The sequence below is a fragment of the Gracilibacillus orientalis genome (assembly GCF_900114645.1).
GTDB lineage: Bacteria > Bacillota > Bacilli > Bacillales > Amphibacillaceae > Gracilibacillus > Gracilibacillus orientalis.
In genome coordinates this window covers 346029-403699 of the sequence record NZ_FOTR01000003.1, presented here as the reverse complement: position 1 = coordinate 403699, position 57671 = coordinate 346029, and the positions used below count along the sequence as shown (strand labels likewise).

Here is a 57671-nt window from a genome sequence, read left to right as displayed (position 1 = left end):
TATGAACGACAACCTTATTCAGGTGATCTTGTTTTCACAGCATTTTCTGGCTCACATCAAGATGCCATCTCCAAAGGCATGAAATACCGTAAGGAAAACCAGGTAGAAAAATGGGATGTGCCATATATTCCAGTAGATCCTATGGATTTGGGCCGAAATTATCAAACAGATGTGATCCGAATAAATAGTCAGTCTGGCAAAGGCGGGATCGGGTATATCCTCGAAACAAATTATGGCATTAAGCTTCCGTATAAAATGAATGAAGAAATGGGATATGCCACGAAAAAAGTATCGGATCAAACAAATAGAGAGCTGTCTTCCGAGGAAATCTATCATGTTTTTAAAGAGCAGTATCTTGATTATTGCCCGCATTTCCAGCTGGTTGATTACCGCTTTAAAAAAGGAGAGAAACAGAAAGTCACATTGACATTAAAACAAACTAGTCAGGACATCGAGTTACAAGGAGAAGGTACTGGAAGCTTAGATGCTGTCAGTAATGCACTGAAAACGTCATTTCAGCTTGATTATGAATTGGAAGTATATGAGCAGCATTCATTAGGAAAAGATTCTCTAGCAGAAGCCTGTGCGCAGATCGGAATCTCACATAACGGGCAGATGTATTGGGGGGCTGGAATTGATGAGGATATTATGAAGGCGTCGGTGCAGGCTTTGGTGGTTGCGGTCAATAGACTGGTAACTTCTAGGTAGATGAAAAGGGATGAAATGGAAGGTCGATTTTGAAATTAATAGACGGTAAGAGGAAGTGTCTCCTTTGCCAAAATGTCAAAAAGGTGTCTCACAGTGGACACCTTTTTTGTTGTGATAATTAGTATAGAATAGAGTACTATTTGTGTTAGTGATAACTGTGGGTTGGGAGAATCTATATCATAAGGTTTATTACTATTATAAAGGCTTTATTGTATATAAAATTCCTTCTTAGAAAAAACGACTTTCTCTCCATCTGAGATGGTGATCATGATGAGTCATTCAGCATAACATATATGGAAAATAGCTACAAGGAAATGATAAAATGAACCAATGTTCTTAATTATTTTTGTAGGATTTAGATTAATTTTCAGACTTAGTAGAGAAATGGAAATATGAGCGCCTGTTAGATAATAAGTTCATTATTTGGGAGGGAGCCAATATTTGGACAGAACAAAACATGGTTTGATTTCGAGCTATTTTTATCGAGAACACTGATGTTTACGATGATAGTTTTGATAGCAAGTTGTATTTAGGTGCTGGTCACTTGTCGAATTATATAAGTGACCAGCATCATTTATCTAACCTTTTCAGTACTTGTTTAACTTTGTTCAACAGGGTATTTTTTTGCATTTTTTTCTAGCTTTTCTCGTATAAGCTGCTTTGTATCTAAACCCAAATCAGATGTTATCATAAGGCAATAAATCATGACGTCAGCAATCTCTTCCTTAATATTTTCCATATTTGTTTCAACTGCAGCGTGACTAGATTTCCATTGAAAATCCTCCAATAGTTCCGCCGCTTCAATTGAGAGGGAAATAGCAAGATCCTTAGGATTATGGAATTGTCTCCAGTCTCGATCATCTCTAAATTTGTTAATTTCCTTAATTAATTCTTCGATTTCGCTCATGTATTTTCATCCCCTTGTAGAGAAAGTAGCTTACTTCGTAGCTTCGGATCGGTAGCATAAATATACAGGCCCTTAATACCACGTTTTAATAAAATATTAATAGAGTTAAGGATAATGTCCTCTTTTGCTTGCTCATTTTCTTCATAGCTTAAATCTTTTCTTGTTCGAAAAGCTTCAGTGTCTTTATATTTGGAAGTGTCGATTAATAATTGTTCATTCGTATCATCATAACTGATGGAAGGACCAAGAATAACGCCTACATAATTTAAATCAAAGCCTTGTACAGTATATATAGAACCAACCTCTCTAATAGTGTCAGCTTCTTCTGCCCATGTTTTATTGTTTTTAGTAATATTCCATGGCATATTTAGCCCATCTTCATCAACGTAATATAAACTACCATCTTTTTTATGAATATAGTCAAAGGTAGAAACAATTCTAGATAGCCCATACTTTTTATTATTGTTAATTATAGCATCCTTCAAGTTATCGCTATTTTCAAATATTTTTAGCTCAAATTTTTCATTTTTAAGTTGTGGAATGGGGGTTAATTTTTTTTCAACAAATCGATCTATCCATTTGGGTATTTCTGGACTGGCATCAATTCTAAATTGATCTTCTAATGAAAAAGTTGTTGTAGAATAATTTTTCGTTATTTGCTGTAACAAGTCTTTATTCCAGTAGCTTTTTATTTTCAAAACTTGTTTTGGATCAAAGATGACGATGGTTACTTTGCTTCGTTTGATTATTTCCTCAAGATGATTTTGATAGCGAAAATTATTATAAGCGTCTTCTTTACTCAATAATAAATGCGCTTCATCTACTAAAACGATATCAGCCTTTTCAGATGCTTTGTCCATTTTATTTATAAAACTAGTAGGTTTCATAAAACTTTTCTTTTTTAGATTAGGTAAACTACTAGCTATAGTTTGATAAGTTTTAATCATTTCCCCATGATTAACTAATAAATAATTTTCTGTGTTTGCTAATGAAGTGCTATTATCATTGGCATAGTCTTGGATTGTGTTAAATAAAGAGCTTAATACCACGCTTTTTCCAGTCCCGGCATCACCTTCTATCAAAAATACATGGTTATGATTTTTACTAATGTTTTGTTTACAGTATTCAAGAATATTGTTTTTAATTTCTAATTGCTTCTCTGAAAGCTCTTTATATGGTGATAACTTAAATAAATCTTTGTTTGCTAATGTTTCAATTTTCTCATCGACAATGTTTTCTTGACGAAGCTTTTCCCAAACTTCGTTAAAAAGTTCCTGATTATAATAATCTTTACGGAAATAATTATGGATTTGTTTTTCACTTGTTTGACTGACATTTTGTAGCCTATATCGATTATCTGCAATAAAATAATTGATCAGGTTTGTTTCAATATTATATGTAGCAGATTGATTAAACTCTTCATGACCAATGAGAATAGTCTCGGCTAAAACTTTACGTTGTGGGTTTTTAAAGTGATTTGTCATACGTCGCTTTGCTTGAACTGTCTGCCCAATATATGCTGTTGGTCGCTTTTTCTTATTATATAAAATATAAACAATTGGATAATTATTCAAATAAATTGAATCAATACTAGATAACTCATCATGATTAAAACTTCTTTTTTCATAAATAATTGATGTCATAATCGGATACCCCTAATAACAAAATCTATTTATAGTATATCACAATAAGTCATTGATCACAGGTCAATAGGATTAATGTGTATAAACATAATTGGTGATGCCTGTTATCACCTGCATAGTTTATATTTTATGGAATTTATCTAAATTAATATGTTTAGATTATCTTGTTAAAAGTTAGGAAGAGAGTTGTAGGTCTGTTTCTGATTTTTATTGTTACTAAGTACAGTGCGTTGGGGAAATAACCTGCTATTAGAAAAAGACGGGAGAATCAACGGTGCGACATGACTGGCTGAATTAGAATTATTCTTTGAATCAAATACTAGCTTGGTTAACGGTAATATAACTACATTTTTTCAGTTCCGTCATTATCAATAATGTCTTATTATCTAAACCAAAACAGAATTTTGACAAATTATGTCGAATTCATAGTCTTGTTATACTATATACTATATAATAGGTTGAAAACATACTTTTAGGAGGCATATATGATTTTTTTTATAGGATTTTTATTATTCATAGCGGCATTTATTTATCTAATAGTACATTTTATTAAGAAATCAAAGGATAAAGAAAGAGTATTATCTAAAAAAGTATTCTATTCTATGCTTATCGGAGGTTTTATTCTATTCATAGTTGGTTCATTTGTTGAAGATGAAAGTACACTTGCACAGCTTGAAGATGTGAAATCAAAAAATGAAAAGTTAGTTACTGAAAATAATAATTTAACAGATACAAATAGTTCATTAACTGATGAAGTAGAGAAGCTAAAAGAAGAAAATGCAGAGCTACAAACTGAACTAGATAATACTCAAAAAAAATTATCAAAAGTTAATGAAAATTCCTCTAATTACGAATCTAATATCGAAGAATTAAATAATAAAGTTGAACAATTGACTGCTACAATAAACGAAAAGGATTCAGAAATCGAGTCTTTACAATCAGAAAATGCAGAATTACAAAACACTATTTCAACTACCAAAGTTCAAGATTCAAGTACAAATTCTAGTAGTTCTGGAGAGAGTAATAATAGTTCTATTAATGTTGAGTATGATAATTGCACACATGCAAGAAACGCCGGTGCTGCTCCAGTTTATGAAGGAGATCCCGGATATGGAAGGCATTTAGACAGAGATGGTGATGGAGTTGGTTGTGAGTAGATTTAGAGGGTACTAAAACACTAGGTAAATTATAAGGAGGAAAAAATGGGCGGATTTTTAAGTCAATATATCTCGCAGAATTGGATGGATATGATAGTAAGCTTGTTTATAGGAATAATCGCTACTTTGATTTTTGTTCAAAAGAATCCAAATAGTTCTGTTCAAAATAATACAGATATTAGGGAAGTTAGAGGTTATATTAAAAAAATCATTATTATAAAAGAACCTAGTATTCAAAGGAAAGAAAATGATAATTCAGTTATATTTCTAATATTAATATTAGGAGCAATTGCTTCATTTTTTTTTATAAAATATTACTCTGTCATTTTAGATGTTTATGCATCAGTTATAGTAGTAATACTAACTTCAACATTAGGAATTGCAATTAAACTCTATAGAAATAATCAGTATGATAAACTCAATCGTTTCTGGACATTAATATTATTTGCTATTAATGCATTTAATTTATGGAATTTATCTATAATGAGCAAATTGGATTTGACTAATGTAGATGTAACATCTTTTAGTGCAATGATTGAAAGTATAGGGATTTCTGGACTAACTGACTATTTTTACAGAACGTTAGGATTTTTTACTGCTATGTTACCTAATATAGTAAGTATATTATTATTAGTACATATTATCGCTGTAAATAAACTTTTAATCAAGAACAATAGATTTTCTATCTGGATTGTTAGACATACTATTATATTTACAAAGCCGCTATTTTTATTAACTATGACTTTTTTAGTAGTAGTCATATCTCTTCTATTCACTTCTGGAATTGCCTATGAGTTTATTGGAAGTCTTAATAGTTAATAAATTATATCACTGCCCGAAAATTGTTGATTTAAATGATGGAGATCGAGGATAGGTCATACGTAAATATCTATCGTGGAATTCATATATTACTTCTTATAATTAGAGAGGGTGTTGAAAATTGGAATATAATCCGAGTATTCAGGAGTTTTTAAGAACCTATGTAAAGGCAATTCAAGACTCAAATGCAGCGATATTTGCTGGAGCAGGTCTCTCACGTCCGGCTGGTTATGTGGATTGGAAGGAATTGTTAAGAGAAGTCGCTCAAGATTTACAGTTGGATATTGATCAGGAGTCAGATTTAATAGCCCTAGCCCAATACCATGTTAATGAGTTTAGTGGACGAGGTAAAATAAACCAAATCTTGATTGAAGAATTCACTAGAAGTGTAAGTACATCTCATAATCATAAAATCTTATCGCACCTTCCCATAAGTACGTATTGGACAACAAATTACGACCAGTTAATTGAAACAAATTTGGAGGCAGTAGGTAAGAAGGTTGACAAAAAAATAACATCTGAGACTATGACTTATTCAGTACCGGGTAGTGATGTGACAGTTTATAAAATGCATGGAGACAGTACATTACCTCATGATGCAGTTTTAACCAAAGATGATTATGAAGGTTATGATCAAAAAAGGCAAATATATAGCACAGCACTACGAGGGGATTTAGTTTCTAAAACATTTTTATTTATAGGTTTTAGTTTTGATGATCCTAATTTATCTCAAATTTTGAGTAGGATTAGAATACTATTGAATGAAAACAAAAGAACACATTATTGCTTTATGAAAAAAGTAAAGGCGAATGACTTTAATGGTAATGACGATGAATTCCGTTATGCGGAAATTAAACAAAATTTAAAAATTAAAGATCTAATGAGATACGGTATTAAGGTTCTATTAATTGATGATTATCCTGAAATAACAGAAATTCTTCAGCATATAGCTTCACTGATTATAAGAAAAAACATATTTGTTTCAGGAAGTGCCAGTGATTATGGCGATTGGGGTGAGGAGAAGTCTTTCGAGTTTAGTACTTCATTAAGTAAGGCCCTCATTAAAAATAATAATAATATTGTTTCAGGATTTGGCTTGGGAATCGGAAGTTGTATCATTTCGGGTGCATTGGAAGAGCTCTATTCCAGTCAAAATAATAAGGTAGAACAAAGGCTCAAGTGTAGACCGTTTCCACAGAATACAACAGGAGGACTTTCCATAAAGGATTTGTGGACTAAATATCGCAATGATATGATTTCTAATATTGGTATTTCTGTATTTATATTTGGCAACAAGATAGATACTGAAACTAAAGACGTAATTGATGCTAATGGTATGGTAGAAGAATTTGATATTTCTATTGAAAAGGGAGCAATACCTATCCCAGTAGGAGCAACTGGTTTCACTTCAAAAATTTTATGGCAGAGAGTTATGGATGATTTTGGTCCCCTTGTTGGAATTGAAGATTTAAAACCCTTGTACTCTGATTTGGGTGATGAGAGTAAAAATTCTGAAGAACTAATAGAAACGGTAGTAAAAATCATTAACCTGTTGGCGAAGCATTAAAGAAAAAATAAATTTGGGGGAGGAATTTTAATGGCACATAAAACATTCATATCCTATAAATATTCTGAGACTAAGGATTTAAGAGATGAAATAGTGAAAGCACTAGGGGATGATGCCAAATATTATCAAGGGGAAACTAGTGAATCACCAGATTTGTCAGATAAAACAACTGATTATATTAAAGAAAAGTTAAAAGATATGATCTATTCTACCTCTGTTACTATCGTTGTAATCTCTCCAAATATGAAATTAAGTAATTGGATTGATTGGGAAATCGAATATTCACTTAAACAAATAAAGCGGGGTGATCGTACATCTGGAACAAATGGAGTTCTAGGAGTAGTCATGAAATATAATGGCGATTATTCTTGGTTAAGACCTTCAGTTGAAAATTCTGATGGACATACTGCTATACTTACGAATGATGATTATCTCTATGAGATTATTCACAAAAATAGATTCAACCAGGAACCTCCTGAATATACATGTGATGTATGTAAAAACGTAGATGCATTAACAGGTTCGTATATTTCTTTGATTAATGAAGAGAATTTCCTTGAAAATCCAAATAAATATATTGATAACGCATATGATAAAAGTAAAAATACAAGTAACTATAAATTAACCAGAAAAAAATAAAGAGATGATTATAAATTTATTAAGAAGACCGTGGAAATTCAAATACAATTACAGCTCTAAGGGGCGTGTGCCGAGAGTCCATGGAATAAAACTGGACTATCTTTCACCTACATTCCGATAATAAAAATAGAGCTTTTCTATTATTTGAGTTTAATTCTAATGTTATTGATATAAGAGGACCTTTTCCACTCTTAGACACTGAAGAAGTATTAGATGATATGGAGAATCGACTTGATAGGTTCACTGATAAAGAGATTCAAGAGCTCTATGGGTTAACCCAAAGGAACTAGAATGGCTCACTATTTTGAGGATTTAATATTTAGAGAAGATGATGTGTAACTTTGCTATTCAAATTTATAACAGAAGTAAGTATTCAATTTGAAAAATTTACGAAGAAATATTTTATGATAAAGGATGCAAGTTAGTTTTAAAAAAGGCATAACAACTCACATTCGTATTTTTGTTCTCTTAAAGCCTGGTAATCTCCTCGAAATGATGTGTAAAATTTGCTTAGTAAGATTCAAAAAGATATTTGAGGAGGCATAATAAATTGGATGCGGTTATTTCTAAAGAAATAGTTTATGAAAGACTTTTTAATTCATTTAACTATGGTAACTTGGGTATGTTTATTGGTGCTGGCTTTTCTAAAGCTGTGATAGGCGATGACTCTCCCCAAGCATTAGGATGGTTCGATTTAATAAAAGAAGTTAGTGAAAAATTTGGAATTGAATTCCCTTCTAATGAAGAATTAATAGGTGTTTCTTTTCCAGAGTTAGCAACAATAATTTGCAAGAGATTAGCATTGAAAGGTTGTAATGATTATGAAGAAGCTAAAGGGCTATTTAAAAAAGAAATTTGCAATTTAACAAATTGGCTGCCAAGTGAACAAAAGACAGCAGAGTATAGAGAGATTTTTGATATCCTTAATCCTGCATGGATTGTAACTACAAATTATGATTTAGTACTAGAAACTATTCTAACAGGTAAGTGTAAGAGTCTTAGTCCAATGAATTATTTATCTGCCCCTAAAAATATAATTCCTATTTATCATCTTCACGGTACTCGATTAGATTATGAATCAATTATAGTTACTCAAGATGATTATATAACCCTATTCAGACCGAATGAATATAGACAGTCTAAGCTAGCCATGACGATAAGAGAGTCAACAACGCTAATATTAGGATCTGCGTTGGGGGATATGAATGTTCTGACATCAGTCGATTGGTCTAAAAATATATATACTGAGAAAAATGAATATCCTTATGAAATTGTACAAGTATTATGGACATCTGATCCTCAGGAAGATGCATACAGAGATGAAAACGGAAATATAATTCTAGAAATAAGTGATATGGAACTTTTTCTAAATGATTTAACAAAATATATAATTAATAGGCAGAAAGAATATGATCAGGAGCTAAAACAATTATTTGCAACTAAAGCGAGACTAGAAGAAGAAAATGAAGAACTTGTACAGTCTTTCATTGAAAACGAAAGTGTTAGGTTAGAACTACTTGATTTGTTGTCAAAGTTCGAACATAGTATGATTTCACCCTATATACAATTTCTTACAGTTTGTATTGATAAAGTTTGGGATATGACGAATAACTATGGTGCATTTGAAATGTACGATAAGTATTTAAATATAATCATGGATATTTTAGTTCAATATGAGTACCCAAAGATGGCTCCAAGATTATTTCAATTAACTGTAAATTCATTAAGTAGAGTTTTGAATTATGTTAGTAATAGAAATGAAAGAGTTAAAGGGAATAGCTACTCGGCCACTAAAACATGGCATAATAGAAAATATGAAATACCGGATGATATGTTAATTCAAATTTATCATTATTCAAAGCAAAAAGATCTTATTAATTTGGAAACAATGATAGAAGATTTAGTACATGAAAAGTAATCTAAAATATACTTAAACCTTATTTAGATTAATTAAGGAGAACCGTATCACAATATGTGCTTAAAAAAGTTAAAGCTTACAGTATAAGCTAAGTATCTAATGAAAAACGGGAAAATCAACCTACAAACTAACGAAAAAATGTAATTAAATCGCACATCGACTATCCATCCTACACCTGCTAAAATAATACGTAATACAATAATATGGAAGAAAAAAACATCATAGTCTGAGAATAGAGGTGCAAGCGTGCTCCGCCCAGGATTATACGAAAAAATCGTAAACAAAGAACTAAAAGAAGCGTTATCCATGCTAGAAGACGATCAATATGATATTAGCAAAGAGAATTTAGATGCAGAAGAAGCCAGCAAAAAATTGGCTAGCTATATTACAGATGTAACTCGACGAGCATTAACCATGCTGCGTGAAAAAACCCAAAAGGACAAATCACTACTCTATCAAATAAAAGTTTGTAATAAAATTATTCGTTATCTAAGTAAAACATTAGACGAAGAAACTTTAGCATCGCTTCAAATTCAGGAAGAAGGAGAAGTTCTTACATCTTTGTACGAAAGGTTTAATACGGCGAACAGTTTGCATCCCACAGACGAACCTATTCGACCACTTACTTCTTTATCTGAAACATCCTTATTTACCGGTTCGAAAAGTGAGCCAAACATGGTCAATGAATTGAAAAAGGAAATTGTAAGCTCGGACAAGATTCAAATGCTAGTCTCGTTTATTAAGTGGAGTGGGCTACGAATCATTTTTGACGAATTAAAACAATTCACCGATCGTGGCGGAGAGCTTCACATTATTTCAACATCTTATATGGGTGCGACGGACTATAAAGCAATCAATGAATTGAGTAAATTACATAATACGACGATCAAGCTATCTTACAATGTTAAGGTGACTCGTCTTCATGCGAAAGCGTATATTTTTAAGCGCGATACGAATTTTAGCACAGCCTATATCGGTTCATCCAATTTATCCAATCCTGCGTTAACTTCTGGATTGGAGTGGAATCTAAAGATCACGGAGAAGGAATCATTTGATGTGATGAAGAAAGTCGATGCTACGTTTGATTCTTACTGGAATGATGAAGAGTTTATTTTATTTGATCCAAACAAACAAGAGGATCATGAGGTGTTAAAAGAATCATTACAGCCTTATCGAGCAGAAGAAAGTCATTTTGCCACCTTTGATATTCGACCTTTTCCTTATCAGCAAGAAGTACTAGACAAATTGCAGGCAGAACGTGAAGTACATCATCATCATAAAAATTTAATTGTTGCCGCTACTGGTGTCGGGAAAACAGTAATTTCCGCTTTTGATTATAAACGCTTCTTAGAAAAGAATGGACGTCCTGCTAGACTCTTGTTTGTTGCGCATCGAAAAGAGATACTAAAGCAAGCATTGGAAACCTTTCGCCATATTCTAAAAGATTTCAATTTTGGTGAATTACTATTTGGTGGAGTTCGACCTCAATCGATTGATCACCTTTTCATTACAATCGACAGTCTGAACAGTAAAGAATTATTCGAACATACTTCTAGTGATTTCTATGATTATATTGTTGTCGATGAATTTCATCATGCCGCAGCAGCTTCCTACCAAAAACTATTAGATTACTATTCTACAAAAGTACTGTTAGGGTTGACGGCTACGCCTGAACGAATGGATGGTAAAAGTGTGATCAACTATTTCGATGGACGAATTGCTGCTGAAATACGCCTTATGGAAGCAATTGATCGAAAATTACTCAGTCCGTTTCAATATTTTGGTGTTACGGATACGGTTGATTTATCTAAAGTGAAATTTACGCGAAAAGGCTATGATCTCAAAGAATTAGAAAATGTTTATACCCATAATACCAAACGTGTTCAGCAAATTATTCATAGTGTGAACAAATATGTAACAGACATCGATACTGTAAAAGGGTTAGGTTTTTGTGTCAGTGTAGAGCATGCTAAGTATATGGCAAAGCAATTTAATGATCACGGCATTCCAAGTCTGGCATTGGACGGAAACACGCATCACGAGATACGCGATAACGCTAAGAATTTACTGGAAAAAGGGGACATCACTTTCATCTTTGTAGTGGACCTTTACAATGAAGGGGTCGATATTCCTCAGGTAAATACGATCTTATTTTTGCGCCCTACGGAGAGTTTAACGGTATTTTTGCAGCAACTAGGTCGAGGGCTTCGCCTGCATGATGATAAAGAATGTTTAACGGTACTTGATTTCATTGGACAAGCACATAAAGAATATAAGTTTGAAGATAAATTTCGAGCATTAATTGGACGCTCTCGTCATGCGATTAAACATTACGTAGAAAATGGATTCTCTACTTTACCACGGGGAAGTTTTATCCAATTAGAGAAGCAAGCAAAAGACTATGTGCTTAGAAATATTAAGACGATTAAGAATTCGAAGCAAAAAATCTTGATGAAACTGGAGAACTTTACCCATCACACAAGTCAGAAGTTAACGCTCGTCAATTTTTTGGAATTTTATCAACTGACAGCTTATGATTTTTATGGGCGGAGTGGAGATCGTTCCTTTTATCGTCTGTTAGTAGAAGCCGGACTATATGATGACTTCCATTATGATAGGGAGAAAGATATAACGAAACGTCTTCCATATTTATTACACATTAATTCAGAGCACTTGTTAAGCTTTTATTTACGGTATTTAGAGGGTGGGGAAGTACGTAATCAAGAAGAGCAATTCATGCTCAATATGTTATATTACACTATTTACCGTAAAAGTCCTGAAAAATTGGAAGTTGCTTCGATTGCAGAAGGTTTACATGAGGTATTAAGAAGCAGTGAGATGAAGAAAGAGATCCAAGCTATCTTCAAGTATAATTACCGTCATTTAGAACTAGTGGAAAAATCACATGATCTACCATTCACTACGCCATTGCGTGTTCATTCTAGTTATTCCACCGATCAGGTTTTGGCTGCGTTAGGTTATTATAATGAGCAGTGGCGTCCTGAGTTTCGAGAAGGTGCCATCCATTTGAAAGATAAAAAGGCAGATGTCTTTTTCATCACGTTAAATAAATCGGATAAAGATTTTTCGCCTTCTACGATGTATGATGATTATGCCATGAATGAGTGGTTATTTCATTGGCAATCGCAAAGCAGAACATCAGTTACCTCTGAAACCGCTAAGCGCTATATTCATCATCGCGAGCGCAATCATCAAATCTTGTTGTTTGTGCGAGAATATCGACAAGAAAACGGATATGCGGCCCCTTTTACTTTCTTAGGAACTGCTGAATATGTAAGGCATTCTGGAAGTAAACCGGTTAGTTTTGTTTGGAAGCTTCATGAAAAAATGCCAGCAAAGCTTATTGTTCAGGCTAATAAGCATATTTTATAAATGACGACTTGATTAGTGGTATTGGATTCATATAATCGCTGTAATAAAAAGGTCTTCCTCGTGCTATGAGGAAGACCTTTTAGCTTCCATGATTTTTTCTACAGCAGGAATGTCTGCTGGTGCCCACACGATCGAATCTAAATGTTCTTTGGCAAGCCATAGTAATTTAGCATGTTCGTTTGCTTTAGGTGTACCTTCAATAATGGTAGCTCTAATGACGTGTAAATGGATAATAAAAGTGTCATATTCATGTGTATGTTCACAAATGATCTCATGGGTTGCTATTTTACAATCTAGTTCTTCTGATATTTCTCTTTGTAATGCAACATGAGCAGACTCACCTTTTTTAACTTTACCCCCAGGGAACTCCCATTTGTTCGGGAGGCTCATATGGTGGGAACGTAAAGCACAGAGAATTTCGTGGTTATCATTTTCAATACAGGCTGCAGCTACTTCAATTGTTTTCTTCATTAGGATCCTCCAATGAGAATGTGAATAATTAATTCATGTAATAGAATGAATGTTCGATTTGATTGTGTTATATTAAAAATTGGATAATGTTCTTTTAGGGTAAGGTCGGCTAATCCCCTGATGAGAGGGGGTGATGCTTATGAGTATGTATGAAAGTTTTATGGAGGCCTTCACGATGAAGGTCATGCAGGCGTTGCCACAGGACGTGGCGAATTTAGCCTGCGATTCCTTAATTTCTTGGTACCTTCTTGATTGCATTACTCGCATTGATCATTTCGATGATTAATAGAAAATAGACCTCCCTATTTGCCCAACAAGTAACTAGGAGAGGTCTATCACACTTGATAGCCGATCCCACTGGGGGAACCGCTTATCCATAACCCGTAGTGACTGCTACGGGTTATATTATATGCATTTATTACAATTATTATAACATATGGAGCAGAAAATGTCATAAAGTTAGAGTAGTATTAAATATAGACATTAAAGTCAGCAATCTTTTTCATATAAATTTTTTTCGGTTTCTTGCTTTTTACGATACTTAATAAAGCTACTTAACAATAAAAACGTTAAGAGAACTAGAAGTACTGAATACTTGTAGTATGGGTCAGTAAGATAGGTCACTAATAAAATTCCCACTGTTAAAGAATGCTAACTTTATTATCCAAAACCGCTTAATATGGACTCCTCCCTTTATTTATATAAATTAGTGATAGTAAATTTCATAAACAGAATGAAGGTTATGAGTAAGAAACAGAGGGACGGTTCTCTTGCCTCACACATTTTTTTAATGTGAAACGAAGGAACCCTCCCTCTACTTCTTTGGTATTGGTACTTTCTTGATTGCACTGCTCGCATTGTACGTCTCCTTGATCAATAGAAAATAGATCCCCCTATTAACCGACAAAGTGAGTAGGATAGGTCTATCCAATCATTGGTTAGTTGATCCTCTAGGAGAAGCGCTTATCCATAACCCGTAGTGTCCGCAATGAAAATTGCTGACTTTGTTGGGGGATGTGAAACTGAATCAGTATTGAAGAAAAGTTAGGGTGGAAATTTACAGGTTTATATTTGGATTTTTTAAGGGTTTTTGGAGCGCAAGAGGTTCACGGTATTATTAGTGCTGATTTTGAGAACTCTTCAGTTCCAGATGCAATTTGGTATACTTTAACAGAACGAAAAGAAATAAGCCTTCTAAATAACCTCTTGATTATTTATGATACTGGTAGTGCTGAAATTTTTTGCTTAGACTTTAGTCAACTTGATCATAAAAGAGAACCTAAAGTAGTTTCTTATATACGGGGAGTGGAGTCAAAGAACCAAACTTTTGAAACCATTGCAAACGACTTTGGTGAATTTCTATTAGACTTGGTTAATCAAGAGATATAGAATTTAATGAGGAACCTTAAATATATTTAATAATACAAATAGCAAAGGAGAGGCCGTGAAAAAACCTCTCCATTTTATTTTTACCTACAAATCACTTCGTTGAATCATACCCCTAATACGTAAAGATCAAGAAAGATACGAAATGCAATTGCATTTAGACAATGCTATTCAACATTATGAAGATGGAGAACCAGATAATTTACAAGATGATAGTCCGTAAAAAAATAATTGTAGTAGTTGTGAGGTTTCCTCTTCTTTATTTTGATTCGTATGATCATTGATATGATGTGCAATTTCGTGAAAGAATAACTGAAAATGTGTAAGCAGAACACGATCAGATAAATGCTTTGAGATATATCCTTCCATTTTACCGGTATCAACAAGTTTTTGAAAAAAGACTTCAAGCTTCTCCTCCACACTAACAAGAAAGGAATGAACAGGTGATCGATCCTTTATTTTGTTAATACGATTAAGAAACTGAATGTTATCCGCTTCCATTGTTATTATTTCTTTTATTTTGACTTCGAATGATTGATCAGATGTAAGAATTGTCTCATATTCGTAAATTTTCGAATCGATCCAATCATTTAGCATAGACTTAAAAAGGTTATCTTTCGTGCCAAAATAGTTATAAATCGTAGCTGGAGATACGTTAGCTCTAGTGGCGATCTCCTGAACATTTATCTTATTAAATCCATATTCAGCAACTAAATCAAATGAAGCAGAGAAGATCTGCTTTATTTTTTTTTTAGTTCTTTCTTCAAAACCATTCATTTATTTCACCTCATTTATTAGTTTAGCTTCAATTTTATAGATTATCAATATTTTACTACAAAAATATTGTGTAATATGTATTATAGTTTTATACTATAAATGTATAAATACTACAAAATAGGAGGGGGATAAATGAAGGAAGTGTATATTCCGGCTTTTTTTCATGAAGTATTTGGAGAGAAACAAAAAGTTATTCATATCGTGACAATTTTTCTTTTTGGGGCCATACTGTCATCAGCGTTATTTTATATGTACTCAGATTGGTTTGAGGCGTTAGCCTGGTGGAGATTGGTATTGGTGTTTCTTTTAGTTTTTGATGTTTTTTCTGGCTGTATTGCCAATTTTACGGAATCAACCAATCAATTTTACGCAAATAGTAAAATAAAAAGAATTGTTTTCATCAGTATTCATGTTCACTTATTAATCATTGCTGCTTTACTACAGCTATCATTGGTTTTGGTTGTATTTGTTTGGCTATATACCATTGTTTGTGCGTTTATTATTCAAGCAATACAGAGTCATCAGCAAAAATTTGTAGCTGGTTTGCTGTTAGCGGCTGGTGTAGCTTGGATACCGATGCTGGATATGCATCCGTTTATGTTGATTGTGAGTTTGCTCTTTATGATGAAAGTCTTGTTTAGCTTTAGTGTTGATCATTATAGAAGTAGGTTATCGTAGCATGAAGACCGAATATAAGATACAACGATTAAGTAGATGCGATAAAGGAAAATTTGTAGAACTAATGTCAAAAGCATTTGAAGAAGACCCACTGTTTCATTATTTGTTTAAAGAGGATGAATACGATCAACCAAACAAACAACGCGTTGTTTCATTTCTATCCTTTTTATTTGATAAAAGTGACTATTTGCTGGAAGAGGTTTGGGGGATTTATAATCAAAATCAGCTTATGGGTGCATATGTGATGGAAGTGCCTACTGTCAATAAAGTAAAAAAAGCATATGGGAGCTTTAAATTATTGGGTAGAGGGATTCAACTAATGAGCCGTCTATCAATAAAAACAATAATCAAATTGAATCGTTATATGAAGATATCGAGAAATCATGCCCCCAAGCAGCGATTACACTATCTCATTATGATTGGTGTATCCCCTTCTGCGCAAGGAAGCGGTGTAGGTAAGTTATTACTTCAACATATGATAAAGCATGCACAAGAAGATTCTCATTATACTGGAATGGTATTAGATACTGAAAATAGAATAAATATAAACTTTTACCGTAAATTTGGTTTCGATTTATATAACCAGTCTAAATTGGGGGATGTCTACATTTATACGATGGTAAGGGAAAAGTAGCTTAGAGACCACACGATACGTTTTTAAAAGAAACTTTTTCAAATGTGGATGTTGCCAAGAATTTTGTTCAGCATTATTTGTCACCCGATATTGTTAACCTCATAGATGTATTTTCCACTTGGATCAAAAAAAGACTTCCATGCTAACATAGAATATTTAGAAGGTACTTATATGGCAAGGAGGTGAGATGGTAATGAGCTTATCGGATTAGACCTAGGGAAACGCCTAATTGGATTGATTTTAGAAAAACAGTAGGAGCCGATATTACAGCCAATGAGATGTTATTAGTAGATTTAATGCAGATAAATCTGAAATAATCAATCCGTTTAATTGAGAATTATTATCACTTATTGTATAGTAGAGTAACAATACTATAATGGAATAAGGAGAATATACCATGCAAATATACTGGACTAAAATTAATAAGATCATAGAAGAAACGCCTGAGGTTAAAACTTATCTGCTCGACTGTCCGGAAGACTATACATGGGAAGAAGGTTCCCACATTCATTTAGCACTGGAAGGTTTTAATGCCGGAGATAAACCGAATCGTAGCTTGATTCGTCACATGTCAATCTCCACCTTACCGCACGAAAATTCAATCGGTATCACAACACGTATCAGAGAGCAGTGTTCTGAATTTAAATCGATTTTAAGAAATATGGAAATCGGCCATGAAGTGGCAATATTTAAAACACATTCGAATGTACCACTTAAAAGAGAAGATAAAAATGTTTACTTGTTATCATCTGGTGTAGGTCTAGCAACATTTCGACCGCTTGTACTTGATTATTTCGACCGTGCTGATAATGTCAATCATATTCATTCCCTGAACATCGATTCATCCAAGGATTTCTTATTCACCAATATTTTTGAATCCGTACCTGACAAGAAGTTCACATCACAGTTCGTTGATAACCGTAAAGAGTACTATAATGAAGTGAAAAATCTTGCTACAGATAAGGCTGGTCTTTTCTATGTTGTCGGTAGCGACGAATTCCTTGTTGAGAACATTGAAGTACTTCGTGAGCAGGGCATCAAGCCGGAACAGATCATGCTCGACAAGCATGAACATGTACTGCCTGAGTTTTTGTCAATTCAATCGTCCATTTAAGCAAGCAAAATCTTTTCTTAGTAAAAACTAGATAGATGTTCCATTAACGGCGCACTTATTAAACAAGAAAGTTATCTTTGTAGAAGTCTATAAGTCTAATTCCTCAGTTAAAAACAGGAGGGATTAGGCTTTTTCACTATCCGTAGTCTTTAGAGTTACATTGTTGGTACATGCATTTAGAGAAGTGTAATGATCGAAATACTCCATTTGTTAAATGTTTAGGTAGCCATTGCTTATAGATGGAATCTGTATCGAGAGATCCCTATTTTAATGCTTTGGCGTTGAATGGTAGACTTTACAATATTTTTCGTTTGAATTTTTGCTGAAAAGTGATAGAATTCATCAAGTGTTTACTATCCAATTATCTGAAAATTTTCAAAAAAACAACAAGGAGTGTTTTTCATCATGAGCAAGGATATGGTGTTAATTCAAGATCCTATGGCGATTTTCGCTTATTTAAGCGCAATTGTCGGGATTGTATTTATGTTATCAACTATTGATAATAGATTTCTACGTACATTTTTTCGATATGCTCCACCTTTAATCTGGATGTACTTTTTACCAATGCTTTCTACGACGTTTGGTATTATTCCGCAAAGTTCGGATTTATATAGTTTTCTCAGTACGTATATCCTTCCGGCAGGTTTGTTATTATTAATGATTAGTACCAATGTTCCGGCCACGTTTAAGCTTGGTGGTAAAGCTGTTGTACTATTTTTGGCAGGGACATTCGGTGTTGTTATTGGTGGACCGATTGCGTTCGCACTCTTCCAAGGGATGCTGCCAGAGGAAGCTTGGCGTGGAGTCGGTGCGCTTGCTGGAAGCTGGATTGGTGGATCAGCCAATATGGGTGCCATGATTGAAGCATTTCATACACCTGATGATATATTAAGTCCGGTTATTTTGACAGATACATTAGTAGGAATTAGCTGGATGGGTGTCATGATCGCCTTAGCCAATTTCCAAGATAAGTTTAATAGATGGAATGGTGCTGATAATTCTACTATTAAGCAGGTTAATGCAGATATTGCAACAGATATAGAAAAAAATATTAAACCATTACAACTTCCACAGCTATTTGGAATTTTAGGAGTTGGAGTGGCAGGCTCTTATATTATTCGTGTCTTCGCAGATATGGACTTTATTCCGAAAAGTGATGTGATGAATACTTCCACTTGGACGTTTATTTTAATTACTGCTGTTGGAATTGCTCTTTCCTTTACAAAAGTAAGAAACCTAGAATACTACGGTGCTAGTAAAATAGGTTATTTAGGCATATACTTATTTTTAACTGGTATTGGTGCACAAGCGAATTTAGCAGACGTTGTGCAGGCACCTCAGTTTATCCTAATGGGAGCTGTTTGGTTAGCCATTCATATTATTTGTATCTTTATTGCTGCAAGATTATTAAAAGCACCGTTGTTTTTCGTGGCTGTGGGATCTCAAGGTAATATAGGTGGAACAAGTTCTGCACCGATTGTTGCATCGGTATTCCAGCCGGCATTAGCACCTGTTGGACTATTGATGGGTATTTTAGGTAACATTGTCGGAACCTATGCAGCTTTACTGTGTGGACAACTAGCACGGATGATTGCAGGGGGATAGGCTACATGTCACTGGTTCACCGAATGATCGGTTAGCTTCTAAATGAATGATCGAAAACCGTTTTGCAGAAGTTGGTCATAACACACAAATTAATAAATGCAGAAAAGCCCCAAACAGTTAGTATAGCTGATTAGGGGCTTTTTTTTGGTTGCTAGGTATAATGCATTAATAATGGTTCTATTATATGGGGGAAGGTTTTTATTGTTTGTATTTCATGACCTCCAAAAGAAAACTCATATAGGATAATGATTGTCTTTTAAATTTGGCGACTTGAATAGTAAAATTGGTTATCATAGTCTTAATAAAGATAATAGAGAAAGGAAATCACAATGAAAAATTTATTTTCAATAGGAGAAATGGCGAAACTTCATAACACTACTATGAAAACACTAAGGTATTATGACCAGATTGGATTACTGGAACCTATTCAAATTGATGTAAATAACGGGTATAGATACTATTCAACTGAACAATTTGAGCAATTAAATACTATTCAATATTTAAAAGGGCTAGGTTTTTCTTTAAAGGATATAAAAAGCCATTTAGATCATAGAGATATAGATGATTTCGTGAATTTATTAGAAACACAAAAGCATCTAACAGAGAAAAAAATCAAAGATTTAGAACGGGTTAACCGCAAATTTGAGAATCGAATAAAGGATATAAAATTGGCTCAAGGAATAGGGGAATTGGGAGTCATACGAATAGTCGAAATGGAAGAGCGGAACGTCATAAGGTTAATTGAAAATATCGGTTCAGAACCAGAGATGGAAATTTCTTTGAGACAATTAGAGAATCTAGCAAATATGAATTCCTCTATATTTATTGGTGGTGTCGGATTTACGGTTAGGATCAATAATATTAAAGATAAAAAATTCGATGAATATAACTCAATTTTCATCATCATCGAAGAAGAAGATATAGATAGCCCTTTAGTTACAACTTTTCCAAAAGGAAAATACGCATCTATTTATTATAAGGGAGACCATACTGGCTCAGCTCCATATTATAAGAAATTACTTAATTACATCGAAGCGAACGGTTATCAAATAGCAGGAGATGCTATAGAGAGAACCATCATTGACCATTATATCTCAAAAAATAAAGAAGATTATCTTACAGAAATACAAATTCCCATTAACTATTGACCTTCCCCTTACAGGAAGGTTTATTATTTGTGTTGCTAATTGAAAAGGAGACTTCTTTTTAGGATTACAACAAAATAATTAAATAGAGGTGTGAGAAAGTATGACTCATGTAAATAATAAGATGTGGTCACTGTCGTTCATTTTTATAGTGATTTCCAATGCTTTAGTTTTTATGATTTTTGAAATGTTATTACCTACGCTTCCTTTATTTGTAACAGCTATAGGAGGAGAAGCAAGCCAAGTTGGCTTAGTAACAGGTGTTTTTATGTTATCAGCTATTTTCATTCGTCCATTTGCGGGGATTCTTGCAACGAAATTTGATAAAAAACTGCTTTTAATTTTAGGTACATTAATCATAGCCCTATCTACAGGAGCCTATTACTTATCTACTAATATCACCATGTTATTACTTGTTCGTCTGATTCATGGAGCTGGATTTGGGTTAGCAACTACTTACTTTACTACAGTTGCAGCCGAAATCATTCCTAGTGATCGACGAGGTGAGGGGATTGGTTATTTTGGGGCTGGGGAAACGATAGCCATCTCTGTAGGTCCAATGATTGGAATGATGACGTTAGAATTATATGACTTCCAACGATTATTCTTTGGAGGAATGGCAATTATGTTTCTAGCTGTTATTATGGCAGCTTTTATAAAGAGAGGATCTAATAGCAAAGAGTTAGATAAAAGAGAAAATATAAAATTTAAACTATGGGAAAAAAAAGTGCTGTTTCCTGCAATGCTCATATTTTTAATTGGTATTGCAGCAGGGGGAATTATGTCTTTCTTTTCTTTGTATGCGATAGAAAAGGATTTTGATAAAGTAGGTTTGTTTTTCTTATTAATCGCAGCAGCTAGTCTTGTCATTCGACTAGTATCAGGAAAGCTATTCGATATATACGGACCTTCGGTAATTCTTATACCTGGATCTATTCTATCTATTATAGGTTTGGTTCTACTTTATGTAGCAGCTAGTGACAGCACCTTCTTCATAGCAGCTATCTTTTATGGGTTTGGATTTGGTTCTATCTTCCCAGCTATTCAAACATGGTGTATGAACTTGGTAGACGAACATGAGCATGAAAGTGCAATGGCTTCCTTCTTTAACTTCTTTGATTTAGGTATCGGGGGTGGTTCCTTTATATTAGGATTAATGGCTACTGTTAGCTCTTATCAAGCAGTATATGGTGTAACAACCATTGTATATGGTATATTTCTCCTGATCTATGTTGTTTCTATTGCTATAAAAGGGCAATCAGAGAAGAATAGTGGGAAGAGTGACCAAGTAAGCAGCTTTTAACAGCTGACTACTAAAAAAATTCCCGTCAGTTAAAATTAGCTGCTCAAGTAAAGCAAATCTCGTTAGTCGCATTACATTTGGTTCATTATGCCCTTTAAAAAATATTTTAAAAAAGACGACTCTTTATTTAAAGAATGAGAGTCGTCTTTTTTCCGTGATCGACCTTGGAGAAGAATGAAACGAAGGTGGAGAAACGAATAAATTCATTTTTGTAATATTACCCAGAAAATGTTGTTACCAGAAAAAAACTATATTTTCACCTTACAAGTCGTTTAAAAATAAATACGAACAAGACAACAACAACAGAACAGCCAAATATTCCTGCAGCTAACATTCCTATCCCAATTCCGTACCATGCATTCATCGTTGCAACTACTAAAATACTACCAACAAATGTTAAGGCAGCATTAGAAAAGCTAACGTTGGAAGGTAAATAGGTTTTTCTAGGATAATAATAGTGGCAAAACACACTTACCCCTCCTATACAACAGTCATATTTTTCTTTGTTAATCAATATATTTTAAATAGGTGTTGTCCAAATGAACATGGATATTGTAAGCGTTGTTAAAAGTGAAAATGGGGAGGAATAAGTATGAAATATGAAGCACCAAACAAACCAGGCTCCGTAGTGAACTTCAAGGAAAAATACGACAACTATATTGGTGGTGAGTGGAGACCACCTGTAAAAGGACAATATTTTGAAAACGTGACACCAGTTACAGGTGGAGTTTTTTGTGAAATAGCCCGTTCTACTGCTGAAGATGTAGAACTTGCACTAGATGCTGCCCATGAGGCTGCACCATCATGGGGGAAAACATCTCCGGCAGAACGAGCAAATATTTTAAATAAAATTGCCGATCGCATAGAAGAAAATGTAGAAATGTTAGCTGTTGCAGAAACATGGGATAATGGAAAAGCGGTACGAGAAACGTTAGCTGCAGACTTGCCATTAGCTGTAGACCATTACCGTTATTTTGCATCAACTATTCGGGCACAAGAAGGTTCTCTTAGTCAAATTGATGATGATACAGTCGCTTATCACTTTCATGAACCACTTGGTGTTGTGGGACAAATCATTCCTTGGAATTTTCCAATATTAATGGCAACGTGGAAGCTTGCCCCAGCACTAGCTGCAGGTAATGCGGTTGTCATCAAGCCTGCAGAACAAACTCCAGCTTCGATTCATGTCTTACTTGAACTAATAAATGATTTACTTCCACCTGGCGTACTCAACGTTGTAAATGGATTTGGCTTAGAAGCGGGTAAACCGTTAGCTTCAAGCAGCCGTATTGCAAAAATTGCCTTTACTGGTGAAACAACTACAGGGCGTCTCATTATGCAATATGCCTCTGAAAACATCATTCCAGTCACATTAGAACTGGGTGGAAAATCGCCAAATATATTCTTTAAAGATATCATGGACGGGGATGATGACTTTTTAGATAAAGCCATTGAAGGTATGGTGATGTTTGCTTTAAATCAAGGGGAAGTTTGTACATGTCCGTCACGTGCTTTAATACATGAAGATATTTATGAGGCGTTTATCGAGCGAGCTGTAGAGCGTGTGAAAGCAATAAAAATTGGTCATCCACTAGATACGGAAACGATGATGGGTGCTCAAGCATCAACAGAACAAATGGAAAAGATTTCGTCTTATCTAGATATCGGTAAGCAAGAGGGAGCAGAGGTACTAATTGGTGGTGAACAAAACCAATTGGATGGAGAGCTTTCAAATGGTTTTTATGTCAAGCCAACTATGTTCAAAGGTCATAATAAGATGAGAATTTTCCAGGAAGAAATATTTGGTCCTGTTCTTGCTGTTTCCACATTTAAAGATGATGAAGAAGTGCTAGATATTGCGAATGACACGTTATATGGATTAGGTGCAGGTGTATGGACACGTGATTTCCATAAAGCATATCGATTCGGTCGAGGTATTCAGGCGGGGCGTGTATGGACCAATACCTATCATGATTACCCTGCTCACGCTGCTTTTGGTGGTTATAAAAAATCAGGAATTGGAAGAGAAAATCATCTCATGATGTTATCTCATTATCAACAAACGAAAAACTTACTCGTAAGTTATAGTACGAAACCAAAAGGATTTTTCTAATTCTTAAAAAAGGAGGCGGGTGCATGACAAAACAAGAAAAGGTCTTGGCAACGGATGAGGCAGTGGAGTTAATGGATCTGTTAGGAAAGAAGCATGGTCCTTTAATGTTTCATCAGTCTGGTGGTTGCTGTGACGGAAGCTCGCCGATGTGCTATCCAAGAGGAGAATTTCGAGTTGGAAATTCAGATGTTTTATTAGGTTATGTGCATGATATTCCTTTTTATATGTCGAAAGATCAATATGAATACTGGAAGCATACCCAACTGATTATTGATGTAGTAGAAGGTCGAGGAGGTATGTTCTCGCTGGAAAATCCAGAAGGTAAACGGTTTTTAATTCGATCACGAGTTTTTAAGTAACGTATATGAGGCTTAGGTAATCGAAAACCGAAATATGATGAGAAAAACGAAGTCCGAATAGGGCTTCGTTTTTGATCTTGTTTAATCTCATTTATAACTTTCTTCTAGTTATTTGTCTTCTTCCTATGCTTCTTTTGCCTCCAACAGCTTTTGGTGAAAAAACTCATAAAAATTCTTTGTTGTGTTGTAGTTATCAAGGCCCCCTTGCTTATTCCACGCTATTACTGGACACTCATTATTTTCCATATTATTTGTACGGCAAGTTATAGGAATTTAGGAATGAGTGAGAAATCAGTAGTTATTGGAGGTATAGATGAATATGATTAGCTTGTTCTTTGGTTGTATAGATTCTAATCCAAAACGAGCAGTCTATTCTTGCCAAACTTTCAGTATGTGTTGCCTCAATGGGCCTTATTATATTGGACATTCTGTACCATAGTAGAGACAAATATATTAAGACATCTACCTTTTTTTAAGTAGATTAGGAACGAGTCCAATCTGTTAATGTGGTTTTTAATATATTAATAGTGAAAGGTACTCGAAAGGGGGGAGAAGAAGTTGGAAGAAATGAACCAAGAGCTAGAAAAGTTATCAAAGAGCTTAGCAGGTGTGACTGTTACAAGTGTGCTAAAAAAACACAAAATAACAAATGAGGAATCTATCACAAATCAATTATCAGAGGAACAAAAACAAGAATTAAGAAATATTGCTGAAAATTTAGAATCACTAGTTGGCGATTTTACTTCTAAAAACAAGCCAGAGAATGTAAAACAAGAATTAGACTCCGTAGAAAGTCCAATACGAGAATTAATGAAAAAAGTGAATAAAAAGGAGAGTGGTGAATAATGGGTAAAAACAGAAAACGGAAAGTGATCGATGAATTTTATGGCTGTCGTTCCAATAGTAATAACAGTGGTAACAGTAATGCGGCCATTCAAAATAATGCTACTCAGGATACTGACATTTTTCAAGGGTCATTTGAAGTAATCGAAGTTAGAGATTCTTGTGGTGTGGATATTACAACTACTGATACTCAAGTAGCTGTTTCTATTCAAGCTGCCCTACAGGTTGCAATTGCGCTTGTTGTTAACATCACGATAGCAGATAGTAATCGAGCAGAGCTAGTTACACAGGAGTTGCTCCAACGCGCAGAAATTGACCAAGTGAATAGACAAAAAATATTAATAGAAGGTTCAGATAATGTAAATATAACAACTACTGACACGGATGTAGCCATTTCTTTACAAGTACTAGTGCAAATTCTATTAGCATTACTCATACAGCTTGATATTTTTTAAGGCCCTATAGATTAACTTACACTTCTCAAATGCCAACTCCATGAAGAGTTGGCTCTTTCCATTTAAAAGTACCAAACAATTGCTCCCAGTGCGATTATGACACCGATGGTCGAAGGCTCTCTCAATTAGATCGGTGGAGATAACTGGGAAGAAGCAGGAAAAGAATGTGCCAGCACTAATCCAATGAAGCGCTTTTGATAGTTTTGTTGCCTTCTTACTATCTGATCAAACCCATTTCATTAATGGTGGTTCATTACAATTGAAAGTGGATAATTAGATAAAAATTAATGTGTTAAAGAAGCAAGCTTTCATCTAGATACTTTTGATGTAAGCTTGCTTTTTGTATTATTATAGTAATTGTTACCCTGAAATAGTATTAATTAAAAAAATATGTTACTGTAATAAGGATTGGTTCCTAATCCATGTTACTTTTACAAAGTATTACTTAATGTGTTAATGGCTTTGAGAAAACTCCGATTTGATCTATATTATCTCCAGATCTGCCAAAAAATCCTGCAATATAATGTTCTGAAGGTGCTGAAAGAGTAATAGCTTCTCCTGTCTTTGTACCACCTGATATCACTCGCCCAGAGTTGGTTCTAAACTCCGCATAAAAAATTCGATCATCTCCATTATATTTATTTTTGTAAAAAGTAGCTTCAGTCAAATACTCATTATCTTCTAATACTAACGTTTCTACACTTCCGCCTGTTCCGCCTTGTGATAATACAGTCCCATCTTCATAAGTCATAGATATTCCATCTAAACGATCCCCTGCATTTATAGTTAATGCTGTTGGTCTATTATTAATTGCAGCGTCATTTGATAAGAAATTAAATGCAGTCCCTCCAGAACCACCCCAATAATTACTCATACTAATATCTTGGTTTTTCATATACTGAAATGTGACGGCTACAGGATAATGGTCTGAAAGTTGTTCACCTTTATCATCTACAAACATAGAATCTTCTAATCTATAGGATAATGCCGTTAGTTCTAAAGAAGGACTACTTCTATAAAATATTTTATCTACGACCTCAAAATTAATACCATTCTTATCATTACCATCCATCAAAGCATCTCCGTTATCAGGTGTCATTCCATTTCTTACAAGGTCAATCCAAGGATCTTGTAAACCACTAACCTCAAGTAATTCTGTTTCAAAATTATCAGCTTCTCTAGTATAACGGGAGTTTGTATCTCCTAGCACAATAACTGCATTGCCTGATGAATGGGTATTAATATACTCAGCAAGTTGAATAATGTTATCTCTCCTCGCAGCAAGTGAATCATTGTCCCCTCCTGCATCTGTATGCAGTGTATAAACATCAATGTACACACCAGGTTCAATCGTAAGTTGAGAGAACATAAACCCTTTTGGTGTTAACTCATCATTCCCATTACCTAAAAAACCGTGCCTTTGTCTCCATGTGACTCTCTTAACATCTTTAATAGGGAAGTTTGATATAAAATTCATTCCATCACCAAATGGAACATTACCAGAATGGGGAGTTAAATAAGGATGTGTCGTATGTTTAATCAAATCATTATGATATTCAAAATCTTCTTGAACAGCTATAAAGTCATAGTTATTTAATAATGGGCTGATTTTAATATTGTTTATCTGTGGATTTTCACTTGTTATTACATCTGGTAGACCTGCTACATTATAAGTCGAAACGGTAAATGTGTTTTCGCTTGCATTTAATGCCAATGGCTCTTTGATGCCAACTAATAATACCAAAGTCAATATTCCCAGTACCAATTTTACTTTATTAGATATACTCAAAAACAAGTAAACACTCCTCTAGTCATAAATTTAACTTTGAAAGTCTATCCTCCTTTTTATAGTTGTTAGTAGAAATTATAACTTCTGAATGTTACAAGAATTCTATGTAAAAGTTAAATTTACGTTAACTTCTTACTAAGAATTTGCTTGACACCTATTTTAAAAGGAAACCAGCTAATTAAATAATAATGGTTAAATTTACGGAACGTTTACTAAAAAATGAAGTTATCAGCTAAATGACATGTAATGGCTGCTACCGAGGAGAAACTAGAAATGCCCTATATAATGGGTCACTTAACAGACTTTGTATGAAACTGTCTAGGAATATATTTTTTGCCGAATATGGGGGTTACCCTGAACAGACGGATGATGAATTAATAGGAGATCCCCTAAAAGAACTAACTGAAAACAGGGTTTATAAAAAAATGCAAGATGTAGAATTGGTTTTAAGATTCTTTGCTTTTAGACATATTAATCAATGGGAAAGGTTAACTTTAACTCAGTTTTTAGACAGGTTCCTTCAAAAAGGTAATTTATTGACTGAAGAAGTGTTAAGTAAATATGATGAGGTTTTTAGTGAGTATTGCGGACAGAATGAGCCAGCTGTGGGAAGTTTTGAACCACTGTGTGCGATGAGTGAGAGAAAGAGATCATCAGTGAAATATAAAATAAGAAACTTTGACAAAACCACATAGTAAAAGTGCCACTATCCTTTGCGGGAAGTATTGCAATTTCAGTAGTCAACAAACATAGACTTAACTTTTGTCCGTGTCGTGGAACTATCGCAAGTGTGGCAAAAATAATGCCAAAGAGATACATTTGCTAAAAACATGATAACACGGACAAGTCCATTCTAAGCTGGAAGCTTTTATCATTACTGTTAATCCAAATTCTCTTTAGGTTTTTCTTTATGCTTTCTATTTTTAACCTCAGTAAATATGTTATCTGACACACTTGTTTTAGTTTTTGATGCTTCATTTGGAGGATTAGATAGATTTGATTCAACAAGCGATTTCAGCATCTGAATATCTTCTTTAGTAGCATATTGTTTATCAGATTTTAACATATAGCCTAATTGCCCGTTCGGTTCGATTGTAGCCCATTTTAAATCAGTAAAATGCTGAATGTTTTGTTGCCTCAGACGTACTTCAAGCATATCAACCGTTAACCGCAGCTTCTTTAAATTGCCCTCATTAATTTTGCCGTCTTCGACTACTATTAGTGATTTACCATAAATAAAAGTCTCAAGACCATTCGATTTCAAAACGATATACTCAATAAAGAGAAGTGTACTCACCATTAGAAATGTAATTATCATTGTAATCCAGATGTTCCTGTCGCCAACAGGTTGAATAATCAATGAACCAACAGCTATCATCATGACAGTCTGCGCAACTGTAAGCTGTGATATTGATTTTCTTCCAGCTAACCGCAAAATTAGGATTCCTCCTAGTACGACGACAATAGCTTTCCATATAAAGTGTAAATCCAACAATATCCCCCCTTTTCAAATGTTGCTAAAAATATATTTACGATCTAATGTTTATTGTGGATGATATCCTTTACTTTATTCTTCAGAGGATAACCATACTCTGATCAAAAAATAGTGGGGTAAATCGAGACATATATGAGATAATAGAAAAAACAATGAACTGTAAAAACGGTGGCAAAGTACAGCTTATTATTACTTGTAATTTTCTAATTTTTTACTTTTTTCAACATTTTCAATAGTTTCTCCGCGAAGAATATTATATAATCTGCTCTTAGGTTCATATATTTGTTGAGAAGGCCATAGTCCATGATGTCCTGAGAATAGATAGCTGACTATACAAGCAACAAAGAAATACTCTAATCCTTTTCCATCAAACATCTCCATTGCCAGCAAGAAAGCTGCTATAGGGGTATTAGCTCCTCCACAAAAAACAGCGATTAATCCTAATGCAGCGAGAAATGACATAGGTAAATCAATGAACGTGTGTAAGGCATTACCTAATGTTGCCCCGATAAAAAATAAAGGGATAGCTTCCCCGCCAACAAATCCGCTGCCTAGGGTTATAGCAGTAAATGCCAGCTTGGCCAGAAAAGCAAATGGCGGAACGTCTTCATTAAAAGATAGTTCTAACATCTGTAACCCACGGCCATTATAGTCTTGTGAACCAACAATCAATGTAAATACAACAATAATGACTCCTCCAAAAAATGCTCTTTTCATATGATTTTTTTTGAAAAGTTTCTCAGAGATTTTTTCTATCCCATGTCTCAATTGACAGTAAAAAACACTTATTAGGCTAAAAATGACTGATAGAAGAATAACGATTATAAATGTAGTAATAGATATTTCCGGTACGGTTTGTATGGTGAATTCTTCATGTTTATGTCCCCAAGCTGCTGTAGTTACATAGTGACCAACAAAGCTTGCGGTAAGACAAGGAACAAATGCTTCCAATTTCAGTTTTCCCATAGCAGCTATTTCCATGCCAAAAATAGCCCCAGTGATGGGCGCTCCAAAGGCAGATCCGAAACCAGCACTTATGCTGCTCATCATTAAAATTTTCTTGTCGAATTTGTTTATCTTGAAAAATCTGTTGACCGCTGCAGCTACACTTCCTCCCATTTGGACAGCTGCACCTTCCCTACCCGTAGAACCCCCAAAAAGGACTGTAATAAAAGTCGCGAAATAGACGATAGGCCCCATTCTCAGCGGTGCCTCTTTTTTTCCGTGCACGGAGTCTATTACCAGATTATTTAGTTTAGCAGTGTCATTCAAAGTATTATTCAGAAATACCTTTCCGTAGTTCATATATATGTATCCTATGATTATTCCTCCCAAGGGAAGAAGGAAGATAAGCCAATCTCTTTTTAATCGTATCTCATCACCTAGATAATCGTTTGTCTCTAAAAGGAAAGTCGTTGTCGAGCCTACAACTATACCAATTATGCTTCCAAAGATAATCCAGAGAACCAGAACGGAAAAAAAGTTCTTATACTTTAACAGCATTCACCTATTCGCCTCTTTTCTAACCTTTTATGCATATCATCTCAATTCTATTTTTACCCAATGTATTAAAATTATTATAATAAGGATTGAAAAACTAAGGATGAAAGAGGGAAAGGGCCATACCCGTACCTGCAGTTTAAATAAAGGTTTCAGCAACAATTGATTCAGCCCTATCTTGTGAAATTTCCGGTTCTGGATAATCCCACATTAAACGTTGTAATTAACAATACACCTTAAATTTTCCCTCGCTTTATCAAGTCAAATTAATAAGGGATACATTTCCATAAAGTGAAGTGTCAATTAGTAGAGACTTTCCTTTAGTTGCACTAAATACAGTTGCTGAGGGCAAACACCGATACAGCAACTGTTCTACATAAACTAGATTTTACTTTTAAGTAAAATCTATCTCCTAAAGGTATATCCCCTTCTTATAAAAATTAGCCAACTAACTCCTAGTGATGCTAATAACAATCCAGCCAAATAATGGGGGACTCAATGATGATAAATAAATTTCCGAAAGATTTTCTTTGGGGTGGCGCTGTAGCAGCGAACCAAGTAGAAGGTGCTTATTTAGAAGATGGCAAAGGATTAACAACGGTGGATCTTTTACCAACTGGTCAAAGTCGTTTTCCGATTATGTTAGGAAAGGTGGAAAACTATACTCCACAAGAAAATGAATTCTATCCATCACATGAGGCGATTGATTTTTATCACCATTATAAAGAAGATATTGCCCTTTTTGCAGAAATGGGGTTTAAATCCTTTCGCCTATCTATCTCTTGGGCGCGTATTTTTCCAAATGGAGATGACTCAGAACCAAATGAAGCAGGATTACAATTTTATGATGACGTGTTTGATGAACTAAATAAATATGGGATTGAACCAGTGGTGACATTGGCCCATCCATTTTGATGTGCCCGTTCACTTGGTGTCGATTATATTGGATTTAGCTATTACATGTCTAGCACCGAAAAATTAGATAAATCAGATCAAGCGGGTGCGGATGGCAATATTATGTCAGGTGTTCGTAATCCTTTCTTGAAAGCTAGTGACTGGGGCTGGAAAATCGACCCGACAGGCCTAAGAATTGCCTTGAACCAATTATATGATCGTTATCGTGTACCACTGTTTGTTGTGGAAAATGGATTAGGTGCCTATGACAAACCAGAAGAAGATGGTTCTGTTCATGATGATTATCGCATTGAATACTTGCGTGACCACATTGCTGACATGAGGGAAGCGATTGAAGACGGTGTAGATTTAATGGGTTACACTGCTTGGGGCTGCATTGACTTAGTAAGTGCATCAACCGGCGAAATATCTAAACGTTACGGTTTTATCTATGTCGATAAAGATGATGAAGGTAATGGAACATTAGATAGAAGTCAAAAAAAGTCGTTCTATTGGTATAAAGATGTGATTGAGAGTAATGGGGCAAAATTATTATAGAGTGGCAGGCACCCTTGAAGGATAAGGGTGTCTTTTTCCGCTATTCACTAATGAAGCTGAGACATAAGTGTGCGATTTCCTTGGATAAACGGTATATCCAAGAAAGAGAACTCCCAGGAAGAGCACAAAAATCCAGGAGGAAAAACGAAATAATCAAAGCTTAACTCATATAATTATTCAGGTTAAATCAATTCTCAAATTTTACAATTTATTGATTTTCACCATTATTCAGCGAACACATTAAGCTGCTCCACAAAGTCTTCAGCAAATTTTTCGCATCGTTTCACATCATCTTGATCAGGAGTCAAATCTACTTTTAGGTGATACAAGACATTTGCTGCGCCACGTTCTTTGAATCGTTTTGCAAATGTTTCAATCGCTCCTCCATAATTCGGATACATGGAATCGCATGAACCAAATAGCGCTACTACTTTTCCGGTTAAATCCATGTCATCCATGTCATCATAAAAATCCTCTAATTCATACGGAATATCTCCATCTCCCCATGTATATGTCCCGAATAGTATTGCTTCATACTCAAGTAAATCCGTAACCGTAATATCGTCCATATCTATTTGAAATTTGTGTACTTCTAATCCATGATGGCTAATACTTGTTTCAATGTTTTCAGCTATTTCCTCCGTATTGCCAGACATACTGCAAAACAATAAGATCACTTTTGGCATGTACTGATACCTCCTTTAAGGTTTCATCCACCATGTTAATTGAAAATGATTATCATTGTCAAATAAAAATATCGGTCAGCGGGATAATAATTTCGTCAGTTGTATATCAGGTAAAATAGTTTGACAATGATAATGTTTATCAACTATAATCAAGTGAAGTAATTGATAATCATTCTCAATATTGTTTTGTAGTGCATTAAACTAACTTATCTAAGTATTAAGAAAGAAGGTATCCATGATAGAATTTCATGTATGTATGTTGTGTGGTTTTGTATCTGAACAGGAATTTGTTTATGACGAATATATCAATGATAATCATGAATGTCTTTGTTGTGGCGCGTTTGATACTGAGATGGAAGGAAATCAATAATAGTTTATCTAGTTACAACTATCATGAAGGCTTAAGATGTTTAATTTAAAACTGTAATAGGAGGGTGATGAAATGAATCGAGATTTTATCGTGGTACAATCTTTCTCGCATCTAATCGATTGTTTCTGTCCAGGGTCTATACATACTGAAGTATTAAGAGTGGAGCAAGCGGATATCATTAGAGTTACCAATGAACGTAAATATATAGTCCATAACGGATGGTATTGTAAGGCTATTGTAGACGATCATTATTATTTTTATATAGCTCTTGAGGATTTGGAACATTATTATACTAAGGGACAGATTCTTGCAATGGAAGATATAGAATTGAATTTAAATTATTTAAACTTTCAAATTGATCAAGCACTTGATAATAAGGATGAATCGAATTTCAAGCTTTTTTCAAAGCAATTAATGGAAGTGAATCAACTGAAAGTGAAACTGGAGAAACATCTAGATGCGGATAAGTTATTTTATATATAAAGCGAGCCAGTGTTAAAAAGCTTAATCGCCTAAACGAGATAAAAGGGGAGGCAAAGTTATTGCCCCTCTTCTAAGTCTTTGATACGCAATTCCGCATCCAGTTTTGATCTGTCGTCAGCAATTTCTAGCGCTTTTTCATATAATACTCGTGCCCGATCAAGGTCATAATAATTATCCCCAAACCATTTCGTATAGAGATCTCCCCATCTGACATAGATCCAGACTTTATCTGCTTTTTCATAATCTTCGAGCACTAATTTTTCATCTCTGTTAATTCCCAATTTTCATAAAAAAACCTCCTAGCTTTTGAAATACAAGGAGTAGGCCACCACCCTATGCACTGCAATTATTATAACAATCCATCTATTCATTTATCTACCAAACTGGTTATGCCTTCTTTAAAGCTGCATCGAGTGAAATACTGCAATCCAAAAGATAGAACCTTAATGAAAAAACTTTAAAACAGATAAGTTGAGTTCATCTAATATTATCTCAAGTGTATTTGATTGAAGTTGAATAAATAAATATCAAGTTTTATTTGATAAATGAATGAGATAACTAATTGAGCAATTAAACAATAGGAAATTAATGAAATTATTTTTTTAATAGATATTTATTGAGTAAATGATACATTTATAGTAATCTATTTGTGGATGGTTTTGTAAGCGATTTATATATGTGTAAAAAATAAAGGAGGAGATTGCTTTTAGCATATGAGAAGAATAGCTGCTAATAGAAATAATTAATTACCTTACTGTATTTAACAGGAAGCTGTTAAGAAAACACATATTATTTCCAAAAATGACCACGCTTTCAAATAGGTAAGCGAAAGGAGAAAAATAATGATAAGTTTTGTAAAAAGGATATCAATGGTCGGTCTTTTATTGATGTTGTTCATACCGACTACAGTTTTTGGTGATGAAGAAAATGATACGGAATCAAAAGATTTTGACCGTGCTTCTGTACATGATCCATCCATTATTAAAGGTGACGATGGTACTTACTACGTGTTTGGTTCGCATATAGCGGTTGCTAAATCAAATGATTTGAGTAACTGGAATTCTATAGTAGATCGAGAATACCAAACCCCTGAAAATAACCCTATCTATGGAGACTTATCTTCTAATCTAGCGGAGTCATTTGAATGGGCTGGGGAAGATGATGCTGATAGCTCAGGAGGTTTTGCTGTTTGGGCACCAGATATTTTCTGGAACAAAGATTACGTGTGGAAAGATGGTTCAACAGGTGCTTATATGCTATATTATAGTGTTTCCTCTACTTATATCCGCTCAGGTATAGGTATAGCGGTATCAAAAGATATGGAAGGTCCATATGAATATACCGACACTATTATGTATTCTGGTTTTACTAATTATGAAAGCTATGACGATAACAGTGATGTGAATAAGCATTGGGAAAATACTAATCTCTCTGAGCTTATTGACGAGGGAATTATTGATGAAGTCAATCCAGACTATTTTACTGAAGATGGTGACTTCAACAATGCGCTTTATACCAATGCGATTGATGCCAATATTCTCTATGATGAGAATGGCGACTTGTATATGACGTATGGTTCATGGTCTGGTGGAACTTTTATTTTAGAATTGGATAAAGAAACGGGTACACCGATTTATCCTGGTGAAGATGGAGAAACTTCTGATGGTAGAATGATTGATCGATATTTTGGTACGAAGATTGCTGGTGGATATGGAAGATCAGGTGAGGGGACGTATGCGGTTTACGATGAAGAAACCGGTTATTATTACCTCTATATTACGTATGGTGGGTTAGCTTCTGATGGTGGTTATCAAATGCGACAGTTTAGATCAGAGAGTATTGATGGTCCTTATGTAGATGCTGCTGGTAATGAAGCTGTTTTTCCTGAAAGCTTTGATATCGGTGTAGGTAATTTCCCTGGAAATGATGATCATAAAGAAATTGGTAATAAAATGATGGGGAACTTCCAGTTTAAGAGAGATTTTGGTGAAGAAGGTTCAGGAATCGGTACAGGATATATGGCACCGGGGCACAATTCTTATCTAATTGACGAAGATCTTGGAAAAGAGTTTATAGTTACACATACACGTTTTCCTCAAGAAGGAGAAATGCATGAAGTTCGTGTACACCAAACGTTTAAAAATAGTGACCAATGGCCAGTACCAACACCGTATCACTATGCTGACGAAGAAATAGAAGCGGTTTCAGAATCAGACGTGGTTGGCGATTATAAATATTTGAACCATGGTAAAGAAATTACTGGTGAGTTAACTGAATCGACATGGGTCAAATTAAATGAAGACCATACTGTCACTGGTGCTGTTACAGGGACATGGGAGCTATATGATGATTACAGAGTGGAATTGACAGTTGATGACGCAACATACGACGGTGTGTTCATACGTCAGTATGATCCGACATCTGAGGAATGGGTCATGACGTTTAGTGCAATGTCCAATCAAGGTGTAGTGGTATGGGGAAGTCATGTAGAAAGTAAAGGTGAGCAAGAAGTTGTAGATGGTATAAAACAAGAATTAAGTGAAAGCCTTTCCGAGCGTGCAATTTCTGACCTAAACTTACCGACATTGGCAACACAAGGAACAGAAATTACATGGGAATCTTCTCAGCCAGAAGTTATATCATCGGAAGGAGCTGTCAATAGACCGGCATTTGGCTCTGATGATGCTAATGTAGATTTGACAGCGACGATCTCTTTAGGAGAAGTTACAGAAACGCTAACAGTAACGATAACTGTTCCCGTAAAAGGGGAAGCTGGCGTATCAGCTTATTATGACTTCAGCGATGGTTTATCAGATAACTCTGGTAAGCAAGAAGATGCTACGGTCACTGGAGATCGCATTCATAATACTGGCGGTGAGATTACCTTTGCTGACGGTATCGAAGGTCAGGCTGCTAAATTCGATGGCGAATCCGGATTGAAGTTGGCAGACGGTTTAATTAGTAGTGATCAATATTCTATTTCTTTATGGATGAAACCAGAGGAAATAACGGAATTCACCACAACATTTTTTGGTGCTAGAACAGAAAATAATTGGATTAGCCTTGTACCAAATGCAGAGAATGTTACCAAGGTATGGGCCCATAATGGCGATGATTGGTATGATGCAGTATCCGATTCCATTATTCCTGCAGGTGAGTGGACACACTTTGCTTTTACTGTAAATGAAGGAGAAGCAAAAGTATATATTAATGGGGAAGAGAAGTTCTCTGATGCCAATTTCCCTGATATCTTTACTACTGTAGATGCACAATTTAGTTTAGGGGTAAATTTTTGGGATACTCCGTTTAAAGGGTTAATGGATGAGGTTCGTGTTTATGATGGAGTCGCACTTCCAGTAGAAGAAGTGCAGGATCTTTATGAAAACCTTGAAGGTGAAGAATCATCTGACAATGAAGAGGAGAACGGAGAAGATGGCTCATCAGAAGAAGATGGACAGGAAACGGAAGACAAAGTTATTAGTAAAGTAGACGATTTAGAGAAAGTAAATAATGTCTATCAAACGAATGTAGACATGAAAAAAACCATTATCAAAAAAGAAGTGGTTGATCAGCTAGATGAAACAGCTTTTATTGCATTACAAATGGATCATGTTCAAGTGAAAATTCCAGTATCGATTCTCAAAGGTAAAGAGGATATTGTATTTGAATTGGGAGAGGTATCGGAAACGATTAAGTCCAAATATGCCAATGCAGTAAGTGACTTATATGATTTCACCTTAACATCTGGTGATAAAGAGATAAGCTTTGATTCACCTGTAACCTTAACATTTAACGTGGACGCAGAAAAAGTTACGAATTGGGACAACTTAAGAGTTGTCTATATGGATGAGAATGGTGAGCTACAAGAGGAAATCATTCCAGAAAGTGTCGAAGATTCAACCGCAGAAGTGATAGCAGAAGTGTCTCACTTCAGTATCTATGGCGTAGTTGAAGTTGCTGATGACACAAACGGTGACGGTCCAACAGGAGATGGAACAGGTAGTGAAGATCCATCAGGTACTGAAGGTGGATCAGAAGACGATGGTTCAACAGATAATGGCAGTGAAACAGGTGATGATAGTTCTGCAGGTAATGATGAGCAAACAGAAGGCGATGGAGAAACGTTACCAGATACTGCGACGAATCAATATAATTGGTTGGCGCTTGGGCTATTATTAATCGCTGTAGGTTTAGGTGTGTTTTTAACGGTAAGAGGAAGAAAAAATACTGCTAATTAATGTATGGAGTGAACCCCTTGGCTAAGTAGTCAGGGGTTCTTTTATTTGATATACCTGATGGATACTCTGAAATGCGATGGTAAGTAGTTGTAAAAAAGCAAATAAGATATAGTTAGACCTCCCTTTGAGTTTTTGGCAATGGATGAGGCGTTGGAGTTTATGGATCTGTTACATCAGTCTGGTGGTTGCTGTGACGAAAGCTCGCCGATGTGCTATCCAAGAGGAGACTTTCGAGTTGGTAATTTAGATGTTTTATTAGGTCCCCTATTTATATGTCGAAAGGTCAATTTGAATACTGGAAACTTTAAAAATTTATTGACTTCATCTTTTTATATAGAAAAATAATCCTTCAAATCGATGAAATTTTGTGTGAATTGTTGAATGGATTATGTTGCAACGGAAAACAATAAAAAAGTAGTCGGAGACATAGATATTTCTGGGGTTATAGCATGCATAGTAACCAATCATCGAAGGAGCTGAAAGAGTTGAAGATAAAAGCAGCTGTTACACACAGCCAGGAAAAAGATTTTACAATTGAAGAAGTGGAGCTATCCGAACCCAAGGCAAACGAGGTTTTAGTGAAAATTGTTGCTACTGGTGTCTGTCATACAGACGCTGTTGCTCGTGATGGTGGAATGACTCCCTATCCTGTTGTATTGGGTCACGAAGGAGCAGGAATAGTGGAGAAAACAGGTGACGGGGTAAAAATTTTACAGCCAGGTGATCATGTTGTTTTATCGTTTGCTCACTGTGGCCACTGTGAAAACTGTCTAACTGGACATCCGACGGTGTGTACGGATTTTAATACACTGAATTTCGGTGGGAGAATGGAAGATCAGACACACCGTTTACAAAAGGAAGGAAATGACCTTTCTACCTTTTTCGGACAGTCCTCTTTTGGTACCTACGCGGTTGCAAATGAAAGAAATATAGTGAAGGTGGACAAGGATGTGGATCTCGCCTTATTAGGACCTTTAGGTTGTGGTATTCAGACAGGTAGCGGAACAGTACTGAACCGCCTAAGGCCGGAGTTCGGAACCGCTATCGTTATTTGCGGTGCAGGATCAGTAGGTTTAAGTGCAATTATGGCGGCAAAAATAACGGGTTGTAAACATATTATTGCTGTTGACCTTCATGACAGCCGGTTAGATATTGCGAGGGAACTGGGGGCTACACACGTTATTAATGGAAGAGATGGAAAGGTAGTGGAGCAGATCAAGGAGATAACAAATGGGGGAGCCCATTACGGTGTAGAAACAACAGGTGTACCGTCAGTTGTCCATCAAGGTCTTCAAGCGCTTCGACCGCTTGGGGCACTTGCAGTCGTAGGAGCAACTCCGGAAGTGAACATTCATGTCCATGAAGAAATTATGGCTGAAGGAAAAACAATGGTCGGGGTTGTTGAAGGAGATTCGGTACCTCAGGTGTTTATACCTAAGCTATTGGAGTACTATAAGGAAGGATTATTCCCGTTTGATAAATTAGTGGAATTTTACGAGTTCCATGATATCAACCAAGCATTCGAAGATTCAAAAAGTGGAAAAGCAATTAAACCTATATTAAAAATTAGTAGCTGAAATACTTGATTGTGAAGAATGAGGATGAAGAAAAAGTTACGAGTTGGGATAACTTAAACAAAAAGAGCAAATCATACCAGAAATCATCAACAGTTCATCAGCAGAAGTGGTAGCAGATGATGGGACAAGTGGCGATGGAGACTTTCGTTGTTAATTTAGTAATAATAATTAAAAGAAGATATGATTCCCGTCATAATTTAGGGAAATCATATCTTTTTTGGACTTCTACAATGGCTTCAATTATGTGATGATACGTTTCTTCTCGAAGCAGCAACATTACTTTTCATGGGTGATAGTTCAAAAATGGATACTTAACAATAATATTCCACCAGCTATTGAATTTCATTTTATATAAGTGTATTCTTATATTTAATTACAAATAAATTGATTTATTACAATTTATTTGTAATTAAGTTGATAAAAGGAGGTGTCAATATGAATAAATAGTTTAGTTGTCTTATAAATTTGATGAAGTGTAAATTTTTGTTTTTAAATGCTGGCAATATAATCTTGAGGCCACGAATAAGCTAAAGCTTCATCTATCGTTGCTTACAATTTATTTTTTAGAAAGGAACGTGATTACTATTAAAGGGGAAACTATTAAGATATCGTTACTATTTCTTTTTATTTCAATTTTATTTACTTCCACATACAATGCTGAGAGTACTTCCGAGTCAAACTCTATAGCTTCATCTACCTATACATTTTCAAATCCAATTAATACAGCAGGTGCTGATCCATATGTTATGTTGCACACGGATGGATATTATTATTTTACCCGTACATTAGGTAACCGCATAGATATATGGAAATCAAGGACTCTAACTGGAATAGACCTTGGTGAGAGAAAAACAATTTGGGAGAAACCAACAGATTTAAACGATATTTGGGCGCCTGAAATTCACCATATTGATGGAAAATGGTATATCTACTACACAGCAAATACAGGTTGTGGAGACGATTGTAGAGGGGTATATGTTCTTGAAAATTCTGCTTCTGACCCTTTAGAAGGAGAATGGGTTGAAAAAGGAAAAGTTAACACTCAATATGCGGGGTTAGACGGTTCCGTTTTTGAGCATAAAGATGAGCTATATTTTATGTATGCGGCATATGGTGATTGGTCTGGTGAACATGGCAGTTCTATTGCTATTGCACCAATGTCTAACCCATGGACGTTAAGTGGAGAGAACGTCATCTTAACTTATCCAGAATATGATTGGGAAAAGAAAGGAATGCACGTTAATGAAGGTGCAGTTATCCTAAAGCGAAACGAAAAAATATTTCTTGTATACTCTGGAAGTGCTTGTTGGGAAGATGATTATGCAATCGGTATGCTGACAGCTTCTGAAAATAGTAACTTACTTGATCCAAATTCATGGTCAAAATCGACAGAACCACTATTTAGTAAATCCATTGAAAACGGTGTTTATGGTCCAGGTCACAATTCTTTTGTTAAATCGAAAGACGGTACTGAAGATTGGATTGTTTACCACGGAAATAGCGGCCCTGACCTAGGATGCGGACCTCGTCCAACCAGATTACAAAAGTTTACTTGGAATGGTGATGGAGCTCCGGATTTCGGTGTACCAACTAATGGGCCGATGGACACTCCATCTAGTGATTATCGAATAGAAGCTGAACACGCTATACCAAACAAAGTGAGAATAAAGAATAACAAATATAACTCAGAACAGCAGACTGTTACAATAAATAATAAAAACAGTTCTCTACTTTTTGAAGATGTTAATGTACCAGAAGCAGGAGTCTATACTTTAACTATTAATTATTCTAATTATGCTAGACCAGATGCTTCAAGTTTCGTAACTGTAAATGGCAAAGTATCAACTCTAAAATATCCGTATACAGGTAAGGGAAATTTTGAAAGCGCATCCATTCAAGTTGAACTTAATAAAGGATTTAACAACACAATTAAATTTATGAAAGATAAACATGCTGTTGAACTAGACTATATAGAAATATCAGGCGAAGTAGAGTTCACTGTTAAATCTGGTTTTAAATATAAACTGATTAATCCTAATGGTGGTAAAGCACTAGATGTGTCACAAGAAGGTAAAAATGTCCTTACTTGGGATAATTCAAATGGCGACGAATCTCAAACCTGGGAGTTTATTGAGTTGAATGATGGTAGTTATAAACTGAAAAATATTGAGAGTGGAAAATTTTTATCTTTAGATGGTGATCCGACTGAAGCATGGGCAAATGTCAATGTGCAGGCTTGGGATGGTACTGCTTCTCAAAAGTGGGAATTTAAAAAGTATAATGATAGTTATTACAAGCTGATAAATATGGCGAACGGAAATGCATTAGATGTAGCTGGGGCTAGTATTGACAGTGGTGCAAACATGGGGACATGGGAAGATATCGCTGATGGACCAGCACAAATGTGGGTGTTTTATAAAATCGATGAATAATTTAAAAAAATCGACAGGTATGGTATCTGTCGATTTTTTTCGAAAACGCCTTCAACCCCTGTGAATAATCGAGTATTTAAAAGAAATTTGATTCTTTAGTATGACGAAAATTCACAAGAATCTTACTATTATTTAACATTCATTTGCTAGAATTTTTATTGAGAAATGATAGAGAGGGGAGATTTATATTTATGAAAAGACTTTTGATAGTGCTGTTATTATTTGTTTTAACTGTAAGTGCCTTTTTGACAGATGATGTTGAAGCAAAGAATAGCTCTAGAAAAGCGACCATTCTGTATTTTAATGATGCTCATGAAGTGGGCCCGGTTGTAAACGAAAACGAGGACGGGGATCGAGGTGGAGTGGCGAAGCTTAAAACAGCTATTGACCATGTTCGGGAGGAGAATAAGCATACACTTGTAGCCTTTGGTGGTGACTTAGGAGGAGGAACACTATTCGGTGGAGTATATCAAGGATTTCCCGTTGTAGAAGCTTTTAATCGAATTGATATTGATCTTGCTAATTTTGGACAGCATGATTTTGACTTCGGTTCTCATGTTACAAAAGAGTTAGTTGAGGAATCAGATTTTCCTTGGATTTCTTCTAATTTAACAGATGCAGAAGGAAGCCCTTTTGCCGGTGTTTCAACCTATAAAATTTTTAATGAACGTGGCATTAAAATGGGAGTCATTGGACTTACGGATAACATGAATACGACAACAGCTGATGATCAAGTTGAACAGCAGGATATCATTCAGTCAGCCCAAAATGCAGTTGCACAAATGAAGGAAACAAAAAAAGTGGATGTTATTATTGCTTTAACACAGGAAAACTTAGCGAAAGACAAACAATTATTATCAGCTGTTCCTGAAATTGATGCCGTTTTTACAGAAGAAAAGGCGGAATACCAATCTTTTGTGTATGAATATGATAATCGTTATATTTTTGCTCCAGCAGGTAATATAGGTTCGATGATTCGATTGGATATTCATAAAAAAGGTAAGGATATTCAATTGATTCCAGAAATCATAGAAGTCGATCACACCGTGCCGGAGGATCCAGAATTAAAGGAGTTTGCAGATTACTACGAGGACAAGTTGGAGGGGGATTTAGGACAATCCATTGCCCAATTAGAAACACCACTCATTAACCAAGAGTCAAGATATCAAGAAACGAATATTGGTAATTTCGTTGCTGATAGTTATCGTTCTTATTTTAATGCGGATATTGGCTTTATGAACGGTGGCGGTATTCGTACGAGTGTACCAGCAGGTGAGTTCACATTGCGTGATGCCTATTCAATCCTGCCGTTTCGGAATAAAGTGATCCTGGCTACTGTTCCAGGAGATACTATTCGAGCTGCTTTAGAAAACGGCGTATCTAACGTAGAAAATCTTGGCGGTGGTTTCTTACAAGTTTCAGGTTTGAAATACTCCTATCAACGAAATAACCCAGAAGGATCAAGAGTAGATAATATTTTGGTAAATAAGGAACCGCTTGACTTACAAAAAGACTATACAGTAGCAATGCCCAATTATCTATTTAATGGTGGAGACGGGTTTACTATGTTTAGTCAAAGTATGTTAGTTGTTGATGAGACAAATGCTCGAACAGATGCGGAAGTGTTGATTGAGTATGCTGAAAAATCAGAGGTAATTCATGAGACCATTGACGGAAGGATTACAGTATTTAATGAGTAATCTATAGTTATAATTAGTTGGTTTTTGTCAAAAAGTTATAGCCTTCATGTATAATAAGTTTTTAATGAGATTTACGAAATAACCTAGAAGTAAACTCTAAGTTGTACTAAATCTTGTATTTCTCCCGTTCTTGCACTACGTGTATACACCCAAATCTCTCCGACGTTCGTGGTAGGCTGTCTGTCAAACGGCTATGAGCTTTGAAACCAGCCATAAGCTGGATCGCCTTTGTTGATGGTAAATGTTCGTCATTAGTTAAGTAAAGAAGACAACACAGGCTTAATGCTGGTACATTTTAATACAATATATCGATTAATCATCTTAAAAAATATGTGTGTAATATGAAGTTGGGTGGGGAAATGGTTTATGAAATTTGATAAGCTTGACTGGTTCTTGTTGCTATTTGTAATAGTTGTTTCGGTAACTTTTATTGTTTTATTTAGAAAAGAAATATCAATCAATTACCTGTTTATTATCATTCTTATTTTTGGTTTTACAATAGGTATATTGAGAAGAATATTATATAAACAAGAGAACTAAGTATGCCTATCGGGGGATACTTAGTTCTTTTCTCTTTGTAAGACAGGTTAAAATAAGGATAGCTTCTCAATCCGATCGCATGCTTCACGCAAGCGCTCAGGTTCATCTAATAAGCCAATGCGGACATATCCTTCACCTGATGTTCCAAACCCATTGCCAGGAGCAACAACTACATGTGCTTTCTCTAATAGAAGATTGGCAAATGATTCTGAGGTATATCCTGTTGGAGTTGGCATCCAGACAAAGAAAGAACCATTCGCAGTACCACCATGCCAACCGATTTTCTCTGCTTGTTGTAGGAAGGCATCTCTTCTTTCCTGATAGGTATTGTTTAATTCAACTATCGCGTCATGACCTTGATCAAGCGCAGTTTTCGCAGCGGATTGAATAGCACCAAAAATACTGACATAATAGTGGTCTTGAATTAATTCGAGTGCTTTAATAACAGATGGATTCCCGACAGCAAATGCTACTCGCCATCCAGCCATATTAAATGATTTGGATAATGTATACATCTCGATACCAACGTCTTTTGCTCCTTCTGATTGCAAGAAGCTTTGAGGTTTTTCATTTTCAAATCCAATTGCTCCATAAGCAAAATCATGAACGACACAAATATGGTTTTCTTGTGCCACTTCAATAGTTTGGTCAAAGAAATCTTTAGTTGCAGTAGCAGCGGTTGGGTTGTTTGGGTAATTTAAAAACATTAATTTTGCTTCTGCTAAGTCTTCATCAGAAATATTCTGATAATCAGGCAAAAATTGATTTTCCTTTTTTAATGGCATATGTATAGGTTCAGCATCTGCTAGTGCAATACCTGACATATAATCCGGATAGCCAGGGTCAGGGACTAGCACCTTTTCTTGAGGGTTTAATAGGCATTGACTAATCTCAACTAGCCCTGTTTTTGATCCGAACAAAATTGCAACTTCTGTCTTTGGATCAACGTCTACCTCATACTCACTTTTATAGAAGTTAGCCACAGCTTCTTTTAAAAAAGGATAGCCTTGAAACGGAGAGTATTTATGAAAGGCTTCATGTTGACTTGCCTCTTGTAATGCTTCCACAATAAAGTTTGGTGTTGGTAAATCGGGATTTCCCTGGCCAAGATTTATAACATCATGACCTTCCTTTTTCAGAGCTTGTGTTGTTTTTACTAACTTCGCAAAAAATTGTTCTGGTAATCTTTTTAATGTATTCGAATATTCGAATTCTAGCATATCTTCATCTCCATCTAGATTTCTATTAGTAAATCTTATTTTATATCAAGAATGAATGCTTCCAACTGAAATACAGCGTCTCGAACAACTTTAGGATCAGATACATTCATAAAATGGATAGATTCTTTCGGTTTCGTAGCACCTTTGCTTAATAAGTCCACTTTTTCCTCTGTGATATCCTCTACGCCTATATCGTGTAAACTAGTTGGTAGTTGCATGCGTTTATAGAAAGGTAATAGCTTTTCGACTTCATCTAGCCTTTTTTCAATCGCTAATTGAACCAAGACACCATAAGCTACTTTGTCTCCATGCAATGTATCATGCGTTTCAGCAAGGTGTGTTAGTCCGTTATGAATCGAGTGAGCACCAGATACACGACCATAATGATCACCAAAGCCACCTACCATTCCACCAGTCATGATGATCGTTTCAACCGAGCGCAAAAAGGAATGGCTATATGATTGGTTATCAATGGCTGCCAATGCTTCTTCTCCTTCTTCGATAAGCACGTCTCGACATAGTCTTGCTGCATGTAGTGCGATATCTAATGAAACAGGTTTCTGCGGTAGCTCACGTGTTAAGACATCCGCTTCATACCACTTAGCAATCGTATCACCAATTCCAGCACGGAAATAGGCTCTTGGTGCATCCAAAATCACCTCAGGATCTACTAATAACATATAAGTACTTTGATTGAAGATAATATATTCTTGAAAATTCCCTTGTTGATCATAAAAAACGGATAATGGTGTCCATGGTGCGCAATTAGATGCTAATGTAGGTGCTAAAATAGTTGGTAATTTTAATTGATCCCCACATGCTTTGGCAATGTCTAATATTTTTCCACCACCTATACCGATCACAGCAGTTGTCTCTGCTTGAGTTAACTCAGCAATGCGTTTTACTTCATTATGTGAACATTGTCCTTGATAGGCAACAAATTGGCAAGGTAGTGCAGGGTCAGTAAAGTAAGTTTTTACTTTTTCCCATGATTGATCCCCATGAATAACAAGTAGTTGGTTGAAGTCGTGTTCTTGTAACAAATCAAATAGATCGTTTAATAGACCGTTTCGGCATTGATAATAGTTAGGGGCTCCTTTGATATGTAAAGTATCCATATGTTCACCTCGATGATTTTTATATGGTAAAAAGTATGCCACCTGAATGAATAAGTGTCAATTTAAACTGAATTTTCTGTTAATGATTGACTTAAGTTCTTGTTTACGCTATACTTATTATCATAAAAAATTAAATCATGCTTATCGAGAGTGGTGGAGGGACTGGCCCTGCGAAACCCGGCAACCATCTATTTTTTTATAGAAAGGTGCTAATTCCAGCAAACAGTTTAGCTGTTTGGGAGATAAGAGAAGAACTATTGATTAAAGTAGAATTCTCTATCTCTCGGTGAAGATAGGGATTTTTTTAATGGTATTTTATAATAGAATAGTAGGGGGATAACAACATGAAGAAACTTGTTGGATTAATTAGTGTAGCAATCATTCTTATTTTAGCAGCTTGTGGAAATAACAATGCGGATAGTAATGGAAAATTAGATGTCGGTGTGACTGCAGGACCACATGAGGATATTGTGAATCATGTAAAAGAATTAGCAGCAGAAGAAGGATTAGACATTGAGGTTCATGTGTTTAACGATTATGTAATGCCTAACACAGCATTAGATGAAGGTGAATTAGATGCGAACATTTTTCAACATGAACCGTTTATGAACAATGCTCGTGATGAAGGTGAATTAGATTTAGTTAAAGTAGCAGATACGGTAAACTTCCCAATGGGGATTTATTCTGATCAATATTCTAGCTTGGATGAGTTGCAAGAAGGTGACAAGGTTGGGTTGCCAAACCACTCTTCAGGTGAGCCTCGTGCATTAATGTTATTTGAGGAAGCTGGTTTAATTACATTACCAGAAGATGCTGGAGTAGATGTAACGGTTAAAGACATACAAGAAAACCCATTAAACTTAGAATTTGTACTACTAGAAGCATCTCAAATACCTAGACAATTAGGAGAAGTACAAATTGCAGCGATTAATACAAACTATGCACTTGAAAGTGGCCGAGTTCCGACAGAAGATTCGCTTCACATGGAACCAAAAGAGTCTCCATGGGTAAACGTTCTAGCGACAAGAGAAGAGAATGTAGAAGATGAAAATATTCAACAATTGATTGATATTTACCGTTCTGAGGAGGTAAAACAATTTATCGAGGAGAATTTTGCAGATTCAGTTATTACTTCTTGGTAAGAGAGGGGCATATGCAGCATGATAGAATTTAAAAACCTAACGAAAGTTTTTCAAGATAAGAAAAGAGAAGTAAAAGCCCTTCATGACGTTTCATTACAAGTGAAAGAAGGATCCATTTTCGGTGTAATAGGGTATAGTGGAGCTGGCAAGAGTACTTTAGTTAGAATGGCTAATTTATTAGAAAAGCCAACTTCTGGCCAAGTTCTATTTGAAGGAAAAGATTTGATCAAGTTAAGCGGCAGCCAATTAAATGATGTAAGACAACAAATGGGAATGATTTTTCAATCATTTAATCTTCTTAAAACAGGTACAGTCTATGATAATATTGCCTTGCCTTTAAAGTTAACTGGCGTACCAAAAGCGGAGATTGACAAACGTGTAGCACAATACATTCAAATAGTCGGTTTGCAGGATAAATTAAAGGTTTATCCTGCCCAACTATCTGGGGGGCAAAAACAACGCGTGGCGATTGCACGTGCATTAGCTCATGAACCAAAAGTATTATTGTGTGATGAAGCAACAAGTGCACTTGACCCAGATACGACGGAAGCTATTTTAGAACTATTGAGCAAAATTAATAAAGAATTAGGTATCACGATTTTATTGATTACACATGAAATGAATGTTGTACAGAAGATTTGTCATGAAGTAGCTGTGATGGAACAAGGTGAAGTGATTGAGCAAGGATCTGTGATTGATGTCTTCTCTAAACCGCAAACCGAAACAGCTAAACGTTTTATTCATTCGTTATTTAATGATGATATTCCAGGTGACCTTTTCAGGAAATTAAAAACCAATGGCAAGCTAGTTTCTTTATCGTTTATTGGTGAATCTGCTGGTGATCCGGCACTTGCGATGGTTACGAAAAAATATGATGTATTCCCGTCTATATTAGGTGGAAATATTACCGATTTAAAAGAGCGACCATTTGGACGTTTAATCGTTCACTTAGACGGAAGTGAGAGTGAAGCACAAAAGGCGATCCATTATTTAGAGGAAAGTGGCGTAATCGTTGAGGCATACACAAAGGAGGATCCAACCCATGGTAACTAGTATTACGGATTTTATGGACAACTGGGGAGCCGAAATTTGGATGTCTTTTATTGATACGATGATCATGGTAGGTGTTTCGTTAACACTTGCGATTCTTATTGGTCTACCGTTAGGTGTGTTGTTAACATTAACAGGGCCAGGTAAAGCACTTGAAAATAAGATTATTTATCAAATTTTAAATACGGTCATCAATATATTGCGTTCCATTCCATTTATTATTCTATTATTCTTTATATTACCGTTCACGGACCTAGTAGCTGGTACAACAATTGGTGTCCGAGGTGTAATTGTGCCATTAGTTGTGTTTACTGCACCTTATATAGCTCGTCTCATGGAGTCGAGTTTATTAGAGGTTGATCGCGGTGTGATTGAAGCTTATGAAGCAATGGGGATTAAAACACGCCATATTATTTGGCATGTTCTGATTGGAGAAGCACGCTCATCGATTATATTAGGTTTAACGATTGCGACAATTGGTCTTATAGGTGCAACAGCAATGGCAGGCTTAGTCGGTGCTGGTGGTCTTGGTGATTTAGCTTATCGATATGGTCATTTACGCTATCAGACTGATATCATGTATGTAACGGTCATTATCTTAATTATTTTGGTACAAGGTGTACAAACATTCGGTAACCGTGTATCAGCTAGATTGAAGAAAGATTAAGGAGAAATTTATGACAGCATCATTTCCTATAAGGTTTCAAGATTTAGAACAGCAAGCCCAAGATCGACTGGAACCAAAGGTTTTTGGCTATATTCAAAGTGGTGGCGGTAGAGAAGAAACGTTACGAACGAATGAAACGTCTTTTGAAAAGTGGCAATTAGTCCCACGATTTGGAGCAGATGTTTCTACTGTTTCTTTAGATAAAAAGATTCACGGTGAAACGATCCAATCACCTATTTTATTAGCTCCAGTCGGCATGCAAGCTTTAGCTAATGTAAATGGTGAAAAGGCAAGTGTAAGTGCTGCCCACAAGTTTGGAATGCCATTTATGGCAAGTACGGTATCGTCCTATTCGCTCGAAGACATAGCCGAAGCATGTCCTGACGCAGAGCGGTGGTTTCAGTTATACTATCCTAATGATGAGGCACTTGCTAAAAGCTTTGTTCAACGTGCTGAAAAAGCTGGGTATAAAGCGATTGTGGTAACTATTGACATGGCAACACTGGGACATCGTGAAAAAGACTTAACAAATAAATATTCTCCCTTTCGTTTAGGTAAAGGCATGAGTAATTATACAAATGATCCTATTTTTCAATCATATCTAAGAGGTTATTCACAAGAAGATGTGCTGGCAGAAATGCAAAAAGTATTTTTTAAGCCAGATTTAAATTGGCAACATATACAACAACTGCGCAAGGCAACGTCCCTTCCTATTTATATTAAGGGTGTACTGCATCCAGATGATACGGAGAAGGCAGTGGAATTAGGTATTGATGGAATTGTCGTTTCCAATCATGGTGGACGTCAATTAGATCGTTGTATTGCTTCGATCGATGCTTTACCTTTAATCAAAGCTAGAGTTCAAGATCAACTAACGATTCTGTTGGATAGCGGTATACGCTCAGGCCCAGACATTGTTACGGCATTAGCATTAGGAGCAGATGCTGTTCTTTTAGGGAGACCTTTTGTATATGGATTGGCCATTTCTGGGCAGTCAGGAGTGGAAAACGTACTAGAAAATATCACGAATGACCTTACCAAAACGTTGCAACTAATGGGTATTAATGATGTAAATCAAGTAGATCATACGTTTATCAGACGTATGTCAACACCCGAAGGAACATGAATATGGTCGGGTTTGATAAAAAATTTTATACTTCTTAACGTGTGAAAAAAGTCCGAACTGATTCAATTTTTTGAATCATGGTTCGGACTTTTTTGCTTCAATACTTCAATCAAAGCCGTTTTGTCTCTTTTTTAAATGAAAATGGATTGAATTGTTCTGCTGGAAAATTAAGCATGTACATCAAAAGAGGGATTATTCCTGAGCCTGATCTAGTGATTAATGATACAAGGTGTTGGTGTTTAAAAACGTGTGAAGTGTTCCTTAAGAAACAGTTATTAAACTCTCATTGACAACATGAGCTAAGGGATAAATTCATGGCAGACAAAATCCTTAAAATTTATAAAGAAAAAAAGTGAATATGTAATTGAGCGCATCAATCAATTTGACCACGACACCAAGTACAAATATAAAAGTATATCTATTTTCCTTTTAATTCCATCGTTACTAAAAAAAACAGTTGTTATCGCAAGCTATAACTGTGGAAGATGGTGATTTTAAATTTAACGAAGAAATTGTTCAAGGAAAGTTTAGTGCTTGGGAAATATCCCAAGTAAAAAGGTTTTTAGAAAATACAGATCCTAATGTAATTAAAACAATTGAAAGTGAAATAAATGGTGGTGACGACTTTAGCACTTTTTCATTGCCTGCAATTGTGTTAGCGTTTTTGGCAACTCTTGCAATTTTTGTTGGATGGAAGTGAACAGGAAAAATTACTGATGACTTTTATAATTGTATTGGAAAATATTTTAAGATTAGTTATACAAAGATAATGAATAAATAGCGCTTTTGGGGTTGCCTAAAGGTCTGCTCATAAGTCGTAAGGCAGCAAAGACCTCTACCTAACATCCTATGGCATCTCGCTTCACTCTTAATACCTCGATAAGGGGTAGCATCAGATAAATGCGGATTTACAACGTTAAGCATATTCCACGGACGCTAACCTCGTTTTTAACAACGTTAAGGAAGCTCTATTCAACGAGCGCGATTGTAAAACAAAAAATCGATTCCCTGTACGATAAGGAATCGATTTTTTTAGGTTGGAAATATGCTTAGCGTACAAAATGTCCGAAATGTTGGCGGTACCCCATATAGCTTATCCCCCTTTAAGTGATGGTTATGACATAGCGTTTTTTACAATGTTGCGGTAGTAGCCTATGGTAAACAGAGCGAATACAAAATAGATAACCGTGTAAATCGCCATGACGATGGATGCCGGAAACATGGTATCCGACCGGATCATAAATGAAGCCGCCTTGATAGCAAAGATCGAATGCAGCATACCGATCGATAGAGGGAGAAGGAACACGATGGCCTGCTTTCGTATAATGCCTTTCATGATCATATCCACGTCAAATCCGAGCTGACGCAACGTCTTAAAGCTTTGCTTTTCCTGCTCGGCTTCGGTCATTTGCTTGAAGTACAAGATGCTGCCGGTTGAGATCAAAAAGACAAGTCCAAGGAAAGCTGCGATGAAAATGAGCAAGCCTGTCGTCTGCAGCACTTCTTTGTACTGCGCATAGAAATAATATAATAGTTCGTCACTGACGGATTTTGCGTATAGAGAGGAAGCTATGGCGAGCTCTTCCTTGTCCGGAACTTGAAACGTATCAAAGCGAATTATTTTATAACCGGGCGTATCGGCCATTTGTACTGCGATTTTGTCCATCGTCGCTTCTGACACTAGCAGCTGACTGCCGGGAGCATTTAAATTCATGATGTTCCTTTCCATCACTGTCCTCAATGTATACATAACAGTCTGTCCATGCTGCTCCAGCACTATTTCGGTTGGATATCGCTTCGACTGCTCATCTAAGTCCCCGGCAAGTGAGGCCCCAGCATTGTACAAAATGGCTTCGCCATCTGGCGGCACGTTGAGGTCTGCGCCTGTTTGTTTAAGCTGTTCGGCCGGAAGCCATAACAAACTTTCTTCAACCTTACGGGATTCGTCATTCGGATCAAGGATGATGCCCATCGTCAGAACCGCTTGAACGACGTGGTGATTAACATCGATGCCTTCCTTCTCCAGCTCCATCTTGAACGACAGCGCCTCCTGCGGCTCGTTTTCAAACATAAAATCATCAGGGAAATCGTGGCGGGTCTCTTGCTCTACGGAGTAGTAGAAGGAGTAAGCCATGGAAATCAGCGTGATGGCCATGGCCGACAACACCGTAATCAAGGTAAGTGAGTTGGCATTTGCTTTCGTATGGTGCATCAGCGGAGCCATCGACAGGCTGTTTGTTAAGCCTAGGTGTCCATCTTTACGTTTGCGGAACCGGTAAAAGCACCGTCTGATCGTAACGCGAAACAATAAGTAAGTCCCTGCAACGATGGATCCGAGTACCAATGGTGCGTTGAGGAATAACTGTTCATTGATATGACCCGATAATTCATAGCCGTATCCAATCAGCGCCAGACCGAGCAGGGCGAAAATAGCAGATGCCACCGCTTTGGGCGGCTTAGTGAGGTCAGGCTGCTTGTCAGCTTGAAACAGATTCAGAAGGGTGCTGCGATAAACCTTCAGCATCATCTGAATGGAAGTGATGACGATGATGAGAAGATAGACCATCGACGTTTTAAAAGCCGCTGGTACGGAGAAGCTGATGCCGACAATCCCTTCTAAGCCGAGCAGATTCAACAAAATCAGGACGAACAGCCTTGAAATCAACGCGCCGCAAATGATCGCAGCAAGTAGTGCACCTAAGCCAAGCAGTATATTCTCGATCATTAGATATCGGGCTACCCAGCCTTTGGAAAGACCAACCAGCTGGTATAGTCCGATTTCTCGACTGCGCCGACGCAGGAAAATGCCGTTGGCCGAGACGGTAAAGATCCCAACGATCACAATCAGCATGACTCCCGCAATTTGAAACCCGGCAGTGAAGTCAACGCTCGGATGTGTCATATTCAGAACAGCCTGATCGTGCTGTAGTGAGGTGAAGACAAAATATAGGCTCATACTAAAGATCAGCGCAAAGAAGTACAAATAATAATGCTTCACATTTTGCCGCATGCTGCGAAGCGCTAATTCAAAAACCGTCAACATGGTCACCCCCCAGTACAGCTTGCACGTCCATAATTTCATTAAAGAAGGCATGTCTTGTTTTATCGCCGCGGTACAGCTCGGAATAAATCTTCCCGTCTCTTAAAAACACAACACGGCTGCAATAGCTGGAGGCTACCGGATCATGTGTCACCATGACAACGGTGACGCCTCGCTGCTGATTCACCTTCTCCATCACGTCCAGTAACGAGGAAGCGGATTTGGAATCCAGTGCACCGGTCGGTTCGTCCGCAAACACGATCGAAGGCTGGTGGATCAGAGCGCGCCCGGCAGCTGTCCGTTGTTTCTGGCCTCCTGATATTTCATGCGGATATTTGTGCGACAGTGCTTTAATGTCAAACACATCGGCGATGGCTGTGAACTCGCTTTCCGCTTTCCGCTTGCTCATTTTGCTAAGGGAGATGGGCAGCAGTATATTTTCCTTCACTGTCAACGTGTCCAGTAGATTGTAATCCTGGAAGATGAATCCCAGCTTGTTGCGCCGAAAGGCGGAAAGCGCGGTATTACTCAGCTTGGATATATCTGCGTCGTCGATTAAAACCGTTCCGTCCGTAGTATGATCAATCGTGGCTAAGACGTTAAGCAATGTCGTCTTGCCTGAGCCGGAAGGGCCCATAATGCCGACAAATTCACTGCGGGTTACGCGTAAATCTATTCCTTTTAATACATGCTGTGCATTTCCTTTGGTACCAAATGTTTTGTGGACATTTCGTGCTTGTAAAACGGTTTCTCCTACATTCAACTGATCCATAACGTACCTCCAAATCATAATTGTTGCTTGATAATAGCTTTATTATACGGTTGGATTTTCCGCTTGTCGTACGTTTTGCATGACAATCTGGCAAGACAACGTGACAATATTGTCACGTTCACTATTCCACACCAAAAACAGCCAGGAGCAATCCTGACTGCTTCATAGCTGGATATTACTCGCCCGCCCCTCTTCGGACAGCTTCGAATGCGTTGGGATTGACAAAAATCATTCGCATCACCGTACCTTTCGTTTGACCGGGTTGCGCTTTGAGGGTAATTTCTAATTTATCTGCAACGGTTTTTGCAAGATAGAGCCCAAGTCCGGTCGCAGCATTTTGAATCCTGCCGTTTTCGCCCGTGAAGCCTTTGTCAAAGATACGCGGCAATTCGTGCGGCTGTATTCCCGGTCCTTCATCGATGACATCCAAAAAGACTTGGCCTGTCTCCGTTACATCCGTCACGATCATAAGTGCCGTATTCGCAGGATTATATTTCACGGCATTCGTCAACAATTGCCGAAGGATGAAGCGGCACCATTTTCGGTCTGTAATGGCCTTTACATCCGTTCCTTCGATACTGACCGCCAGATTTTTTTCCATACACCATGGCGCCAGCTCCCGTACTTCTTCCGCGGCAAGGCGCTGTATGGAGGCCAATTCAAGAACATAGTCTGATTCGATCGCGGGCAGACGTGTCATATGCAGCTGACGGTCGACCAACAAATACACCCGCAACCATTCCGCTTCAATTTTACGTATTTCTGGATCACTTGGCCGGGCGTCCAGGATTAGCTTCATGGCGGTGAGAGGAGTCTTCACCTCATGGATCCATGAGGCCGTGAATTCATTCTCGATCAGTTGAGTTTCTTTATAGTCAGAAAGCTTTCGTTTGAACTGAAGGGAGGCCTCCTGTAAGATGTCATTGGTTATCTTATCTAGACCGTCCCCAGGCTCAGGAAGAGTCTCGATCCAATCTAAGGCCATGTCTTCCTGCAGAGCAGCCAACGCGGTGGCATATTTTGTTTCTCTCTTGAAGCGCCATATAAAAAACAAGAGAAAGGACAGAATAAATGAGGCGTTAAAATAAAAGAGAGAAGTAGATGTGACCTGGATGCCTTGATCAAGCAGGATCAGAGCATTAGCTAAGCCGAGTAAGCCGACAAATAGTAAAATCCAACTTTTCCTTGCATCAACGTAACGGATAAACACGGCACGGTTCCTCCTATCAGTACATGTTTATAATCTCTATAAAGTGATGGCCATATAACCCAGCCCTTTTTTTGTCACAATAGTGTCTGCCAAATCGATCGTCTCCAGCTTATGCCGCAAACGGGTTATATTCGCCGTGAGGGTATTGTCGTTCACGAACTGCTCGTCCTCCCACAGCTTTCGTATCAAGTCATGGCGCGAGATAATGACATTGTTCGATCTCACGAGCGTGATCAGTATAAAAAATTCGTTTTTTGTTAAATCCACTTCTTTCCCAGCGTTTCGAATTACACCTCGATTCAAATCAATCAAGGCGCCGTTCCATTCAAGAATATTCGATTGCTCTTCGCCATAAGCATATGTCCTCCGGAGAACGGCTTGAATTTTGGCATAAAGCACGTCTGTATGAAACGGCTTCTGGATGAAGTCGTCCGCCCCCATGTTCAGTGCCATGACCATATCCAATGGGTGATCGCGGGAGGAAAGGAAAACAATGGGTACTTTGGATACAGCGCGAATCTCGCGACACCAATGAAAACCGTCAAATTTCGGGAGTATGACATCCATGATGACGAGCTGAGGCTGTTGTTCAAGAAATGAACGCATCACACCTTCAAAATCATCTGGTCTCGTGACCCGGAACGACCAAGCCTCTAGACCTTTCTTCAACGCAGCAAACAAAGCATCATCATCTTCAACAACAAATATGTTTATCTTCATCGAGCCAGCCTCCTAGTGTCGCAAATTTGACTGTTGTAAATAAAATAATTTGAGGTAACAAAGAATTACTCCTCATTAATATATCATAGATTAATGTTTCACCTATGGTGGGGGTACGGAAACGATTCGAGGATTGAAGGGCCACTATAGGAAATATTTACCTTTTAATGTGGTTAGCTTCTTTACTTTCTTTCTGCCAATTTTCTGTACAAAGCCGATCTTGACACATTTGTGATTTTACAAATTTTTTTAACAGTCATATTTCTCTCTCTGTAAAGTTCCACTGCATAGTTAATGCCTTCATGTTTCGAATGATATTTTTTTACCCGCCCCCGATATTTCCCCTCTTTTTTGGCAAGTCCTATTCCTTCAATAAGATCACGTTCTAATTGATTAAGCCTCCCATGATAGTCATTAAAAACTCACTATAGGGATTGTCTTCGGATAAATCTAACTAGGTATCTTTCAAGGACTTCAAATTTGCCTTCTTTTGCTTGATGTCATCGACCAATTCAAATAAATCTCTTGTACTCCGGGTAAGGTCTGTAACAAAAATCGTATCATCGGCCTGTAGTTCATCTAACATTTTTTGTAGCTCCGGATAACTTTTCTTCAAATATGATATCCATTCCTATTTCTTCGAGTTGCTTGTATTGTCTTGCAGGATTCTGATCAATCGAACTGACCCTTACACAACCGATTCTTCTCATAATTTCCATTCCTATTTTGAAACAAGTCACATGGGACATGTGGAAACCTCATTTTACCACTCATTTACGTTTGTTCCAATAAGGTTTCAGATAGTAAAAAGGTTGTTTAAAAACTCTAAACAACCCTTTTATATTATTCTCTCTCCCAGTTTTAAAAAAAACTTCCCTCTATTTTTGCTCACCAGTGAAATAATTCAGTTTCCTGTCCAGCCTCAAAAAGAACATGCAGATGTTTGTTTACGGCAGTACGGCTTATCGGGAAGCAATCCGTAATTGCAGCAATCGACATTTCTTTATCAGTAAGCAATTTTTAAAAAGAAAATGCAACTGAGAGCCTTATAGCAACACGAAAAAATAGTTTATTAATGGCCAAACAAGAATATATGTTTAGTGATTGACATTACAGAAGAGAATCAAAGATTTACTCAACCCTTGATTCTCTTTTGTTGTAAGAGTAAGTTTTCATAGCTTAGAATATAGAGAGGAGAAACGGACATGTTTAATAAGTCAAAATCAAATAGCAGGTTTAAGGTTATTTATAAAAATGGATCAAGCTCTGGTTGTAAAATATTAGTAGATAAAGAGACGGGGATAAATTATTTATACAGTTGGGATCGTTATTCAGGAGGTTTAACTCCTTTGTTAGATCAGAATGGATCTCCTGTAATTTCAACAGAAAAAAATGAATAAAATAAAGCAAACAAAATGTATAAACAAGGGCATATATGTCAGTTTAGATTTTATTTTGCACTGGAAATAAATATGAAAAGCCCAATCTCTCCTTCTTTTAAAGGAAAAATTAGACTGATGGTTTGCCACAATTGCGCCCGTTTGGTGAAAAAGGGGTTAGTGTAGTATTAAAAATACAAGGAAACACGGTACAAATGACAAAAATACACGGGAAGGATATTTTACACCTTCCCGTGTTCGGAAATGTTACCCTTACTCTATATACACATCACTACTCCGCATACTTATAAACATCTGGTCTCAGGTTTTC

49 protein-coding genes, 6 pseudogenes and 1 riboswitch (2 of these 56 cut by a window edge) are annotated in these 57671 nt (G+C 36.2%); of the genes and pseudogenes, 35 read left to right on the top strand and 20 right to left on the bottom strand.

The annotated features are described in order from the left end of the window. Positions 1-708 carry the end of a 2-isopropylmalate synthase gene (locus BM121_RS07870; protein WP_091483025.1) on the top strand. It extends 954 nt beyond the left edge of the window, so 708 of the gene's 1662 nt are visible here — the last part of the coding sequence; its start codon lies off the left edge, out of view; its stop codon occupies positions 706-708. 598 nt (positions 709-1306) lie between these two features. Here BM121_RS07870 and BM121_RS07865 read toward each other — a convergent pair. Together BM121_RS07865 and BM121_RS07860 are read right to left on the bottom strand one after the other, a co-directional pair. After that, positions 1307-1615 carry a nucleotide pyrophosphohydrolase gene (locus BM121_RS07865; protein WP_091483023.1) on the bottom strand — a complete coding sequence of 103 codons (309 nt, stop codon included), beginning with the start codon at positions 1613-1615 and terminating at the stop codon, positions 1307-1309. Continuing rightward, positions 1612-3258: a DUF2075 domain-containing protein gene (locus BM121_RS07860; RefSeq protein ID WP_091483021.1), complete on the bottom strand. Its 1647-nt coding sequence runs from the start codon at positions 3256-3258 to the stop codon at positions 1612-1614. The genes BM121_RS07865 and BM121_RS07860 overlap by 4 nt, the downstream gene beginning before the upstream one ends. A 485-nt stretch (positions 3259-3743) precedes the next feature. Here BM121_RS07860 and BM121_RS22275 point away from each other — a divergent pair, with 485 nt between their 5' ends. The 6 genes from BM121_RS22275 (at position 3744) to BM121_RS07830 (ending at position 12751) form a co-directional block, all read left to right on the top strand. Further along, a complete protein-coding gene (locus BM121_RS22275; protein ID WP_217649309.1) occupies positions 3744-4415 on the top strand; it encodes an excalibur calcium-binding domain-containing protein in 672 nt (223 codons plus the stop codon). Between the two features lie 45 nt (positions 4416-4460). Continuing rightward, on the top strand, positions 4461-5234 hold the full coding sequence (locus BM121_RS07850) for a hypothetical protein (protein ID WP_091483019.1): 774 nt from the start codon (positions 4461-4463) through the stop codon (positions 5232-5234). 121 nt (positions 5235-5355) lie between these two features. After that, entirely contained in the window at positions 5356-6801 is a 1446-nt protein-coding gene (locus tag BM121_RS07845; protein ID WP_091483017.1) for an SIR2 family protein, read from the top strand. A 30-nt stretch (positions 6802-6831) separates the two neighbouring features. Further along, on the top strand, positions 6832-7440 hold the full coding sequence (locus tag BM121_RS07840) for a TIR domain-containing protein (RefSeq protein WP_091483015.1): 609 nt from the start codon (positions 6832-6834) through the stop codon (positions 7438-7440). Positions 7441-7990: 550 nt separating this feature from the next. Further along, complete coding sequence (locus tag BM121_RS07835; RefSeq protein ID WP_091483013.1) at positions 7991-9358, top strand: SIR2 family protein; 1368 nt, start codon at positions 7991-7993, stop codon at positions 9356-9358. A 246-nt stretch (positions 9359-9604) separates the two neighbouring features. Continuing rightward, positions 9605-12751, top strand: a complete 3147-nt coding sequence (locus BM121_RS07830; RefSeq protein WP_091483011.1) for a DEAD/DEAH box helicase — start codon at positions 9605-9607, stop codon at positions 12749-12751. Positions 12752-12814: 63 nt separating this feature from the next. Here BM121_RS07830 and BM121_RS07825 read toward each other — a convergent pair whose 3' ends face one another. After that, positions 12815-13222 carry a (deoxy)nucleoside triphosphate pyrophosphohydrolase gene (locus BM121_RS07825; protein WP_091483009.1) on the bottom strand — a complete coding sequence of 136 codons (408 nt, stop codon included), beginning with the start codon at positions 13220-13222 and terminating at the stop codon, positions 12815-12817. A 139-nt stretch (positions 13223-13361) separates the two neighbouring features. On the opposite strand from BM121_RS07825, the gene BM121_RS22010 reads away from it, so the two are divergent. Together BM121_RS22010 and BM121_RS07820 are read left to right on the top strand one after the other, a co-directional pair. Further along, the gene (locus BM121_RS22010; protein WP_175495365.1) at positions 13362-13508 is read left to right on the top strand and encodes a hypothetical protein; all 147 of its coding nucleotides are present in this window, start codon (positions 13362-13364) and stop codon (positions 13506-13508) included. 785 nt (positions 13509-14293) lie between these two features. Then, the gene (locus BM121_RS07820) at positions 14294-14611 is read left to right on the top strand and encodes an SMI1/KNR4 family protein (protein WP_245780764.1); all 318 of its coding nucleotides are present in this window, start codon (positions 14294-14296) and stop codon (positions 14609-14611) included. A gap of 174 nt (positions 14612-14785) precedes the next feature. Here the strand turns inward: BM121_RS07820 and BM121_RS07815 are convergent, their stop codons facing one another. Continuing rightward, positions 14786-15385, bottom strand: coding sequence for a TetR/AcrR family transcriptional regulator (locus BM121_RS07815; protein WP_091483007.1), 600 nt, complete (start codon positions 15383-15385; stop codon positions 14786-14788). A 132-nt stretch (positions 15386-15517) separates the two neighbouring features. Between BM121_RS07815 and BM121_RS07810 the strand changes: the two genes are divergently transcribed. The 7 genes and pseudogenes from BM121_RS07810 (at position 15518) to BM121_RS07785 (ending at position 21864) form a co-directional block, all read left to right on the top strand. Beyond that, a complete protein-coding gene (locus BM121_RS07810; RefSeq protein WP_091483005.1) occupies positions 15518-16063 on the top strand; it encodes a hypothetical protein in 546 nt (181 codons plus the stop codon). 1 nt (position 16064) lies between these two features. Continuing rightward, positions 16065-16697, top strand: a complete 633-nt coding sequence (locus tag BM121_RS07805; protein WP_091483003.1) for a GNAT family N-acetyltransferase — start codon at positions 16065-16067, stop codon at positions 16695-16697. Positions 16698-16717: 20 nt separating this feature from the next. Beyond that, a pseudogene (locus BM121_RS22530) lies at positions 16718-16843 on the top strand (hypothetical protein); the annotation flags it as partial. A gap of 251 nt (positions 16844-17094) precedes the next feature. After that, positions 17095-17811, top strand: a complete 717-nt coding sequence (locus tag BM121_RS07800) for a ferredoxin reductase domain-containing protein (RefSeq protein WP_091483001.1) — start codon at positions 17095-17097, stop codon at positions 17809-17811. 405 nt (positions 17812-18216) lie between these two features. Next, the gene (locus BM121_RS07795) at positions 18217-19416 is read left to right on the top strand and encodes a DUF819 family protein (RefSeq protein WP_245780763.1); all 1200 of its coding nucleotides are present in this window, start codon (positions 18217-18219) and stop codon (positions 19414-19416) included. A gap of 329 nt (positions 19417-19745) precedes the next feature. Next, entirely contained in the window at positions 19746-20564 is an 819-nt protein-coding gene (locus tag BM121_RS07790) for a MerR family transcriptional regulator (protein WP_091482999.1), read from the top strand. Between the two features lie 100 nt (positions 20565-20664). Then, complete coding sequence (locus BM121_RS07785) at positions 20665-21864, top strand: MFS transporter (protein WP_091482997.1); 1200 nt, start codon at positions 20665-20667, stop codon at positions 21862-21864. 256 nt (positions 21865-22120) lie between these two features. Here the strand turns inward: BM121_RS07785 and BM121_RS07780 are convergent, their stop codons facing one another. Further along, positions 22121-22333: a hypothetical protein gene (locus BM121_RS07780; RefSeq protein ID WP_091482995.1), complete on the bottom strand. Its 213-nt coding sequence runs from the start codon at positions 22331-22333 to the stop codon at positions 22121-22123. Between the two features lie 123 nt (positions 22334-22456). Between BM121_RS07780 and exaC the strand changes: the two genes are divergently transcribed. Continuing rightward, on the top strand, positions 22457-23977 hold the full coding sequence (gene exaC, locus BM121_RS07775; protein WP_091482993.1) for an acetaldehyde dehydrogenase ExaC: 1521 nt from the start codon (positions 22457-22459) through the stop codon (positions 23975-23977). 23 nt (positions 23978-24000) lie between these two features. After that, positions 24001-24336: a DUF779 domain-containing protein gene (locus BM121_RS07770; protein ID WP_091482991.1), complete on the top strand. Its 336-nt coding sequence runs from the start codon at positions 24001-24003 to the stop codon at positions 24334-24336. 123 nt (positions 24337-24459) lie between these two features. Here BM121_RS07770 and BM121_RS22600 read toward each other — a convergent pair. Further along, positions 24460-24591, bottom strand: a pseudogene (locus BM121_RS22600) (SMI1/KNR4 family protein); the annotation flags it as partial. 303 nt (positions 24592-24894) lie between these two features. On the opposite strand from BM121_RS22600, the gene BM121_RS07765 reads away from it, so the two are divergent. Together BM121_RS07765 and BM121_RS07760 are read left to right on the top strand one after the other, a co-directional pair. Then, the gene (locus tag BM121_RS07765; RefSeq protein WP_091482989.1) at positions 24895-25182 is read left to right on the top strand and encodes a hypothetical protein; all 288 of its coding nucleotides are present in this window, start codon (positions 24895-24897) and stop codon (positions 25180-25182) included. Beyond that, the gene (locus BM121_RS07760) at positions 25182-25634 is read left to right on the top strand and encodes a spore coat protein (RefSeq protein ID WP_091482987.1); all 453 of its coding nucleotides are present in this window, start codon (positions 25182-25184) and stop codon (positions 25632-25634) included. Before BM121_RS07765 ends, BM121_RS07760 begins: the two co-directional genes overlap by 1 nt. 445 nt (positions 25635-26079) lie before the next feature. Here BM121_RS07760 and BM121_RS07755 read toward each other — a convergent pair whose 3' ends face one another. Further along, positions 26080-27429, bottom strand: a complete 1350-nt coding sequence (locus BM121_RS07755; RefSeq protein ID WP_217649308.1) for a jacalin-like lectin — start codon at positions 27427-27429, stop codon at positions 26080-26082. A gap of 302 nt (positions 27430-27731) precedes the next feature. Between BM121_RS07755 and BM121_RS07750 the strand changes: the two genes are divergently transcribed. Next, complete coding sequence (locus BM121_RS07750) at positions 27732-28118, top strand: hypothetical protein (protein ID WP_139220254.1); 387 nt, start codon at positions 27732-27734, stop codon at positions 28116-28118. A 185-nt stretch (positions 28119-28303) separates the two neighbouring features. Here the strand turns inward: BM121_RS07750 and BM121_RS07745 are convergent, their stop codons facing one another. Next, the gene (locus BM121_RS07745; RefSeq protein WP_175495364.1) at positions 28304-28915 is read right to left on the bottom strand and encodes a DUF421 domain-containing protein; all 612 of its coding nucleotides are present in this window, start codon (positions 28913-28915) and stop codon (positions 28304-28306) included. Positions 28916-29107: 192 nt separating this feature from the next. Further along, positions 29108-30421: a voltage-gated chloride channel family protein gene (locus BM121_RS07740; protein ID WP_091482983.1), complete on the bottom strand. Its 1314-nt coding sequence runs from the start codon at positions 30419-30421 to the stop codon at positions 29108-29110. Between the two features lie 495 nt (positions 30422-30916). On the opposite strand from BM121_RS07740, the pseudogene BM121_RS07735 reads away from it, so the two are divergent. Beyond that, positions 30917-31870, top strand: a pseudogene (locus BM121_RS07735) (family 1 glycosylhydrolase). A 224-nt stretch (positions 31871-32094) separates the two neighbouring features. Here the strand turns inward: BM121_RS07735 and BM121_RS07730 are convergent. Beyond that, entirely contained in the window at positions 32095-32556 is a 462-nt protein-coding gene (locus BM121_RS07730) for a flavodoxin (protein ID WP_091482981.1), read from the bottom strand. Between the two features lie 235 nt (positions 32557-32791). Here BM121_RS07730 and BM121_RS22525 point away from each other — a divergent pair, with 235 nt between their 5' ends. After that, positions 32792-32926 (top strand): hypothetical protein, encoded by a 135-nt coding sequence (locus tag BM121_RS22525; protein ID WP_281244814.1) that lies wholly within the window; start codon positions 32792-32794, stop codon positions 32924-32926. Positions 32927-32998: 72 nt separating this feature from the next. Continuing rightward, positions 32999-33409 carry an IDEAL domain-containing protein gene (locus tag BM121_RS07725; protein WP_091482979.1) on the top strand — a complete coding sequence of 137 codons (411 nt, stop codon included), beginning with the start codon at positions 32999-33001 and terminating at the stop codon, positions 33407-33409. Between the two features lie 56 nt (positions 33410-33465). On the opposite strand, the gene BM121_RS07720 is transcribed toward BM121_RS07725, so the two are convergent. Next, entirely contained in the window at positions 33466-33690 is a 225-nt protein-coding gene (locus BM121_RS07720) for a hypothetical protein (RefSeq protein ID WP_091482977.1), read from the bottom strand. A 561-nt stretch (positions 33691-34251) separates the two neighbouring features. On the opposite strand from BM121_RS07720, the gene BM121_RS07715 reads away from it, so the two are divergent. The 5 genes and pseudogenes from BM121_RS07715 to BM121_RS07695 all read left to right on the top strand — a co-directional run bounded on the left by BM121_RS07715 (position 34252) and on the right by BM121_RS07695 (position 43356). Beyond that, the gene (locus tag BM121_RS07715) at positions 34252-37647 is read left to right on the top strand and encodes a LamG-like jellyroll fold domain-containing protein (RefSeq protein ID WP_091482975.1); all 3396 of its coding nucleotides are present in this window, start codon (positions 34252-34254) and stop codon (positions 37645-37647) included. Between the two features lie 138 nt (positions 37648-37785). After that, positions 37786-37949 (top strand): annotated as a pseudogene (locus BM121_RS07710) (DUF779 domain-containing protein); the annotation flags it as partial. 183 nt (positions 37950-38132) lie between these two features. After that, on the top strand, positions 38133-39224 hold the full coding sequence (locus BM121_RS07705) for an NAD(P)-dependent alcohol dehydrogenase (RefSeq protein ID WP_091483172.1): 1092 nt from the start codon (positions 38133-38135) through the stop codon (positions 39222-39224). A gap of 575 nt (positions 39225-39799) precedes the next feature. Further along, positions 39800-41656, top strand: coding sequence for a family 43 glycosylhydrolase (locus BM121_RS22595; RefSeq protein WP_091482971.1), 1857 nt, complete (start codon positions 39800-39802; stop codon positions 41654-41656). Between the two features lie 191 nt (positions 41657-41847). Then, positions 41848-43356, top strand: coding sequence for a bifunctional metallophosphatase/5'-nucleotidase (locus tag BM121_RS07695; protein ID WP_091482969.1), 1509 nt, complete (start codon positions 41848-41850; stop codon positions 43354-43356). A 587-nt stretch (positions 43357-43943) separates the two neighbouring features. Here the strand turns inward: BM121_RS07695 and BM121_RS07690 are convergent. Continuing rightward, the gene (locus BM121_RS07690) at positions 43944-45116 is read right to left on the bottom strand and encodes a pyridoxal phosphate-dependent aminotransferase (RefSeq protein ID WP_091482967.1); all 1173 of its coding nucleotides are present in this window, start codon (positions 45114-45116) and stop codon (positions 43944-43946) included. Positions 45117-45151: 35 nt separating this feature from the next. Beyond that, a complete protein-coding gene (locus tag BM121_RS07685) occupies positions 45152-46234 on the bottom strand; it encodes an iron-containing alcohol dehydrogenase family protein (protein ID WP_091482965.1) in 1083 nt (360 codons plus the stop codon). Positions 46235-46372: 138 nt separating this feature from the next. Further along, positions 46373-46483, top strand: a riboswitch (SAM riboswitch). A 95-nt stretch (positions 46484-46578) separates the two neighbouring features. On the opposite strand from BM121_RS07685, the gene BM121_RS07680 reads away from it, so the two are divergent. The 5 genes from BM121_RS07680 to BM121_RS07660 all read left to right on the top strand — a co-directional run bounded on the left by BM121_RS07680 (position 46579) and on the right by BM121_RS07660 (position 50919). Further along, positions 46579-47376, top strand: coding sequence for a MetQ/NlpA family ABC transporter substrate-binding protein (locus BM121_RS07680; RefSeq protein ID WP_091482963.1), 798 nt, complete (start codon positions 46579-46581; stop codon positions 47374-47376). 18 nt (positions 47377-47394) lie between these two features. Beyond that, the gene (locus tag BM121_RS07675) at positions 47395-48429 is read left to right on the top strand and encodes a methionine ABC transporter ATP-binding protein (RefSeq protein ID WP_091482961.1); all 1035 of its coding nucleotides are present in this window, start codon (positions 47395-47397) and stop codon (positions 48427-48429) included. Next, positions 48419-49093: a methionine ABC transporter permease gene (locus tag BM121_RS07670; protein WP_091482958.1), complete on the top strand. Its 675-nt coding sequence runs from the start codon at positions 48419-48421 to the stop codon at positions 49091-49093. The genes BM121_RS07675 and BM121_RS07670 overlap by 11 nt, the downstream gene beginning before the upstream one ends. Before the next feature lie 10 nt (positions 49094-49103). Beyond that, positions 49104-50219, top strand: coding sequence for an alpha-hydroxy-acid oxidizing protein (locus BM121_RS07665; protein ID WP_091482956.1), 1116 nt, complete (start codon positions 49104-49106; stop codon positions 50217-50219). 478 nt (positions 50220-50697) lie between these two features. Beyond that, positions 50698-50919: a hypothetical protein gene (locus BM121_RS07660; protein ID WP_091482954.1), complete on the top strand. Its 222-nt coding sequence runs from the start codon at positions 50698-50700 to the stop codon at positions 50917-50919. Between the two features lie 414 nt (positions 50920-51333). Here the strand turns inward: BM121_RS07660 and BM121_RS07655 are convergent, their stop codons facing one another. From BM121_RS07655 to BM121_RS22400, 6 genes and pseudogenes are all read right to left on the bottom strand, one after another. Further along, entirely contained in the window at positions 51334-53262 is a 1929-nt protein-coding gene (locus BM121_RS07655; protein WP_245780761.1) for an ABC transporter permease, read from the bottom strand. Next, complete coding sequence (locus BM121_RS07650) at positions 53246-54031, bottom strand: ABC transporter ATP-binding protein (protein WP_091482952.1); 786 nt, start codon at positions 54029-54031, stop codon at positions 53246-53248. Before BM121_RS07650 ends, BM121_RS07655 begins: the two co-directional genes overlap by 17 nt. A 175-nt stretch (positions 54032-54206) precedes the next feature. Further along, on the bottom strand, positions 54207-55241 hold the full coding sequence (locus tag BM121_RS07645) for a sensor histidine kinase (protein WP_091482950.1): 1035 nt from the start codon (positions 55239-55241) through the stop codon (positions 54207-54209). Between the two features lie 36 nt (positions 55242-55277). Further along, positions 55278-55961 (bottom strand): response regulator transcription factor, encoded by a 684-nt coding sequence (locus tag BM121_RS07640; RefSeq protein WP_175495363.1) that lies wholly within the window; start codon positions 55959-55961, stop codon positions 55278-55280. Positions 55962-56143: 182 nt separating this feature from the next. Further along, positions 56144-56671, bottom strand: a pseudogene (locus BM121_RS07635) (recombinase family protein). Positions 56672-56879: 208 nt separating this feature from the next. Continuing rightward, positions 56880-56981 (bottom strand): annotated as a pseudogene (locus BM121_RS22400) (transcriptional regulator); the annotation flags it as partial. A gap of 185 nt (positions 56982-57166) precedes the next feature. On the opposite strand from BM121_RS22400, the gene BM121_RS07625 reads away from it, so the two are divergent. Further along, positions 57167-57361 (top strand): DUF6440 family protein, encoded by a 195-nt coding sequence (locus tag BM121_RS07625; RefSeq protein WP_091482949.1) that lies wholly within the window; start codon positions 57167-57169, stop codon positions 57359-57361. A gap of 271 nt (positions 57362-57632) precedes the next feature. Here the strand turns inward: BM121_RS07625 and BM121_RS07620 are convergent, their stop codons facing one another. Beyond that, positions 57633-57671, bottom strand: partial view of a carbon-nitrogen family hydrolase gene (locus BM121_RS07620; RefSeq protein WP_091482947.1) — the 3' end only. It continues 768 nt past the right edge of the window; 39 of the gene's 807 nt are visible here — the last part of the coding sequence; its start codon lies off the right edge, out of view; its stop codon occupies positions 57633-57635.

Excerpts from the sequence above, each read along its gene's own strand:
- BM121_RS07865 (WP_091483023.1), bottom strand. The coding sequence starts at position 1,615 with ATGAGCGAAATCGAAGAATTAATTAAGGAAATTAACAAATTTAGAGAT.
- BM121_RS07860 (WP_091483021.1), bottom strand. The coding sequence starts at position 3,258 with ATGACATCAATTATTTATGAAAAAAGAAGTTTTAATCATGATGAGTTA.
- BM121_RS22275 (WP_217649309.1), top strand. The coding sequence starts at position 3,744 with ATGATTTTTTTTATAGGATTTTTATTATTCATAGCGGCATTTATTTAT.
- BM121_RS07850 (WP_091483019.1), top strand. The coding sequence starts at position 4,461 with ATGGGCGGATTTTTAAGTCAATATATCTCGCAGAATTGGATGGATATG.
- BM121_RS07840 (WP_091483015.1), top strand. The coding sequence starts at position 6,832 with ATGGCACATAAAACATTCATATCCTATAAATATTCTGAGACTAAGGAT.
- BM121_RS07825 (WP_091483009.1), bottom strand. The coding sequence starts at position 13,222 with ATGAAGAAAACAATTGAAGTAGCTGCAGCCTGTATTGAAAATGATAAC.
- BM121_RS22010 (WP_175495365.1), top strand. The coding sequence starts at position 13,362 with ATGAGTATGTATGAAAGTTTTATGGAGGCCTTCACGATGAAGGTCATG.
- BM121_RS07815 (WP_091483007.1), bottom strand. The coding sequence starts at position 15,385 with ATGAATGGTTTTGAAGAAAGAACTAAAAAAAAAATAAAGCAGATCTTC.
- BM121_RS07810 (WP_091483005.1), top strand. The coding sequence starts at position 15,518 with ATGAAGGAAGTGTATATTCCGGCTTTTTTTCATGAAGTATTTGGAGAG.
- BM121_RS07805 (WP_091483003.1), top strand. The coding sequence starts at position 16,065 with ATGAAGACCGAATATAAGATACAACGATTAAGTAGATGCGATAAAGGA.
- BM121_RS07800 (WP_091483001.1), top strand. The coding sequence starts at position 17,095 with ATGCAAATATACTGGACTAAAATTAATAAGATCATAGAAGAAACGCCT.
- BM121_RS07795 (WP_245780763.1), top strand. The coding sequence starts at position 18,217 with ATGAGCAAGGATATGGTGTTAATTCAAGATCCTATGGCGATTTTCGCT.
- BM121_RS07790 (WP_091482999.1), top strand. The coding sequence starts at position 19,746 with ATGAAAAATTTATTTTCAATAGGAGAAATGGCGAAACTTCATAACACT.
- BM121_RS07785 (WP_091482997.1), top strand. The coding sequence starts at position 20,665 with ATGACTCATGTAAATAATAAGATGTGGTCACTGTCGTTCATTTTTATA.
- exaC (WP_091482993.1), top strand. The coding sequence starts at position 22,457 with ATGAAATATGAAGCACCAAACAAACCAGGCTCCGTAGTGAACTTCAAG.
- BM121_RS07770 (WP_091482991.1), top strand. The coding sequence starts at position 24,001 with ATGACAAAACAAGAAAAGGTCTTGGCAACGGATGAGGCAGTGGAGTTA.
- BM121_RS07760 (WP_091482987.1), top strand. The coding sequence starts at position 25,182 with ATGGGTAAAAACAGAAAACGGAAAGTGATCGATGAATTTTATGGCTGT.
- BM121_RS07750 (WP_139220254.1), top strand. The coding sequence starts at position 27,732 with ATGAAACTGTCTAGGAATATATTTTTTGCCGAATATGGGGGTTACCCT.
- BM121_RS07740 (WP_091482983.1), bottom strand. The coding sequence starts at position 30,421 with ATGCTGTTAAAGTATAAGAACTTTTTTTCCGTTCTGGTTCTCTGGATT.
- BM121_RS07730 (WP_091482981.1), bottom strand. The coding sequence starts at position 32,556 with ATGCCAAAAGTGATCTTATTGTTTTGCAGTATGTCTGGCAATACGGAG.
- BM121_RS22525 (WP_281244814.1), top strand. The coding sequence starts at position 32,792 with ATGATAGAATTTCATGTATGTATGTTGTGTGGTTTTGTATCTGAACAG.
- BM121_RS07725 (WP_091482979.1), top strand. The coding sequence starts at position 32,999 with ATGAATCGAGATTTTATCGTGGTACAATCTTTCTCGCATCTAATCGAT.
- BM121_RS07715 (WP_091482975.1), top strand. The coding sequence starts at position 34,252 with ATGATAAGTTTTGTAAAAAGGATATCAATGGTCGGTCTTTTATTGATG.
- BM121_RS07695 (WP_091482969.1), top strand. The coding sequence starts at position 41,848 with ATGAAAAGACTTTTGATAGTGCTGTTATTATTTGTTTTAACTGTAAGT.
- BM121_RS07690 (WP_091482967.1), bottom strand. The coding sequence starts at position 45,116 with ATGCTAGAATTCGAATATTCGAATACATTAAAAAGATTACCAGAACAA.
- BM121_RS07685 (WP_091482965.1), bottom strand. The coding sequence starts at position 46,234 with ATGGATACTTTACATATCAAAGGAGCCCCTAACTATTATCAATGCCGA.
- BM121_RS07680 (WP_091482963.1), top strand. The coding sequence starts at position 46,579 with ATGAAGAAACTTGTTGGATTAATTAGTGTAGCAATCATTCTTATTTTA.
- BM121_RS07675 (WP_091482961.1), top strand. The coding sequence starts at position 47,395 with ATGATAGAATTTAAAAACCTAACGAAAGTTTTTCAAGATAAGAAAAGA.
- BM121_RS07670 (WP_091482958.1), top strand. The coding sequence starts at position 48,419 with ATGGTAACTAGTATTACGGATTTTATGGACAACTGGGGAGCCGAAATT.
- BM121_RS07665 (WP_091482956.1), top strand. The coding sequence starts at position 49,104 with ATGACAGCATCATTTCCTATAAGGTTTCAAGATTTAGAACAGCAAGCC.
- BM121_RS07655 (WP_245780761.1), bottom strand. The coding sequence starts at position 53,262 with ATGTTGACGGTTTTTGAATTAGCGCTTCGCAGCATGCGGCAAAATGTG.
- BM121_RS07650 (WP_091482952.1), bottom strand. The coding sequence starts at position 54,031 with ATGGATCAGTTGAATGTAGGAGAAACCGTTTTACAAGCACGAAATGTC.
- BM121_RS07640 (WP_175495363.1), bottom strand. The coding sequence starts at position 55,961 with ATGAAGATAAACATATTTGTTGTTGAAGATGATGATGCTTTGTTTGCT.
- BM121_RS07625 (WP_091482949.1), top strand. The coding sequence starts at position 57,167 with ATGTTTAATAAGTCAAAATCAAATAGCAGGTTTAAGGTTATTTATAAA.